We start from the raw sequence: 55,900 nt of genomic DNA on the forward strand, positions 1-55,900 counted from the left end.
CGGACACCGTCAGCCGGCTGCGCGACCGCCCCGACGCGGTGGACGTGACCATCCGCACGACCACGGCCGTCAGCGCGCTGTGGCTGACCCCCAAGATCACCGCCTTCTGGAAGATCCACCCCCGGATACCGTGTCGCAGATCATCAGCGACGTGGCCGGGGCCTTCAGCCGGCACGACATCAGCATCGGCTATGCCACGCCCGAAGGAAACGGCGATGACTGGCGCGAGATCTTTCGCGACCGCATCCTGGCCTATGGCACGCCGCGCTTTGCCCTGGACCACGCCATTCGCGGCGTGCGTGACCTGCTGACCGCGCCGCTGGTCCACATGAGCGATGACCGCAGCGGCTGGATCGGCTGGGGCGACTGGTTCCGGGAACTGGGCCTGCCGCAGCCGTCGGGGCGCAGCTTCTTTGTCAACAACCACATGATCGCCCTGCAGGCGGCCGAGGACGATGTCGGCGCGGTCCTGGGCTGGGAGGGTCTGATGACCCGCGCCGTCCAGGGCGGCCGGCTGGTCGCGCTGGTGCCCGAGGGCATCCCCTCGCCTGTGGCCTTTTCGCTGCGGCTCAATCCGCGCGCCTCGGCCAAGGCCCGGCTGTTCGCCGACTGGCTGGTGCAAAGCGCATAGGCCCGGCGGCGCTAGAGCCGGCCCAGGCTTTCGGGCAGAAGCACGGTAAAGCGGCTGCCCTGCCCCCTGGTGCTTTCGATCCGCAGCCGGCCGCGGTGGCGGTGGACGATGTGCTTGACGATGGCCAGGCCCAGCCCGGTGCCGCCCTTGGCGCGCGACCGATGCGTGTCCACCCGATAGAAGCGCTCGGTCAGGCGCGGCAGGTGGCGCGCCTCGATGCCCTCGCCCCGGTCCTCGACGGTGACGGCCCAGGCCGGGCCGCGCACCACCGGCTCGTGCTCGATCCGCTCCAGGCTGACGATGACCAGCCCGCCGCTGGCGCCGTATTTCACCGCGTTCTCGACCAGGTTGTGAAACACCTGCACCAGCTGGTCGTTGTCGCCCGGCACCACGGTCGGGCCCTCGATGCCGCGGCTTTCCAGCCGGACGCCGACGGCCTCGGCGGCCGGGCTCAGCGCAGCGACCGTGCCGCGCAGCAGGGCCGCCAGATCGACGCTTTCGACCGGCCGGCGGCGCTTGTCCTGTTCGACCCGACTCAGGGACAGCAGATCGCCGATCAGCCGGTTCATGCGCCCCGCCTCGCGCTCCATGATGTCCAGGAAGCGGTCGCGCGCCGCCTCGTCGTTGCGGGCCGGGCCGCGCAGGGTCTCGATGAAGCCCAGAAGCGCGGTTAGCGGCGTGCGCAGCTCGTGGCTGACGTTGGCCACGAAGTCGCGGCGCATCTGCTCGGTCTCCTCGTCGCGGGTGCGGTCCTCGATGGCCACGGCGGCCCCACCCTTGCCGCCCAGCGACAGGGGCGTCACCGTCACTTCGCAAAAGACGCTGCGCCCCTCGGCGGGCAGGGTCGCGTTCAGCCGCGCGCGCTCGGCCCCCGCCAGCACCGATTCCAGCGCGGCGTTGATCTCGGGATGGCGCAGCACGGTGACGAAGGGCCGGGCCGACGGGATCGGGCCCAGCAGCGCCTCGGCCGCGTCATTGGCGCCGACCAGCCGGGCGTTGCGGTCCGTGACCAGCATGGCGATCGGAACGGCGCGCAGGACCTGGCGCAGCGCCTCGGGCGTCATGGCCGGGCCGGGGCGGCCAGTCCCTGGCGGAACCGCGCGGCATTGCGCCGGTAGCCCTCGGCCGATTTCAGCAGCCGCGCGCGCGCCTCGGCGTCCAGTTCCCGCACGATCCGCCCCGGCGCGCCCATGACCAGCGAGCCGGGCGGAATCACCTTGCCCTCGGGGACCAGCGCCCCCGCCCCCACCAGCGAGCCCGCGCCGATCCGCGCCCCGTTCATGACGGTGGCGCCCATGCCGATCAGCACGCCGTCCTCGATGGTGCAGCCGTGCAGGATGGCGCGGTGGCCGATGGTGCAATCCGCGCCGATGGTCAGCGGATGGCCCATGTCGGTGTGGCAGACCGTCAGGTCCTGCACGTTGGACCCGCAGCCGACCCGGATCTCCTCGTTGTCGCCGCGCAGGACGGCGCCGAACCAGACGCTGGCGCCCGCCTCCAGCACGACGCGGCCCATCACCTGCGCGTCGGGCGCGACCCAGGCGTCCCCGGCGATCAGCGGCGCGATGCCGTCAAGTTCCCAGATCATGGCGTTCCTCCTCCATCAGGGCGCGCACAAAGGGGCCAAGCCCCACCTGCCGGGCGCGGCGCATCCGCTCGGCCATCAGGATGGTCTGCAGGGCGCGCGTGCTGTCGTCGACGTCGTGGTTGACGATGACGTAATCGTATTCGGCCCAATGGCTGATCTCGTCCCGGCTTTTCTGCATCCGCGCGGCGATCACCTCGGGCGTGTCCTGCTGGCGCGCGATCAGCCGGCGCTCCAGTTCGGCCAGGCTGGGCGGCAGGACGAAGACCGACACCACATGCGCCCCCAGGCTCGAGGCCCGAATCTGCTGCCCGCCCTGCCAGTCCACGTCGAACAGCGTGTCGCGCCCGGCCAGCATCGCCTGCTCGATGGGCTGGCGCGGGGTGCCGTAAAGATTGCCGAAGACCTCGGCATGCTCCAGCATCTCGCCCGCCGCGACCATGGCGCGAAACTGCTCCTTGCTGCGGAAATAGTAATGGTCGCCCTCGACCTCGCCCGGACGCGGCGGGCGCGTCGTGGCCGAAACGGAAAAGCGCAGGCTCGGGTCCCAGGCCATCAGCCGCCGCGCCAGCGTCGATTTCCCCGCCCCCGAGGGAGAGGAAAGGATCACCAGAAGCCCGCTGCGTTCCATCCTGCCGATCCCCTGCCTGTGCCTTGCGGCGCCTGAATGGCGCAGGCGGGGCACCGGGGTCAAGGGCCGCGCCCCGAGGGCCGTCCAATTTTAACCATCGGTCAAGAATTCGCTCGGAACCGGTGAACAAAGGGTTTAGATTTCGACAGGCATCACGAGTTCTTTCGACGGTTGGATTGGTCACGACATGGCTGAGGACGATGGCCCGGACGGCGCGCAGGATACGGTTCGGCCGACGCCCAACCCGCAGGACGACGGCGGCAAGCTGCTGCAACTGGCCGATTTCGAACCTGTCCAACCTGGCCGCATCGTCGCGGAACTGCGCGCCTATTGGGACGGGCTGCGCCAGGGCCGCGCCATCCCCGCCCGCGCCGATGTCGAACCCAAGGGCATGCGCCGCGCGCTGGACTATGCCTTCATCCTGGAACGCATCGCGCCGGGGGCCGCGCGCTTTCGTCTGGCCGGGCGCCACCTGATCGACCTGATGGGGATGGAGGTGCGCGGGATGCCGGTCTGTTCCTTCCTGAACACCGGATCGCGCGGCCGGCTGTCGGACGTGCTGGAAAGCGTGTTCCGCGGGCCCCAGATCGCGCTGCTGCACCTGGACAGCCCCGCCACATACGGAAGGCCCGCGATGGCCGGGCAGATGATGCTCCTGCCGCTGCGCTCGGACCTGGGCGACATCACCCGGGCACCTGGGCTGCCTGGTGGCCGACGGCCAGATCGGCCGGCGCCGCGCCGTTTCGACCTGGTCTCGGACGAGGTGATGCCGGTCATCCCCGGCGCCAAGGTGATCGAGCCCTCGGCCTCGGCCACGGGCTTTGCCGAACGCCCCGCCGCCTGTCGGGCAAGGCGGAACCCGAGGCACCCGCCCCGGCCAGCCCCTCGACCCCCGAGGAGCGCCGCGCCCGCTTCCGCATCGTCAGCACGACCGAACCGCCCCGGCCCCGCCGGCCCCGGACATAGGCCCGACTTCCGCGACAGGAAAAAGGCGGCCGGATCGCCCCGGCCGCCCTTTCCTTTGCATCCCTGGTGGGATCAGACCGCCTTGGCCTGCCGCGCCTCGTCCATGCGGCGGTTGCGCAGCTCCTCGGCCACCAGGAAGGCCAGTTCCAGCGACTGGCTGGCGTTCAGGCGCGGGTCGCAGGCGGTGCGATAGCGGTCCGACAGGTCTTCGTCCGTCACCGCACGCACGCCGCCGGTGCATTCGGTCACGTCCTTGCCCGTCATCTCGAAATGCACGCCGCCGGGGATGGTGCCTTCGGCACGATGCACGGCAAAGAACTCGCGCACCTCGCGCAGGATCGAATCAAAGGCCCGCGTCTTGTAGCCGGTCGAGGACTTGATGACGTTGCCGTGCATCGGGTCGCAGGACCAGACCACATTCGCGCCCTCGGCCTGCACGGTCTGGATCAGGCGCGGCAGGTGGTCGCCCACCTTGCCCGCGCCGAAGCGCGCGATCAGCGTCAGCCGGCCGGGTTCGTTCTCCGGGTTCAGCTTGCCCATCAGCACCTTCAGATCCTCGGCCGTGGTCGAGGGGCCGCATTTCAGCCCGATCGGGTTCTGCACGCCCCGGCAGAATTCCACATGCGCGCCGTCGGGCTGGCGGGTGCGGTCGCCGATCCAGATCATGTGGCCCGAGCCCGCGACCGGCAGGCCGGTGGTGGAATCGATGCGGGCCAGCGCCTCCTCGTATTCCAGCAGCAGGGCCTCGTGGCTGGTGTAGAAATCCACCTTGGCCAGGTCATGCGCCGTGTCCGAGGTCACGCCGGCCGCCGCCATGAAGGCCATGGCGTCGCTGATCCGGTCGGCGATGTCGCGATAGCGCGCCGCCTCCTCGCCGCCGGTGAAGTCGCTGATCCAGCTTTGCACGCGGTGGATGTCGGCGTAGCCGCCGGTCGAAAAGGCCCGCAGCAGGTTCAGCGAGGCCGCGGCCTGGGTATAGGCCCACAGCATCCGCTGCGGGTCGGGGATGCGCGCCTCGGGGGTGAAGTCGAAGCCGTTGATGATGTCGCCGCGATAGCTGGGCAGCTCCTGCCCGCCGATCACCTCGGTCGGCGCGCTGCGCGGCTTGGCGAATTGCCCGGCCATGCGCCCGACCTTGACCACCGGCAGCTGCGCGCCCCAGGTCAGCACCACGGCCATCTGCAGCATGACCTTGAAGGTGTCGCGGATGTTGTCGGCGGAAAACTCGCTGAAGCTCTCGGCGCAGTCGCCGCCCTGCAGCAGGAAGGCGCGTCCGGCGGCGACCTCGGCCAGCGACTGCTTCAGCCGCCGCGCCTCGCCCGCAAAGACCAGCGGCGGGAACTTCGCCAGTTGCGCCTCGACCGCGTTCAGCGCGGCCTGGTCAGGATAGTCCGGCATCTGGACCCGCGGATAGGCGCGCCAGCCCCGCTTTTCCCATGCCTTGGCCGGGGTCGCGGAAGCCGAGTTCTGCTGTGCCATTATCCTGTCCTCCTGAGAAATGGGTGGTCGGCATATAGAACCTAAAGGCGCAAAGGAAAAGCCTTGCGCGCGCCCGCGAGTCCTGATGAATTGCGCCATCCGAACGCGCGACCGACATGCCAGACCCGTTTCCAGCCGCAAGCCAGGACAGATCCCCGGCCGAATCCCGCCCGCAGCGGTATGTTTTCCTGTTGCTTGAACGCTTTACGATGGTGGCCTTCGCCGCCGCGATCGAGCCTTTGCGGCTGGCCAACCAGATTGCAGGGCGCAGGCTTTACGAATGGCGGCTGCTGGGGGAAAGCGGACAGGCGGTGGCCTGCTCGAACGGCACCGCCGTCGTGGTCGACGCAGGCCTGATCGAGGTGCAGCGCAACGACACCATCCTGGTCTGCGGCGGCATCGACGTGCCCCGCGCGGCGACCCGGCCGATCCTGGGCTGGCTGCGGCGCGAGGCGCGGCGCGGCGCGCGCATCGGCGGCATCTGCACCGGCGCCTGGGTTCTGGCCGAGGCCGGGCTGCTGGACGGCCGCCGCGCCACCATCCACTGGGAAAACCAGGACGGGTTCGCCGAGAAATTCCCCGACGTGACCCTGATCCGCACCGTCTTCGTCGAGGACGGCAGCCGCCTGACCGCCGCCGGCGGCACCACCGCCATCGACCTGATGCTGCGCCAGATCGCGCGCGATCACGGGGCGGAACTGGCCAGCCGCGTCGAGGACCGATCATCCTTCACCGTAATAGGGTCCGAATGACGACCCCCTGCCCTTGCTCAAAAACCAGACCTTGCGCGAAACCATCGATCTTCTGGCCCAGGTCGTCGTCGGCATGTCGGAGTGGATGGAAATGCAAGACGCGAAGCTCGATGCCCTACTCGAGCCGCCATGATCCAACGCCGCGATGCGGCATTCGCGCGCTACCTCGGCCGCTCGCCCAAGCGCTACTACATGGAGCTGCGGCTGGAACGCGCCCGCAACCTGCTGATGCAGACCGAGATGGCCGTGATGGAGATCGCCTTGGCCTGCGGCTTCACCTCGGCGCGCATTTCTCGCAATGCTTCCGCGCGCCTATGGCAGCACGCCCTATCGCCAGCGCGGCGGCGCGGCGGCGGGCGGCTGATCGCCGGGCCCTGCGGCAAATTGCGCCCGAAACGCCGAACTGCCCCTGCGTTCTGCCCATTCTGTGCACTTTCCATTTCGATCGGCGGCTTATAGCCTGCCGGGCAGGACAATGTTCCACTCAGGGAGACGGACAATGAAAAAGCTTCTTCTGGCTAGCGTCGCCGGCACCATGGTCGCCGCCGCTGCGCATGCCGAGGACATCAAGATGGGCATCGGGGTCGGCGCCACCGGCCCGCTGGAATCCATCGCCCCGGCCATCCAGAAAGGCGCCGAGACCGCGATGAAGGAAGTGGGCGACAGCGGCAAGCTGCTGGACGGCACCACCGTCACGCCGGTCGTCTACGACACCACCTGCACCGATGCGGCCGCCGCCGTCGCCGCCGCCGAGCGCGTGGTGACCGCCGAAGGCGTCAAGGGCATCATGGGCGGCATGTGCTCGGGCGAGACGATCGCCACCCTGGAACGCGTCGCCGTGCCGAACGGTGTCGTCATGATCTCGCCCTCGGCCACCTCGCCGGCGCTCTCGACCATCGACGACAAGGGCTTCTTCTTCCGCACCTCGCCCTCGGACGCCCGCCAGGGCGAGGTGATGGCCGACATCGTGCTGGAACGCGGCGTCCAGTCGGTCGCGGTGACCTATACCAACAACGACTACGGCAAGGGCCTCGCGGACAGCTTCGCCAATTCCTACAAGGAAAAGGGCGGTTCCGTCACGATGGTCTCGGCCCATGACGACGGCAAGGCCGACTATTCGGCCGAGGTCGCGGCGCTGGCTGCCGCCGGGGGCGACGCGCTGGTGGTGGCGGGCTATGCCGACCAGGGCGGCTCGGGCATCATCCAGGGTGCGCTCGACACCGGCGCGTTCTCGACCTTCGTGCTGCCCGACGGCATGGTGAACACCACGCTCGCCGACAAGTTCGGCACCCAGCTGGAAACCTCGTTCGGCCAGAACCCCTCGGCCGAGGGCGAGGGCCACGACAAGTTCGCCGAACTGGCCAAGGCCGCCGGCTTCGACGGCACCTCGGCCTATGCCGGCGAGGCTTATGACGCCAGCGCCCTGATGCTGCTGGCGATGCAGGCCGCCAAGACCACCGATCCCAAGGTCTGGAAGGACAAGGTGATGGAGGTCGCGAACGCGCCCGGCGAAAAGATCTATCCCGGCGAACTGGCCAAGGCGCTGGAACTGATTGCCGCGGGCACCGACGTCGATTATGTGGGCGCCACCTCGGTCGAGCTGGTCGAGCCGGGCGAAAGCGCCGGCGTCTACCGCGAGGTCGACTTCAAGGGCGGCAAGCTGAACGTCGTCGGCTTCCGCTAAGCCGCAACACCGGATCGGCCCGGCATCCGTCCGGGCCTTTCCAGAACCAAAACAAGCCCATAGGGGCGTTTCTTCGCGTATTCCGCGAAGTCTGGGGAGAGACATGATCCAGGTCCACGACCTGCACCGGCATTTCGGCGGCTTCCGCGCCGTGGATGGCGCCAGCCTGACGATCGAGACCGGCTCGATCACCGGGCTGATCGGCCCCAACGGCGCCGGAAAATCCACCCTCTTCAACGTCATCGCCGGGGTTCTTAAACCGACCTCCGGCCGCGTCGTGATGGATGGCGAGGATATCACCGGCCTTGCTCCGCACGACCTGTTCCACAAGGGCCTGCTGCGCACCTTCCAGCTGGCGCATGAATTTTCCTCGATGACCGTGCGCGAGAACCTGATGATGGTGCCCGGCGGCCAGACCGGGGAACGGCTGCTGAACACCTGGCTCCGCCGCGCCCGCATCCGGGACGAGGAACGCGCCCTGCGCGCCAAGGCGGACGAGGTCCTGGATTTCCTGACCATCAGCCATGTCGCCGATGAAAAGGCCGGCAACCTGTCCGGCGGGCAGAAAAAGCTGCTGGAACTGGGCCGGACCATGATGGTCGATGCCAAGATCGTCTTTCTGGACGAGGTTGGCGCCGGCGTGAACCGCACGCTTCTGGGCACCATCGGCGACGCCATCACCCGGCTGAACCGCGAACGCGGCTATACCTTCTGCGTGATCGAACACGATATGGATTTCATCGGCCGGCTCTGCGACCCGGTCATCGTCATGGCCCAGGGCAAGGTGCTGGCGCAGGGCTCCGCCTCCAGCATCATGCAGAACGAGGCCGTGATCGAGGCCTATCTGGGCACCGGCCTGAAGAACAAGGTCGCGGCCGAGATCGCGACCGAAACCGCCTCGGGCGAAAGCCACGGCGCCCAGCCGGGCCTGGGCGACGAAGCGAGGGGCCGGCCATGAGCTATCTTTCCGCCACCGACATGCGCGGCGGCTATGGCCGCGCCGACATCCTGAACGGCTGCACGCTGACCGTGGATCAGGGCCAGATCGCCGTGATCGTCGGCCCGAACGGCGCCGGCAAGTCCACCGCGATGAAGGCCGTCTTCGGCATGCTGAACCTGCGCGAAGGCCGCGTGACCCTGGGGGGCGCGGATATCACCGCCCTGACGCCCCAGGAACGCGTGCGCAAGGGCATGGGCTTCGTGCCCCAGACCCACAACATCTTCCCGACCATGACGGTCGAGGAGAACCTGCAGATGGGCGCCTATATCCGCGACGACGATTATCGTGACACCATGGCCCAGGTCTATGACCTGTTCCCCGCCGTGGCCGACAAGCGCCGCCAGAACGCGGGCGAGCTTTCGGGCGGCCAGCGCCAGCTGGTCGCCGTCGGCCGCGCGCTGATGACGAACCGCGCCTGCTGATGCTGGACGAACCGACCGCCGGCGTCAGCCCCATCGTCATGGACGAGCTTTTCGACCGCATCATCGAGGTCGCCCGCACCGGCATCCATCCTGATGGTCGAACAGAACGCCCGCCAGCCCTGGTCGCCGATATCGGCTATGTGCTGGTGCAGGGCGCGAACCGCTATACCGACACGGGGGCCGCCCTGCTGGCCGACCCCGAGGTGCGCCGCACCTTCCTGGGGGGCTGAGGCATGGACATCCTGAACGCGCTGGTGGCGCTTTTGAACTTTGTCGTCATCCCCGCCGCCGCCTATGGCGCGCAGCTTGCGCTGGGGGCGCTGGGGGTCACGCTGATCTATGGCATCCTGCGGTTTTCGAACTTCGCCCATGGCGACACCATGGCCTTCGGCACCGCGCTGGTGATCCTGGTGACCTGGGGCCTGCAGGCGCTGGGGATCAGCCTTGGCCCGCTGCCGACGGCGCTTCTGGCCCTGCCCTTCGGCATCGCGCTCTGCTGCCTGCTGGTCCTTGGCACCGACCGCGCCGTCTATCGCTTCTACCGCAGGCAGCGGTCGGCCCCGATCATCCTGGTCATGGCCTCGGTCGGCGTCATGTTCATCATGAACGGCCTGACCCGCCTGGTCATCGGCGTGGACGAGATCCGCTTCGACGACGGCGCCCGCTTCCTGATCTCGGTCCAGGACTTTCGCGCCTGGACCGGGCTGACCGAGGGGCTGTCCCTGCGTCTCAGCCAGGGCCTGACGCTGGGCATCACGGCGCTGGCCTGCTGGGCGCTGTTCCGCTTCCTCAGCCGCTCGAAATCCGGCAAGGCCATGCGCGCCTATGCCGACAACGAGGATCTGGCGCTGCTGTCGGGCATCGACCCCGAACGCGTGGTGCGCCTGACCTGGATCATCGCGACGGCGCTGGCGGTGACGGCGGGCACGCTTTACGGGCTCGACAAATCCTTCAAGGTCTTCAACTATTTCCAGATCCTGCTGCCGATCTTTGCGGCCTCCATCGTGGGGGGCTTGGGCAATCCGCTGGGCGCCGTCGCGGGCGGCTTCATCGTCGCCTTCTCCGAGGTCGCGGTGACCTATCCCTGGAAGAAGGTCGCGGGCTATCTGGGCGTTCAGTCGGACGGGCTGCTGCAACTGCTGTCCACCGAATACAAGTTCGCGGTCAGCTTCGTGATCCTGATCGTGGTGCTGCTGTTCCGGCCGACCGGCCTGTTCCGCGGCAAAAGCTATTAAGGGGGCCAAGCGATGTCGACGAACCGTCAAGCCGAAGCCACCAGCCGCTGGCGCGCGCCCCTGGTCTTTCTGCTGATCGCCGTCCTTTTCGTGCTCGAAGGGACCACCCGCAACATGCTGTTTTCCGGCAGCTGGAACTCGGCGCTGGCCATCCTGAACATGGGGCTGATCTCGGCCGTCATGGCGCTTGGGGTGAACATGCAATGGGGCTATGCGGGCCTCTTCAACGCGGGCGTGGTGGGCTTCGTCGCGCTTGGCGCGCTGGGGCCGGTGCTGGTCGCGACCGCGCCGGTGCCGGGCGCCTGGGCCGCCGGCGGCCCGCGCGTCTGCTGGCGCTGGCCGTGGGGCTTGGACGCTGGCGCTTGCCGCGCTGACCTGGCGCCGGCTGCGGGGCTGGCCGCGCGTGCCGGCGCTGATCGGCGTGCTGGTGCTGGGCTTCGTCCTTTACCGCGAACTCTTCGACCCCGCCGTCATGGCGATCGAGGCGAACAACGCCGCCTCCGCCGGCAATATCGGCGGCCTCGGCTGGCCGGTGCTGCTGGGCTGGCCGGTCGGCGCGGCCTTCGCCGCCGCCGCCGCCAGGGGCGTGGGCACAGGTCGCACTTGGCCTGCGCTCGGACTATCTCGCCATCGCGACGCTCGGCATCGGCGAAATCATCGTCGCCGTCCTCAGGAACGAGGAATGGCTGGCGCGCGGCGTCAAGAACATCTCGGGTATCCCCCGCCCCGTGCCCTACGAACTCGATCTGCAGAACGACCCCGGCTTTGCGGCCCGCGCGGCGGATTGGGGCATGGACCCGGCCACCGCCTCGGGCATCTGGGTCAAGCTGCTTTACGCGGGCCTTTTCGGCCTCGTCCTCCTGGCGCTGATCCTGCTGGCCGAACTTGCGCTGAAATCCCCCTGGGGCCGCATGATGCAGGCCATCCGCGACAACGAGACGCCGGCCGAGGCGATGGGCATGAACGTCACCGGCCGGCACCTGCAGATCTTCGTCATCGGCTCGGCGGTGGTCGGGCTCGGCGGCGCGATGATGGTGACGCTGGACGGGCTTCTGTCGCCCGGCGGCTTCAACCCGCTGCGCTATACCTTCGTCATCTGGGTCATGGTCATCGTCGGCGGCTCGGGCAACAACTGGGGGGCGGTGCTGGGGGCCGTGCTGATCTGGTATCTCTGGATCAAGGCCGAGGTCTGGGGCCCCGCCTTCATGCACATGGTCACGCTGCCCCTGCCCGAAGGCGGGCTCAAGGCGCAGCTTCTGGGCGGCGCGCCGCACATGCGCTTCATCGCGATGGGGCTGGTGCTGCTTCTGGTGCTGCGCTTCGCCCCGCGCGGCCTGGTCCCGGAAAAATAGCCGGCCGCGCCATCGGGATCTTTTCCGCCCGCCGGGACTTGCATCGGCGGGCGAAAGCGCCAGATTGGACCGGAACAAAGGTGAAACGATGGGTCACAACAACACCAACGCCCCGGTCCTGCGCTTTCCCGAAGTCAGCCGCCCCAAGCTGGAAGGCGGCAAGCGCTTCGTCATGCAATCCGAATTCCAGCCCGCCGGCGACCAGCCGACCGCCATCGCCGAACTGGCCGAAGGCGTGACGGCCGGCGAACGCAACCAGGTCCTCTGGGCGCGATCCGGCGCCGGCAAGACCTACACCATGGCCAAGGTGATCGAGGCGACGCAGCGTCCCGCCATCATCCTGGCGCCGAACAAGACGCTCGCCGCCCAGCTTTACGGCGAATTCAAGGGCTTCTTCCCCGACAACGCCGTCGAATACTTCGTCAGCTACTACGACTACTACCAGCCCGAAGCCTATGTGGCCCGCAGCGATACCTATATCGAGAAGGAAAGCCAGATCAACGAGGCCATCGACCGGATGCGCCACTCGGCCACGCGGGCGCTTCTGGAACGCGACGACGTCATCATCGTGGCCTCGGTCTCCTGCATCTACGGCATCGGCTCGGTCGAGACCTATTCGGCCATGACCCAGGACATGATCGTCGGCCAGCAATACGAACAGCGCGGCTTCATCAACGAACTGGTGGCCCAGCAGTACAAGCGCCTGGACGCCGCCTTCCAGCGCGGCGGCTTTCGCGTGCGCGGCGACGTGGTCGAGGTCTGGCCCGCCCACCTCGAGGATCGCGCCTGGCGCTTCGACTTCTTCGGCAACGAACTTGAGGCGATCACCGAGTTCGACCCGCTGACCGGGGCGAAAACCGACAGCTTCAAGCAGATCCGCATCTACGCCAACAGCCACTACGTCACCCCGCGCCCGACATTGCAGCAGGCGATCAAGGGGATACGTGCCGAACTTCAGGGACGGCTGAAGCAGCTGACCGACGAAGGCAAGCTGCTGGAAGCGCAGCGGCTGGAACAGCGCACGAACTTCGACCTGGAAATGCTTGAAGCGACTGGGGTTTGCAACGGCATCGAAAACTACAGCCGCTACCTGACCGGCCGCGCGCCCGGTGAGCCGCCGCCGACGCTGTTCGAATTCATCCCCGACAACGCCATCGTCTTTGCCGACGAATCCCATGTCTCGGTGCCGCAGATCGGCGGCATGTATCGCGGCGACTTCCGGCGCAAGTTCACCCTGGCCGAACACGGCTTCCGCCTGCCCAGCTGCATGGACAACCGCCCGCTGAAGTTCGAGGAATGGGACGCCATGCGCCCGCAATCGGTCTTCGTCAGCGCCACCCCCGCCGATTGGGAACTGGACCAGACCGGCGGCGTCTTCACCGAACAGATCATCCGCCCCACCGGCCTGATCGACCCGCAGATCGAGATCCGGCCGGTCGAGATGCAGGTCGACGACCTGCTGGACGAGGTGCGCAAGGTCTCGGCCGCGGGCCTGCGCACGCTGGTCACGACGCTGACCAAGCGCATGGCCGAGGACCTGACCGAATACCTGCACGAACAGGGCATCCGCATCCGCTACATGCACAGCGACATCGACACGATCGAACGCATCGAAATCCTGCGCGACCTGCGCCTGGGCGCCTTCGACGTGCTGGTCGGCATCAACCTGCTGCGCGAGGGGCTCGACATCCCCGAATGCGGCCTTGTCGCCATCCTCGACGCCGACAAGGAAGGCTTCCTGCGCTCGGAAACCTCGCTCATCCAGACCATCGGCCGCGCGGCGCGCAACGCCGAAGGCCGCGTCATCATGTATGCCGACCGCATCACCGGCAGCATGGAACGCGCCATGGCCGAAACCGAACGCCGCCGGCAAAAGCAGATGGCCTACAACATCGAACACGGCATCACGCCGCAGACGGTCCGGAAGAACGTCGAGGATGAGCTGGCACGGTGTCGCAGGGCGCGCCGCGCTTGTGGTCGCCGAGGCGCTGACCAGGCTTTGCGTCCTCGCCATAGGCGCGACCCTTGATCTGGACGCGCTGCGGCCCTTGGGCGGTATGCCGGATCGCGTCATAACCCTGTGTCCGGGGCGGAGCGAGGTCGAGGCCCAGGTGGTCGAACTGGCCGCGCCGACGACCCGCTGGCCCGGCAATCGGTGATCGAGGAGGCGGCGGAAGAGGCGATGAAGGCTTCGGGCCGCTCGACCGCCGGCCGCGCCGGCCAGCGCGGCGGCAACAAGCGGTCGAAACGCCACCGCTAGGCGGCGGCACGGGCGGATCGCGCCCCGCGCCGTCAGCTTCAACTGACGCGGTCCGGTGTCGTCAGCGTCAGCTGATGCGCCAGCGGCCCCGCGCCGTCAGCCGCAGCTGACCCGCACCAGGCGTCCCGTGCGGTCGTGTTCAAAGTTCAGCCGGGCGGCGTTGAAATCCATCGTCACCGGGTCGCCCGTCCGATAGAGCCGGTAGGGCGTATTGGCCGGAACGCTGATCGTGGTCCCCTGCTGGCCCACCAGCGCCAGGTAACGGCTCGCGCCGCAGGTGTCGTCCTGGATCGCGACCGGGGGCATCGGCGTCGGCTCGGGCGGTTCGGGCAGGCAGGCGGCAAGGACGGGAACAAGCACCAGAACAGGCAGGATCTGCTTCACGGGACGTTCTCCTTGTGGCGGGGAGTCGCCGCCCGAACGCCGCTGCCGGCAAAAGGTTTCCCGAAATCGCGCCGCGCCGGCGGAACCCCGCCGCCCTCAGGGCAGCCAGCTCAGCACCTCGTCGGTCAGCGCGTCCACCTCGGCCCGGGCGGCGGGGTTGCCGCGCGCGCCGTCCGCGGCCCCCAGCCCTTGGCCCAGGGTCTCGGCGTAAAGCACCCGGTTCGCGACCTGCGCCGCCGCCACCTCGGCGCCAAGCTCGGCGGCCTTCTGGGCGATTTCGGCGGCCAGCCGCGTGTGGGGCCGGGTCCGGTTCAGGACGATCAGCGTGTCGCATTTCTCGCGCCGCGCCAGGTCCAGCACCCCCTCGGTCGCCCACAGGTCGACCTGGCTGGTGGCGACCGGGACCAGCACCAGGTCGGCCACCCGCAGCGCCGGGCGCAGGTCGCTGTCGATCTTGGGCGGCGTGTCGATGATGACGTAATCGAAGCGCTTCTTCAGCTTCTCCGATTCGTAGCTCGCCCCCCAGGCCGACGAGGTGGTGAACTCCAGCGCCTCGTCCTCGCCCAGGCGTTCCAGCCGCTCCAGGAACCAGCGACCCAGGCTGCCCTGCGGGTCGGTGTCGAGCAGCGCGACCGATAGCCCCGCCCCCGCAAGGTCGCGGCCAGGTTGACCGCGGTGGTGGTCTTGCCCGACCCGCCCTTGATGCTGCGCGACGGTGATGATCGCCCTGCCATCTGCCCCCCTTTCCGGTTCTCCGGTTCCCGTCCAGACTAGGGGCAAGCGCGCGCCGATGCATCGGTTTTTTCGCAGCTGCGGCATCGGCCCCCGGCGGCCGGGCGGGATCAGGCGGGCCAGGTGCCGATGACCTCGTACATGACCGGCTCGAAATGGCGGCACATGGCATTGATGGCGCGGTTTCTTTCGCGCATCTCGGGGCTGCGCAGCATGGCCTGGTAGTCGCGCCGGTCGCGCCATTGCGAATAGGTGGCGATGCGGGTCTGCGCGTCGTTCAGGTGCACCGCGCCCGAGACATAGCCCGGCTGATGCCGGATCACCCGGTCATAGGCCTCGCTCAGCGCATCCAGCACGTCATGCGCGCTGCCGGGCGTCACCTCGAAGGTGCAGATCACGGTCTGTCCCTGAAAGTCGTTCGAGATCTGGGTCATGGCTGGCTCCCTCTGGCTCGCTTCAGGATAGCGCAGCCGCCCCGCCCGCAAAGCCGAAAAATCGCAATCCCCCAGGCTTCTTTCTTGCCGAAATATCCCGGGGGGTGAGGAGCGCCAGCTCCGAGGGGGGCAGAGCCCCCCACCGCCGCGGCATACGCCCTGTGTACGCCCGGTGTACGCAGGCTGCACGCCTGTCACGGCCGAAATCCCAGCAATCGCGGGCTTTCCCGCGTCCCGCTCCCGACCCGGTGCACCGCGCAACGCGCGCCCTGTTGCAGCCCCCGGCCAAGGCGCGCATGGTGCCGCCCGTGAACAAGGGGGCAGCGCCAATGATTCCGGTCTTCGACGGACACAACGACTTCCTGCAGCGCATGGTGGCCGCCGGGCCGCAGCGCGACCGGCTGTGGCTTTCGGGCGACGGCACCGGCCATCTCGACCTGCCGCGCATGCAGGCGGGCGGCTTCGTCGGCGGCTTCTTCGCGATCTGGACCCCCTCGCCCGCGTCCGAGGACGACACGCTTGCCGCCGTGCTCAAGGCCAACCCGCCCTTCGCCCTGCCCCTGCCGGACGAGGTGGCGCTGGCCGACGCCCTGCCCCATGCCTTTGCCCAGGCCGGCCACCTTCTGGCGATGGAGCGCACGGGCCGTCTGACCGTTTGCAAGACCGCCGCCCAGATCCGCGACACCATCGCGAAAGGCCGCATCGCCGCCATCCTGCACATCGAGGGCGCCGAGCCGATCCCAGATCTCGACGCGCTCCATGTCTGGCACGCGATGGGCCTGCGCTCGCTGGGTCCCGTGTGGTCGCGGCCGACCCGCTACGGCCACGGCGTGCCCTTCGCCTTTCCCTCCTCGCCCGATACCGGGCCGGGCCTGACGTCCGCGGGCAAGGCCCTGGTGCGGGAATGCAACCAGCTGAAAATCATGCTGGATCTGTCGCACCTGAACGAACGCGGCTTTGACGACGTGGCGGCGCTGTCGGACGCGCCGCTGGTCGCCAGCCACAGCTGCGCCCATGCCGTGGCGCCCAGTTCGCGCAACCTGACCGACCGCCAGCTTGACGCCATCGCCGCGACCGGCGGCCTGGTCGGGCTGAACTATGCGGTGGGATTCCTGCACCCGCAGGGCCGGCGCGAGCCGATGCGCGGCTTCGACATCGTGCTGCGCCACCTCGACCACCTGCTGGAAAAGCTGGGCGAGGACGGGGTGGCGCTGGGGTCCGACTATGACGGCGCCCAGATGCCCGAGGATCTGGCCGACGCCTCGATGCTGCAGAACCTGACCCAGGCGATGCTGGCGCATGGTTACGACCGCGCGCTGGTCGAAAAGATCGCCTGGAAGAACTGGCTGTCCGTGCTGGAACGGACCTGGGGCGCCTGAGGCGCCCTGGTCCTAGTCCACCTTGACGACCGGCTCGACCCCCAGCGCCTCGGCCAGGGACTTGAAGCGGGCGTCCGCGACCTCGCCCATCAGCGCCGTGCCGGTCCGCGTCAGGCGCAGTTCCAGCACCTTGCGCTTGCGGTTGAACTTCAGCGTCCCCGCCTCGGACGGGTCGCGGACCGAGAACATGGCCCCGAACCGCATGGCCTTGCCCAGAACCTCGGCATCGCGGATCTCGTCGTCGCTGAGCAGCTTGAACAGCGGCGCCATCGCCGAATTGCCGCGGCTGTTCTTGTAGCGGTGCAGCAGCGACAGGCCCAGGAAAACCCGCTCGGGATGGGACAGCGCCGCCATGTTCGCCCGCGTGACATTGTCGAAACAGGCATCGGCGCGATAGTCGGGATGCGTGCGCCAGGTGGTGTCGTGCAGCAGGCAGGCGGCCCGGATCAGCCGGTCGCGCTGCGGGGGCGCGTCCTTGAAGATGGGCTCCAGGAACTGGTACAGCCGCTTGCCGAACCCCGGCATCCGCGCCATCTGGCGTTCCGAAAACCGCGCCGCCTCAAGCAGCGGGTCGCGCGAACGCAGGCTTTCGGGCATCTGTTCGTAAAGCAGCCCCTCGCGGATGCCATAGGAGGACACGGCCAGCGATTTCGGCTCGAGGCTGATGACCAGTTGGCGCAGCACCTGGCTTGCCAGCGGCACCAGTTCCATCCGGCTGGCCGAGATGCCAAGCTTGCTGCGCATGTCGGACAGGTTCTGGTTGCCGATCCACTTGACGGTCGCCAGCACGTCGTCGGTGGACATGCGGTATTCGTGCAGCACCGTCATCGGATAGTCCGCGCGTTCCATGTCAAGCCGGGCGATGGCGCGCCAAGACCCGCCGACCAGATAGATCTGCTCGTGCCCTCGGCCCAGCTTTTTCGCCGCATCCTCAAGGATCTTCTGGATATGGTCGCGCAGGCCGTCGCTGCCGCCCTTGACCTGCTGCAGGCGGAACGGGCCGAGCGGCGTGGAGATGCGCCGCCCGACCTTGCCCTTGTCCACCTCGGCCAGTTCCATCGAGTTGCCGCCGATGTCGCAGACCAGTCCCCTGGCCTCGGGCCAGCCCAGCAGCACGCCCTGGGCCGACAGGCGCGCCTCTTCCTCGCCATCGATGACCCACAGCTTCAGGCCGGTTTCCTTTTCGACCGCCCGGCGAAAGGCGGGGCCGTCCTCGGCCTCGCGCACGGCGGCGGTGGCCACGCAGGTCAGGGGCTTGATGCCCATGCCCTCGGCCAGCGCGGCAAAGCGCTTCAGCGCCGACATGCCGCGCACGACGCCCTCGGGGTTCAACCGGCCGGTGGTCGCCAGCCCCTGCCCCAGTCCCGCCATGACCTTTTCGTTGTAGAAATAGGCGGGCGAGCGCGCCGCGCCGTCGAAGACGACCATCCGGATCGAGTTCGAGCCCACGTCGACCACGCCCACCCGGCTGAGCGCGCGTTCCGAGGCGCGCTCGAACAGCGATCGTCCAAAGGGCTCGATGGTTTCCCCGCTTGCGGTCACAACACCGTTCATCGGTTTCCTCTCGGTTCCGTTACCACCTGAACGATGGCAAGCGATGCATGGTTCATTAACTTTTGTTCGTCAATCCGCCGAATGGGTCAGAGCCGGCACGTCGCGCGCCCCCTTGGTCCCCCTTCCGGACAAAGACGGGTTTTCCATGAAGAACTTGTGACAGTTGAACAAATCGTCCTTGCCGGCGGGCAGATAACGCAGATAGCGGCCGTCGGGCTGCAGCAGCCAGCTTTGCGCCTCGTCCCCCAGGTTCGCGGCCATGATCTGGCTGGTGATCTGGGCCTTGACGGTTTCGTTCATGCATTCGACCAGCGCCTCGACCCGGCGGTTCAGGTTGCGGCCCATCCAGTCGGCGGAGCTGATGAAGACGCGCGCCTTCTTGGACGGCAGGCCGTGGCCGTTGCCGAAACAGACGATGCGGGAATGTTCCAGGAAGCGGCCGACGATGGACTTGACGCGGATGTTTTCCGACAGGCCGGCGATGCCCGGGCGCAGGCCGCAGATGCCGCGGATGACCAGGCTGATGCGCACGCCGGCGTTGCTGGCATCGTAAAGCGCCTCGATCACCTCCTTGTCGATCAGGCTGTTCATCTTGGCCCAGATCTCGGCCGGGCGGCCGCGGCGGGCATATTCCGCCTCGCGCCCGATCAGGTCGATCAGCCGCTCTTTCAGGTCGATGGGCGAGATCGCCAGGTTCTCAAGCCCCTCGGGCTGGACATAGCCGGACAGGAAATTGAACACCTTGGCCGCATCGCGCCCCAGCGCGGGATCGCAGGTGAACAGCGACAGGTCGGTGTAGATGCGCGCGGTGATCGGGTGATAGTTGCCGGTGCCGAAATGGGTATAGGTGACAAGCTGCTCGCCCTCGCGCCGCACCACGGCGCTGATCTTGGCGTGGGTCTTGTACTGCATGAAGCCATAGACCACATGCGCCCCCGCCCGCTCCAGCCGGCGGGACTGGCGGATGTTCGCGGCCTCGTCGAAGCGGGCCTTCAGCTCGACCAGGGCCGTCACCGACTTGCCCGATTCCGCCGCCTCGCACAGCGCGTCCACGATGGGGCTGTCGCGCGAGGTGCGGTAAAGCGTCTGCTTGATCGCGACCACGTTCGGATCGGCGGCGGCCTGGGCCAGAAAGCGCGTCACCATCTCGAAGGTCTCGTAGGGGTGGTGCAGCAGCATGTCCTTTTGCCGGATCGCCGCGAACATGTCGCCGTCGTGGTCCTGCACGCGCTCGGGCACGCGCGGGGTAAAGGACGGCCATTGCAGGTCGCGGCGGCTGTCCAGCACCAGTTCGCTCAGGTCGGCCATGCCCAGCAGGCCCTCGACCTCGACCACCTCCTCGGGGGTGACGGCCAGTTCCTGCATGATCAGCTTGCGCAGCCGATCGGGCGCGCCGGAGGTGATCTTCAGCCGGATGACGCTGCCGCGGCGGCGGCGCTTCAGTGCGGTCTCGAACTCGCGCACCAGGTCCTCGGCCTCTTCCTCGACCTCGAGGTCGCTATCGCGCAGCACGCGGAAGGCGCAATGGCCGATGTCGCGATAGCCGGGAAACAGGCTGGGCAGGTGCATCAGCAGCACTTCCTCAAGCCGGACGAAGCGCTTGCCGCCCGGCAGGGTGATGAAGCGCGCGATCTGCTGGGGGATCGGCAGCAGGGCCTGCATCTGGCGCCCGTCGCCTTCGCGCGCCAGTTCCACGGCCAGCGAAAAGCCCAGGTTCGGGATGAAGGGGAACGGGTGCGCCGGGTCTATCGCCAGGGGCGAGACCACGGGGAACACCTGGTCCATGAAGTAGCGGCGCAGGAATTCCTCTTCGCTGCGGGTCATGGCGCTGCGCGACAGGATGGTGATGTCGGCCAGCTCCATCTCGCGCCGCAACCCGTTCCAGACCGCCTGCTGCGCCCCCATCAGGCGGCGGGCGTCGGCGTTGACCAGGGTCAGCTGTTCCGAGGCGGTCAGCCCGTCGTCGGAGAGCGTCGTGTTTCCTTCGCGCACCAGCTCGCGCAGGCCCGCCACCCGGACGGTATAGAATTCATCCAGATTCGTCGCCGAGATCGCCAGGAAGCGCAACCGCTCCAGCAGCGGCACGCGGGGGTTTCGCGCCTCGTCCAGAACGCGCCAGTTGAAGCTGAGCCAGCTGATCTCGCGGTTGAAGAAGCGGGCCGGACCCTGGGGCGTGCCCTCGGGCAGTTGCTTGGGCGGCAGGTAGGGGGTGCGAAGATAGTCGGCCTGGGTCATGGTGCCTCGTGCGATGAGGGGGCAGAGGATGGCTCGGACGGCGCAAGCTTGTCCAGAAGCTCGGCCGCCAGCCGGCGGGTCACGGGACGGCGGTCGGCCAGGGACTTGCGGTCGATGGCGGCCACCAGATGGCGGGCAAGGCCAAGGTCGCGCTCCATCCGCAGGGCCAGCCAGTCGACCACGTCGGGCGCGACCTGGATCTGGCGGTCGGCGAACAGCTTGACCAGCACGGCGGGCAAAAGCGCGTCGTCGGGCGGGCCCAGCACCGCCTGGGCGGCCGATTCCAGCCGCGACAGCAGGTCGGGCAGGACGATCCCCCAGTCGCGCGGCGCGGTGCGGCCGGTGATCAGCAGCAGGACCTGGCGCGCGCCGGCCAGGTTCCACAGGTGGAACAGCGCATCCTCGGCCTCGGTGATCCCGGCGATCTCATGCGCGTTCTCGACCGCAAGCGCGCCGCCCCAGGGCAGCAGCGCATCCACGTCCCCGGGCGAGATGGTCGCGGCGCGCAGGACCTGGGCGCCGTTCTCCTCGGCCCAGAAGCGCGCAAGGTGCGATTTGCCCGAACCCGGCCCCCCGATCAGCAACAGCCGCCCCCCGGGCCAGGCGGCGGGCCGGTCCAGCATGGCCAGCGCGTCGCGGTTGGCGGCGGTGGTCAGGAAATCGTCCCGCGACAGGGCGGGCGGGATCGTCAGGTCCAGGGCAAGCTGGCGGGCCAAGGATCAGCCGTCCTTCTTCTGCTTCTCGCGCTGGCGGTCCTCCTCGTCGGCCCGGCGCGCCTCGATGTGAAGCTGCACCGGCGAGGGCGGGCCCTCGGGGGCGTGCCGCGGCTCTTTCTGCTTGCGGGCGCGGTCCTGGCGGTCCTCGACCAGTTCGGCCAGCTCCTCCTGCCGCTGGATCTCGGCTACGCGCACGTCATGGGACAGCTGCGCCAGGCGGCGCAGGTTCGCGACCGTGCCGCGCGGCACCAGTTCGATCAGCATGGGCGGCGCGGGCGGGGCCGGCACCTCGCGCCCGGTGTAAAGCGCGCTTTCCTTGTAGCGCCCGACGGCATAGCGCACCAGAACGCCCAGGGCCGCCGCGATGGGCACCGCGACCAGAAGGCCGACAAAGCCGAACATGGTGCCGAAAACGGTCAGGGCCAGCATCAGCCAGACCGGATGCACCCCGACCGAGCCGCCGACGATCTTGGGTTGCAGGAAGTTGCCCTCGATGAACTGGCCGGCGGCGAAGATCGCGACCACCGCCCCGATCCAGACCGGCTCGCCCCAGAAGCTGAACAGCGCGACCCCGATGGCCGTCGCGCCCCCGATCAGCACGCCGACATAGGGAATGAACGACAGCGAGGCCGCAAGCGCCCCGATCGCCACGCCAAAGGGCAGCCCGACCAGCCCCAGCCCGACCGAATAGAACGTCCCCAGGATCAGGATCACCAGCCCCTGCCCGCGCACGAAGCCCGACAGCGCCCGGTCGATGTCGCGGGCCAGGCCCCGGATCGTGTCGGCATGTTCGCGCGGCAGAAGCTCGTCCAGCCGGGCGACCATGCTGTCCCAGTCCAGCAGCAGATAGAAGGCAACGACCGGCACGATCACCACCAGCGCCAGCAGGCTGAACACCCCCATGACCGAGCCGAGCACCGTCGAGACGACCTGCATCCCGCTTTCGCTGACCCGCTGGCCGACATTGGTCAGGGCGGTGTTGACGGTGCTGCCTTCGGCAAAGACCTGGGGAAAGCGGTTCATCAGGAACTGCTGCAGCTGCTCGGCCATCTGCGGGGCGGTATTGACCAGCTGCGTGGTCTGGCGGACCAGCACCGGAACCAGCATCAGCACCACCGCGACCATGATCAGCACGCCCACGAGCGTAATGACCACCACCGCCAGCGTGCGCGACAACCCCAGGCGTTCCAGCCGGTCGGCCACCGGGTCCAGCAGGTAGGCCACCGCCGCCCCCAGGATGAAGGGCATCATCTGATTTCCCAGCGCCCATAGCGCCAGCAGCAGGACGGCCAGCGCCCCGCCCCAATACCAGACCTGTTTCTGTGCCGGGAGCCTCATGCGCCTCTCCTGATGTTCGCGCGTCGCGACCTATTTGGACGGTTGCGGCCCCCTATGCAAGGAAGCCCGTTGCCCCCCTGAACGCTCTGCGCTAACTCGCTTAGGCCCATCAGGAAGGATTCCGCCATGCGTCTGTCGCGCTATTTCATGCCCGTCCTCAAGGAAGACCCGAAAGAGGCGCAGATCGTCAGCCACCGGCTGATGCTGCGCGCCGGCATGATCAAGCAGCAGGCAGCGGGCATCTATTCCTGGCTGCCGATGGGGTTCAAGGTGCTGAACCACATCAGCCGCAAGGCCGCGACAACCCTCCTGCATAGCCCGCGCACAGCCGCCGCAACCGGCCGACCTTTCAATGTGGTCGTATGACGATTCGGCGAAGAGATGCTGCGCATCAAGGACCGCCACAAGCGCGACCTGCTTTACGGGCCCACGAATGAGGAGATGATCACCGACATCTTCCGCAGCCATGTGTCCTCCTACAAGGACCTGCCGCTGACCCTGTATCATATCCAGTGGAAGTTCCGCGACGAGATCCGGCCCCGCTTCGGCGTCATGCGCGGGCGCGAGTTCCTGATGAAGGACGGCTACAACTTCGATCTGACCAAGGAAGACGCGCTGCACGCCTACAACCGGCACCTGGTCAGCTATCTGCGGACCTATGAGCGCATGGGCCTGCAGGCGATCCCGATGCGCGCCGACGGCGGGCCCATCGGCGGCGACTATACCCACGAATTCCTGGTGCTGGCCGAGACGGGCGAATCGGAGGTCTTCTACGACAGCCAGATCACCGACCTGAAGTTCGGCGACCGCGCCATCGACTATGACAGCGTCGAACAGTGCCAGGCGGTGCTCGAGGAATTCACCAGCCGCTATGCCCGCACCGACGAGACCCATGACGAGGCGCTGTTCAACCAGATCCCCGAGGAACGCCGCCGCACCGCGCGCGGCATCGAGGTCGGCCAGATCTTCTATTTCGGGACCAAGTATTCCGAGCCGATGGGCGCCACCGTGGTCGGCCCCGACGGGGCCCGCGTGCCGGTCCACATGGGCAGCCACGGCATCGGCGTCAGCCGCCTTCTGGGCGCCATCATCGAGGCCAGCCACGACGACAAGGGCATCATCTGGCCAGAAGGGGTGACGCCCTTCCACGCCGGCATCGTGAACCTGAAGCAGGGCGACGCCTCGACCGACAGCGCCTGCGAGGCGCTTTACGCCGAGCTGAAGGCCCAGGGGCTGGACCCGCTTTACGACGACCGCGACGAGCGCGCCGGGGCCAAGTTCGCCACCATGGACCTGATCGGGCTGCCCTGGCGCATCACCGTGGGCCCGCGGGGCCTGGCCGCGAACAAGGTGGAACTGACCTCGCGCCGCACGGGCGAATCGGTCGAGATGTCGCCTCAGGACGCCGTCGCCCGCCTGACCGAGGTCTATCGCCCGGTGCTTCGGGCCGGCCTTTAGATCGCGGGCTTGCGCAAGGGGCCGACCGGCACGCAGATCAGGTCGATCTCGGCATTGCGGATCATCTCGGCGCTGGTCGATCCCAGGATCAGCCGGCGCAGCGCGCCCTGTCCGCGCGCCCCGGTCACGAGCAGGTCGAACCGATCCTCGCGCTGCATCGCGCCAGGGCCGTGGGCGCCGCGCCGTGGCGCAGGGCATAGTGCAGATGGCCCGCCGCCTTCAGCGCCGGCCGCAAACGGCGACGCAGACGCAGCTCCAGATGGGCCATCGCCTCATTGTCCAGCCGTTGCAGCGAGACCGAGCTTAGCCCCCCGGTCCGCAGCGTCGGCGGGCTGGGCAGGTGCGTGGCGTGCAGGACGGTCACATCCGCGCCCCGGACCAGGCCCAGCCGGTCCAGCGCGCAGGCGACCGGCAAGGCGCTGCGGTCCTCGGCCAAAGCCAGCAGGATGCGGTGCCAGGGGCAGTCGGCCGGGTGGCGGACCACGGCGACCGGGCAGGCCGCGGCGGTCAGCACCCGCTCGGCCGTGGTGCCCGCGAGGCCCTGCAGAAAGCGGCGCGGCCGGGGCACGCCCATCAGGATCAGCGCCGCGCCGGTTTCCCGGGCCAGACGCAGGATCGTCTCGTCCGGATCGCCGGGCAGGGTCAGGCAGCGCAGCGCGACGCCCGCAGGGACCACGCGGGCAGCCTGGGCGCGCAGGCGATCCTCGGCCTCGGCACTGGCGGGCCCGGCCTCGTCGATGACGTGCAGCAGGGTGATCCGGGCGTCGTCGTCCCCCCGCGCCAGCGCCGCTGCCCGGGCCAGGGCGTGATCGGACCGGCCGGAAAGATCGCTTGCCACCAGATAGTTGCGCATTCCACCTCTCGCTTTCGGGCCAGCCTAGCCCGGTTTCCCCGGCACCGAAAGCCACCTGCCTTTTCGGCAGATGGACAGGCCCATGGCCGGCAAGGGATGATCCATCCGATTCGGACATGGGGCATCATGCACAAGATGGTGGTAAGGCTGGCGCTGCTGGCGCTGGTCCTGGGGGTCGCCGGACTCTGGACCTTTCGCCTTTGGCCGGCGCCGCCGCGTCCGGCGCAGGTGGTGCCCACGATCGAGATCGCGCGCGGCAGTGCCGGCGGCGGCGTGGCCATCGAGCTTGTGCCCCCGGCCGAGGGGCTGGCCGTGGGGCCGATACTGGTGACGGGCCGCGCCTCGGCCGGGGCCAAGGGGGCCCTGATGCAGGAATGGCCCGGCTTTCACGTCGAGGCGCGCTTTTCCGGAACCGAGATCCGGGTCCGGTTCCAGGATGCCAGCAACCGCTGGCGGGTTCTGGTGGACGAGGGCCGGACCGCGCGCATCGACCTGTCGCGGCCCGGCGCCCAGGATCTGCGCCTGCGCGGCCTGAGCGACGGCGAACACCGGCTGCGGGTGGAAAAGACCAGCGAAAGCTCGATGCCCGCCAGTTTCGGCGGCGTCCTGGCGGGACCGGGCACCCGTGGCCTGCCCGCGCCCGAGCCGCGCGCGCGACTGATCGAGTTCATCGGCGATTCCGACACCGTGGGCTTTGCCAATGGGGCCGAATGGCGCGACTGCACCGAAGGCGAGGTGTTCTCCTCGACCGACACCACGCGCAGCTTCGGGCCCCAGGTCGCGCAGGTGCTGGGTGCGGATTACCGCATCATCGCGCGTTCGGGGATCGGGCTCTTGCGCAACTATGGCGGCGCCAAGCCCGGGGCGACCATGGCCAGCCGCTATGGCCTGGCCCTGCCCAGCGAGCCGGCCGCGACGCGGCTGCCGCAGAAACCCGCCGACATCGTGGTGACGGGGCTGGGATCGAACGATTTCGGATCGGATTTCGACCCGTCCGAACCCTGGACAGACCAGCAGGCGCTCAGCCGCGATTTCCAGGCCGCGCTGGTCCGCTTCCTGCGCGAACGTGTGCGGGAAAACCCGGGCGCGCTGCAGGTCCTGCTGGCCTTCGGCGAATACGGCGCGCCGCTGGTGTCGCCCTACAGCGCCGCCCTGGACAGCCTCAAGGCCGACGGTGCCCGCGCCGTGCTGGTGCTGCTGCCGAAGCTTGATCGGACGGCCTGTTTCTGGCATCCTTCGGCCGACGATCATGCCATGATCCGTGACCAGATCCTGGCCGCCATTCTGGCCGCTGGCGAATCCTAGACCGCCGGCTGCCCTGTTTTCCGAAGTTTCTCGTTAATCGGTTCTATCTGGTGCCTCGCCGATGATTTCCCTGCGTCCCCTGACCTATCGCATCGGCCTGCTGCTTGGCCTGGGTCAACCCGAGCTTGCCGCCGCAGCCGAAGAGCAATGGCAGATCGCCCCGGCCGAGTTTCGCCGCGTGCCGCCCGTCATCATCCTGCCCGGCCAGGCCGAGCGCGTCACCCGGGCCGAGTTCACCACCCTGCCCCTGCTGATGCAGTCGCTGCACGGCGATCCGGCCGAGCCGATCGGGCCCACGACCGCTTACCGCCTGGCGGATGTCGATATCGTGGACGGCGTCGTCTATTCCCACGGCTACACGCTGCACCTGCGCCAGCGCCGGCACCGCATGTCGCTGGGCCATCTGGAATCCATCCCGGCCGGGGCGGCCTATGAAAGCTGGGTCGGCAACCGCTGGTTCGGCAACTGGCTGCTGGACGATTGCCTGACCTATCGGCTGGCCGAACAGGCGGGCACGCCGGTCACCACCATGCCGCCGCGCGGGGGCCATGTGCCCGACTACGAATTCAGGCTGGGCATGCACCCGCGCCGCATCACTGATGCCCATTTCGACGAACTGGTGGTGTTCGACGACCACGCCAACAACACCAACCGCCTGGCGCGCGCGCAGGACATGCGGTCCCGCCTGACGCGGCATGTGACGCCGGAACCCCGTCAGGGCGTCTTTCTGATGCGGGGCCAGTCGGGCGACCGGCGCCTGCTGGAAAACGAGGCCGAGATCGCCCGGCGCCTGGGGACGACTACGGCTTTCGCATCATCTTCCCGGAGGATCACAGCGTAGACGCGCTGATGGCCGCCTGCGCCAATGCCAGCGTTGTCGCCGGCGTCGATGGAAGCCAACTGAACCACGGCATCGCCGCCATGCCGCCGGGCGGCACGCTGCTGACGCTGCAGCCTCCGGATCGCGCCACGACCGCCATGAAGCTTCTGACGGACCGCTGGCAGCAGAGGTTCGCCATGGTCGTGGGCCGGGGTAGGCCGAATCCTTTCGCATCGACTGGGGCGAGCGTGGTCGCGACGCTGGAGCTTGTCCAAGCGGAAAATGCTGCAAACCCGTCCTAAACGGCAGGTTGAATTTTTCGCGAGCGGACGGAATGATATGATCAGAAACGGATTCATTGACGTTCTGAGTGTTTGGTATGAGCTTGCTTGAGGTTATCCGGGGGGATTACATCCGCCACGGTCGTTCCCTGACAGAAGCCGCCTTTGTTTCGCTGCTGATCTATCGGTGGGGGCATTATGCACTGGGCGTGCGCAATCCCTTGGGCCGCTGGCTGGCCAACAAGGTCTATGGCTTTTTCAAGGTGGTCGTCCTGAACGTCACCAAGGTCTGGATTCCGCCGGGGGTCAAGCTCGGCAAGGATTTCCACATCATCCATGCCGAGGGCTCGCTGTCCATCCATCCCGACGTGGTGATCGGCGACCGTTGCGGGGTCATGCACAATGTCACCGTCGGCACGAACATGCGGGGCGGTCGCCGGTCATCGGCGACGATGTCTTCATCGGCGTGAACTCGACCGTGCTGGGACCGATCAGGATAGGCGACCGGGTGCGCATCGCGGCGAACACCGCCGTCACCACCAATGTTCCGCCGGATTCGGTGGTCGTCGGCTCTCCGGCGCGGATCTATCCCAGCCTGCCGATTTTTGCCCAGAAGAAAAAGGCCCAGGAATGACCAAGGACTTCGACCGCAGCATGTGGCGCCTGCTGGCCGACAACCTTGCGCATCGCGCGAACAAGGTGGCCGCGGTGGATGCCGGCCGCAGCGCAACCTATGCCGAACTGGCGGCGCAGGCGGGCCGGGTCTGCGACTGGCTGCGCGACCGCGGCATCGTCCCGGGCGACCGGGTGATCGTCCACCTGCGCAAGGGCATCGACGAGGTGGCCGCCATGCTGGGCGCCTGGAAGGCCGGCGCCGTGGTGGTCAATGTCAACAGCCACTGGACCGCGCAGCAACTGGCTTATGTGGCGCGCGACTGCCGGGCGCGGGCCGTGATCCTGCCGCCGGGCGCGCTGCGGGGCCTTGCGGGCGACAACGCGCTGCCGTCGGGCACCGCCTTTCTGGTACAGGGCAAGGCCGAGGGCCTGGCCCAGGGCGCAGACCCCTGGACGGCGCTTCCCGCCGACAGCGGCTCTGCGCCCGACGAAGCCGACCCGCAGGGGCTGGCGATGATCATCTATACCTCGGGCACGACGGGCTCGCCCAAGGGCGTGACGCTCAGCCACCGCAACATCCGCGTGGGCGCGATCTCGGTCGCGGACTACCTGCGGCTGGCCGAGGATGACCGGCTGCTGTCGGTGCTGCCCTACAGCTTCGACGCCGGGCTGAACCAGCTGACCACCATGCTGCTGACCGGCGGCACCATCGTCCACCAGCCCCTGACCATGCCGGCCGAGATCGTGCGCATGGCCGCGGCCGAGGCCGTGACCGGCATCGCCGGCGTGCCGCCGCTGTGGAACCAGATCGTGCGCCTGCTGGACGAATGCCCGATGCCCCTGCCCAGCCTGCGCCGCATCACCAACACCGGCGGCAAGATCCCCCCGAACATCCTGGAACTGCTGCCCAAGGTGTTTCCCGGCGTCGACATCTACCTGATGTACGGGTTGACCGAGGCGTTCCGCTCGACCTACCTGCCGCCCGAGCGCTTCGCGCAGAAGATGGGCTCGATCGGGCGACAGATTCCGAACGCCCAGGTCTTTGCGATCAAGCACGGGGTCGGCATCGCCGGGCCCGGCGAACAGGGCGAACTGGTCCATGCCGGACCGCTGGTCAGCATGGGATACTGGGAAAAGCCCGAGGTGACGGCCGAAAAGATCCGCCCCTGCCCCGAGCTTGCGTCCGTGATCGGCGACGCGCCCGTGGTCTGGTCCGGCGATCTGGTCCGCGTGGACGAGGATGGCGACCTGTGGTTCGTCAGCCGCATGGACGAGATGATCAAGACCCTGGGCTTTCGCCTGTCCCCCACCGAGGTCGAGGACGCGCTGTCCCAAAGCGGGCTGGTCACGGACGTGGTGGCCTATGGGGTCGAGGATGCGGACCGGGGCCAGGCCGTTCATGTTTCGGTCAGCTTTCTGCCCGATGCCGACCCGGCCGCGCTGATTGCGCATTGTGCAAGGACCATGCCCCATTATATGCGACCCCAGCATGTCCACGCCTGGCAAGGCGCCATGCCCCGGACGGCCAGCGGCAAGCTGGACCGCCCCGCGATCATCTCGGCCGCCAAGGCCGCAACCGTCTGACAAATCATAGGGGCAAGCAGCATGAGCCTGAGCCGGGATCAAGTGATCGACCATCTGCACCGGGAACTGAACATCGAGGACCCGATCGACGGGGAAACCGAGCTTTTCTCCAGCGGGCTGCTGGACTCGGTGTCGATGGTCGGCCTGATCACATTCATCGAGGAACAGACCGGGTCCACCATCGCCCCCGGCGACGTGACGCTGGAAAATTTCGACACCGTGGACCGGATCGTGGCCTATGTCGCCAGCCTTGGCTGATCCCGACCGCCATCTGGCCGCGGCCGCCGACCGTTTCGGCACGCCCGCCTATGTCTATTTCACCGATGTGATCGAGACGCGGCTGGCCGGGCTGCGCGCCGCCCTGGGCCGCTGGTTCGCGGTCAGCTATGCCGTGAAAAGCAACCCGAACCCCGCCCTGCTGGACTGGATGCGGGACCGGCTGGATTACCTGGACATCTCGTCGGGCGGGGAATTCGGCCTGGCACGGCAGGCGGGCTGGGATCCGGCGCTGGTCAGCTTCACCGGCCCCGCCAAGCGCGAGGCCGAGCTGACGCACCGTCATCCAGGCGGGTCTGGGCGAACTGGTCGTCGAAAGCCTGCGCGAGGCGCGGCTTGCCGATGCCATCGCGGCCAACTGGGGCTGGTCCAGCCCATCCTGATCCGCATCGCCCCCGACCGCGTGCCCAAGGGCTTTGGCGATCAGATGGCGGGCCGGCCCAGCCCCTTCGGCATCGACATCGAGGACGCGGCCGAGATCCTGCCCCGGATCGCCGCCCTTCCCCATCTGCGCATCGCGGGCCTGCACATCTACTCGGGCACGCAAAGCCTGAAGCCGCAGGCGATTTGCGAAAACTGGTCCATTTTCATGGCCGTCTTCGCAGAGCTTTGCGACGCGATGGGGCTTTCACCCGAAAAGCTGGTCTTCGGCTCTGGGCTGGGGATCCCCTATCACCCAGGCGATGCCGCGCTGGACCTTGAGCAGATCGCGGCCGAGATCGGGCCCGAACTGGACGGGTTCCAGGCCCGTTTCCCGTCCACGCGGCTGATCCTGGAACTGGGACGCTATCTGGTCGGACCGGCGGGCTATTTCGTGACCCGCGTGGTCTCGGTCAAGCAATCCCGCGGCAGCCGCATCGCGATCTGCGACGGCGGGCTGAACGGGAACCTGGCGGCCTCGGGCAATTTCGGCATGGTGCTGCGGCGGAACTATGTCATGCACCGCGTCGGCGACCCCGGTGACCGCGCCGAGGAAAAGCAGGACATCTCGGGGCCGCTCTGCACCTCGATCGACAAGCTCGGCGGCGGGGTCCTGCTGCCGCGGCTGGACGAAGGCGACCTGCTGGCGATCCATGCGGGGGGCGCGTATGGACCGACGGCCAGTCCGCTGCATTTCATCAGCCATCCCCTGCCGGCCGAGGTGCTGGTGACCGGCGGGCAGCTGCGCGACGTGACCCGCATCCGGGGCTGACCGGGCCCGACCGGCGGCGGGGTCGCGGGTGGCGACGCCGGTGCCTCCGGCGGGGATATTTGAACACGAAGGACGCCAGGGGGCCGCGCCATCCGGCCGATGGTGTGCGGTACGGCGCGCGCGGCCGATGGCGTGATAAAATAATTGTAGGTCGGTGCAGAAACACGTCTTTTTCGTGCCGCTCGCGGTTGTCATTTCCCGGTCCTCGCCTCTATGGTGGGGCGTAATCCAGAACTGGCGAAGGATCCGATGGTCGAACAGAACCTGTTGCTCTTGCTTGTTCTGACACCATTCGTTTCGGCGGCGCTTGCCGCCACGCTTCCCGTAGGATCACGCAACGCCGAGACCTGGCTGGCCGGGCTGACCATGGTCATCGCGCTGGCGATCCTGGCCGTGCTTTTCCCGGCGGTGGCCGAGGGCGGGCGGATCATCGGCACCTTCGACTGGGCCAGCAGCATCGGGCTGGACCTGACCTTCCGCATCGACGGATTTGCCTGGCTGTTCATGGTGCTGGTCGCGGGAATCGGGCTGCTGGTGATCCTTTACGCGCGTTACTACATGGCGCCCGAGGACCCGGTGCCGCGGCTTTATTCCTGCCTGCTGGCCTTTGCGGGGGCGATGTCGGGGCTGGTCCTGTCGGGCAACATCATCGTGCTGGTGGTCTTCTGGGAGTTGACCAGCATCGTGTCCTTCCTGCTGATCGGCTACTGGTTCCAGCGCCAGGACGCGCGCGACGGCGCCAAGATGGCGCTGGTGGTGACGGCGACCGGCGGGCTGTGCCTGATGGTCGCGATGATCCTGATCGGGCAGATCGTCGGCAGCTACCAGCTGGATGACGTGCTGGCGGCGGGCGGGCGGATCACCAGCCATCCGCTTTATCCGGTGGTGCTGGGCCTGTTCCTGCTGGGGGCCTTTACCAAATCGGCGCAGTTCCCGTTCCACTTCTGGTTGCCGAATGCGATGGCCGCGCCGACGCCGGTGTCGTCCTATCTGCATTCGGCGACCATGGTGAAGGCCGGCGTCTTCATCCTGCTGCGGTTCCAGCCTGCCCTGGGCGGGACCGAGCTGTGGTTCCAGGTCGTGACCGGCGCGGGTCTGATCACCCTGCTGCTGGGCGCGCTGGTGGCGCTGTTCAAGCACGATCTCAAGGGCTTGCTGGCCTATTCCACGATCAGCCACCTGGGTCTGATCACGGCCCTGGCGGGGATCGGCACCCCCCTGGCTCTGATCGCCGCGATCTTTCACATCGTGAACCATGCCGTCTTCAAGGCCTCGCTGTTCATGGCCGCCGGCATCATCGACCACGAGACCGGGACCCGCGACATGCGCCGGCTGTCGGGCCTGGCCCGCGCCATGCCGGTGACCGCGACCCTGGCCATCATCGCCTCGGCCGCGATGGCGGGGGTGCCGCTGCTGAACGGGTTCCTGTCCAAGGAGATGTTCTTCGAGGCCACCTATGTCTGGAACAACGGCAGCCCCCTGGACAATGCCGCGCCCTATGTCGCGGTGGTGGCGGGCGCGCTGAGCGCGGCCTATTCGCTGCGCTTCATCGTCACCGTGTTCTTCGGTCCCGAGGCCCGCGACCTGCCGCATGAGCCGCACGAGCCGCCGGTCCTGATGCGCCTGCCGGTCGCGCTGCTGGTCGCCATCTGCCTGGCCGTGGGCATCGCGCCGCAGGCGATGCTGGGCGGCTGGCTGGAAAGCGCGGCCATCGCCATCCTCGGCCCCGAGCTTCCGCATTTCAGCCTGAAGATCTGGCACGGCGTGAACCCCGCCCTGATCATGAGCCTGATCGCCATGACGCTCGGCGGGCTGATCTATCTGCTGCCGCGCCGCTGGATCGACGGCGGCGAGGAAGGCCCCTGGCTGATGCGCGCCCTGAACTTTGGCGCGGCCTTCGACTGGGCGCTGCATATGGTCGGCAAGCGGCTGCCGCAGGCCGGCATGCGCTATGTCTCGGCGCCGGGATTGCAGGCGCAACTGCGGGTGATGGTCCTGATGGGCATGGCCGCCGCCTGGTTCGCCACCGGGCCGCTGGACTGGAACATCCCGTTGCCCGCGATCACCTCGCGCGAGGTGGTGTTCGCCCTTATGTGGCTGATCGGCGGCGCCTGCGCCCTTGGCGCCGCCTGGCAGGCGAAGTACCACCGCTTTGCCGCATTGATCCTGATGGGTGCGGCGGGGCTTGTAACCTGCGCGACCTTCGTCTGGCTATCGGCGCCGGACCTTGCCGTGACCCAGCTGCTGGTCGAGATCGCGACCACCGCGCTTCTGCTGCTGGGCCTGCGCTGGCTGCCCAAGCGCGACGAGGAAATCGTTGGCGACAACAATTTCCGGCCCCGGCTGCGGCGGTTCCGCGACCTGCTGATTGCGCTGGCCTGCGGGCTGGGGATGACCGCGATCGCGCTGGCCGTGCTGCTGACCAAGCCGGGGACCTCGGTCGGCGACTGGTTCCTGCGCCATTCCTATGCCGAAGGCGGCGGAACCAACGTCGTCAACGTGATCCTGGTCGACTTCCGGGCTTTCGACACCTTCGGGGAAATCACCGTTCTCGCCATCGTCGGGCTGACGGTCTATGCGCTGCTGCGCCGCTTCCGCCCCGCCCCCGAAAGCGTCGAGCGGCCGCGTCCCCAGCTCGAGGCCGAGGAGCAGGCGCTGGAGGCCTATCTGTTCGTCCCCGCAGTTCTGATGCAGTGGATGTTCGCCCCCATCATCGCCCTGGCGGCCTATCTGTTCTTCCGCGGCCACGACCTGCCGGGCGGCGGCTTTGCGGCCGGGGTGACGCTGGCCATCGGGCTGCTGCTGCAATATGTCGCAACCAACGTCCGCTGGGTCGAGGCGCGGCTGACGGTCCTGCCCGTGCGCTGGATGGGGACCGGCCTGTGCATCGCGGCGGCCGTGGGCGCGGGCTCCTGGATCTTCGGGATGCCCTTCCTGACCACGCATTACCAGTATCTGGACCTGCCGCTGGTGGGCAAGGTTCCGGCATCGACCGCGATGCTGTTCGACCTGGGGGTGTTCTCGCTGGTGGTGGGGGCGATCGTGCTGATGCTGATCGCCATCGCCCACCAAAGCCTGCGCGTCGCCCCGCGCCCGCGCCAGGCCGACGCTGACGAGGAGAAAGCCTGATGGAACTGATCCTGGCCCTGGCCATCGGCGTACTGACCGGATCGGGCGTGTGGCTGATCCTGCGGCCCCGGTCCTATCAGGTGATCGTGGGGCTGTGCCTGCTGGCCTATGGGGTGAACCTGTTCATCTTCTCGATGGGGCGGCTTTACGTCGGCGCGGCGCCGATCATGCCCAAGGGCGGCTTTGTCGATCCGACGGCCTATGCCGACCCGCTGCCGCAGGCGCTGGTGCTGACCGCCATCGTCATCAGCTTTGCCACCACGGCCCTGTTCCTGGTGGTCATGATCGCGTCGCGCGGCATCACCGGCACCGACCATGTCGACGGGCGGGAGCGCAGCCCATGAATCCCTCTGTCTTGCCCAACCACCTGATCATCGCCCCGATCCTGATCCCGCTGGTCGCTGGGGCGATCATGCTGTTCTACAACGACCGCAACCGCCAGACCAAGCTGGTCATGGGGCTGGTCGCGGTGGGGCTGATGTTCCTGTCATCGGTCGAGCTGATGAGCGACGCCAAGGAACTGGGCGCCGCCGGCGGCGCCATCGTCCAGCTTTACCGCCTGGGCGACTGGCCGGTGCCCATCGGCATCGTGCTGGTGCTGGACCGCCTGTCGGCGATGATGGTCATGCTGACCGCGCTGCTGGCCGCGCCCTCGCTGATCTATGCGGCGGCCGGCTGGCACGGCAAGGGACAGCACTATCACAGCATGTTCCAGTTCCTGCTGGCGGGCGTCAACGGATCGTTCCTGACGGGCGATCTGTTCAACCTGTTCGTGTTCTTCGAGGTCATGCTGGCGGCCAGCTACGGGCTGATGCTGCACGGGTCGGGGGCCGCGCGGGTCAAGGCGGGGCTGCAATACATCGCGGTGAACTTGGCGGCCTCGCTGTTCTTCCTGATCGGGGTGGCGCTGGTCTATGGCACCACCGGCACGCTGAACATGGCCGACATCGGCCGGGCAGTGCGCGAACTGGACGATGTGCCGCGGCTGCTGTTCCACACCGCGGCCGGGTTCCTGGGCATCGCCTTCCTGGTCAAGGCCGCGATCTGGCCGCTGTGCTTCTGGCTGCCGCCGACCTATGCCTCCGCCTCGCCGCCTGCGGCCGCGATCATGGCGATCATGACCAAGGTGGGGATCTATGTGATCCTGCGCCTGTCGCTTCTGATCCTGGGGCCGGATGCGGGCGCCTCGGCGGGCTTCGGCGCGCCGGTCCTGATGATCGGGGGCGTGCTGACCATGACCTTCGGCATGATCGGCATCCTCGGCACGCCCGAACTGGTGCGCAAGGGCGGCTATCTGGCGATCATCTCGTCAGGGACGGTGCTGGCGGCAGTGGGCTTTGCGCAGGCCGGCGGCGGGGCCGCGCTGCTGGGCGGCGCGCTTTACTATCTGATCGGCTCGACCGCCGCCGTCTCGGCGTTTTTCCTGATCGCCGAGCCCGTGTCGCGCGACGACACCGGCTCGGACGAGGGGGCGCCGGACGAACCCGAGCCCCTGGCCGAGCGCTGGGAGTGGACGCCGATGGGCCTCGACACGGTCGAGGACACGACCGCCCCGGCCAGCCAGCGCACCGTGTCCTGGCTGACCATGGCGATCTGCTTTGCCCTGATCGCCGCCATGCTGGCGGGCCTGCCGCCGATGCCGGGCTTCATCGGCAAGTTCGCGATCCTGCGCGGCGCGGTCGACGGCAACATGGCGCTGTCGGGGCACCTGCCCGTGATGCTGTGGATCTATATGGCGGTCCTGATCCTGTCGGGCCTGGGGGCGTTGATCGCGCTGATCCGCTCCGGGTAACCGTTCTCAAGCGAGCCGAGCGCGTATTGCAACGTCACAATATTTGTTGAGCCGCCAGAGCTGTTCCTCTTGGCATGATCTTGGTCCTGACGCTGCGGGCCGACGCGGTGCTGGGCTATACCCGCGCCACCGCCGACCTGCTGCTGGAGCCGGCGATCTATCGCAAGGCCGTGCTCAAGGACGCCTCGCGCCTGGACGCCGCGCCGGCCCAGAACCATGTGCCCGTCACCGTGCCCGAGGATGCGCAATGACCCGGCTGGTTCCCCATCCGCTGATTTCGGCCGCGCTGGTGCTGATGTGGCTGGTCCTGACCCAGTTCAGCCCCGGGCACCTGGTCCTGGGCACGGTCATCGGTCTGGTCGCGGGATGGGCGGTCCAGCACCTGCACCCCGCCCGTCCCCGCATCCGGCGCTGGAGCGCGATCCCCCGGCTGATGGCGCTGGTCGCTTGGGATATCCTGCAGTCCAACATCTCGGTGGCGCGCGTCCTGCTTTTGGGCCCGAACCACCCCAAGTTCCATTCGGGCTTCGTCGAACTGCGGCTGCAGCTGCGCGACCAGAACGCCCTGGCGCTGCTGGCGATCATCCTGACCGCGACGCCCGGCACCGCCTGGCTGGAATACGAACAGGAAGGCGGCCGCCTGCTGCTGCATATCCTGGACCTGCGCAGCGAGGAGGAATGGCAGGAACTGGTCCGCGACCGCTACGAGGCCCTGTTGATGGAGATTTTCGAATGAGCGCCCTGATCCTGGAATACGCGCTGACCTATGCGCAGATCGCCATGGTCCTGGCCCTGGGGCTCGCGTGCTGGCGGATGCTGCGGGGGCCGCGCGCGCAGGACCGGGTGCTGGGGCTCGACACGATGTATTTCGACGCGATGCTGCTGTTTCTGCTGATCGGCATGGGCAATGGCAACGTGTTCTTCTTTGAAGGGGCGCTGGTGATCGCGGTCCTGGGCTTTGTCACCACGGTCTGCGCGGCCAAGTTCCTGATGCGCGGCGAGGTGATCGAATGAGGCATCTGGACCAGCTGCCGCCCACGGCCGCGCTGATCATCGCGGTCTTCGTCGTCGTCGGCTCGTCCCTGGCGCTGCTGGGCAGCCTGGGCCTGGTGCGGCTGCGCAGCTTTTACCAGCGGCTGCACGCGCCGACCCTGGCCTACAGCTATGGCGCGTTCCTGATCATCCTGGCCTCGATGGCGATGTTCTCGCTGCTGGAAAACCGCCCCGTCCTGCACGAGATCATCATCGGGGTGTTCCTGCTGATCACCACGCCCATCACCCTGCTGATGCTGGGCCGCGCGGCGCTGCGGCGCGACAGGGACGCCAAGCTGGGCCATGACGAACAGGTCCCGCCCCGCGTCGCGCCCGAGGATCGCGCGACGGAACCCGCCCGCGACCTGTCCCACCTGGGCGAGGACGTGCCCGAGGGAGGCGTCCTGGCCCCGCCGGGACAGGCCGAGCCCGAGCCCAGAACCGGGGAACGCAGCCCCTAAAGCCGCGACTGCGCCAGCACCGCGCGCAGGTCGGCCGCGTCCACGGCGTCGGTCACGAAGGACTGCCCGATCCCGCGCGCCAGGATGAAGCGCAGCTTGCCGTCCTGCACCTTCTTGTCCTGACCCATCAGCGCGATCAGCGCCGCGTCGTCCGGCAGGTCGCCCGGGATCTGGGCGATGCGCGACGGCAGCCCCATTGCCACGAAATGGGCCGAGACGCGGGACGGTGCCTCCTGGCTGCAAAGCCCCATCCGGGCCGAAAGCTCGAAGGCCAGGGTGCATCCGACGGCCACCCCCGCGCCACTGCAGCAGGCGGTCGGAATAGCCGGTGCGGATTCCGCGCATGGCCGAAGGGTGGCCCAGGTCTGCAGCGCTCGTTCGGCATGCTCGGTTTCGTCGGCTGGACGATCCCCGCCTTCATCGCGACCGAATGGTGCACGGCGTGCTGCAGGGCCGCCGGGTCGCGGGACAGCGTAGGACCGGCCGCTTCCAGCCAGTCGAAGAACGACTCGTCGCCCAGAAGGCCGTATTTGGCGACTTCGCCATAGCCGGCGCGGAAATCGCGGGGCGACAGCGTGGCCAGCACGTCGATGTCGGCCAGAACCAGCGCGGGCTGGTGAAAGGCGCCGATCAGGTTCTTGCCCTGCGGGCTGTTGATGCCGGTCTTGCCACCGACGGAACTGTCCACCTGCGCCAGCAGCGAGGTCGGAATCTGGACGAAGCGCACCCCGCGCCGCAGGATCGCGGCGGCAAAGCCCGCCAGATCCCCGATGACGCCGCCGCCAAGCGCGATGACCAGATCCTTGCGCTCGATCCGCTGGGCGATCAGCCACTCCACCGCCTCGCCCAAGTGGGACCAGGACTTGGTGGCCTCGCCGGCCGGCAGGATCAGGGCAGGCGCCTCGATCCCTTCGGCGCGCAGCGCCTCTTGCAGGCGCGGCAGGTGCCGTTCGGCCACGGTGCGGTCGGTCAGGATCGCGACGCGGCGGCGGCCGGCCAGCGCCAGGACCTCGGCCCCGGCGCGGTCCAGAAGGCCCTGGCCGATCCGCACGTCATAGGAACGCGCGCCCAGGTCGACTCGCACGGTCTGGATGGTCATTTCGTCTCCAGGATAGGGGGCTGGCGGGCGCCGATGGCGTCGATGACGCGGGTCGCGGTATCCTCGACCGTGTCGCCGCGCACGGCGGGGACGCGGACATCGGCCAGTGCATAGACCGGCGCGCGTTCGCGCAGCAGCCGGTCCAGCGTGCCACGCGGGTCGGGGGTTTGCAGCAGCGGTCGGGTCGGCCGGTTGCGGACGCGGTGCCACAGCGTTTCCAGGTCGCAATCCAGCCAGACCGAGATGCCGTGCTGGGTGATGCGCTGGCGGTTCATCTCGCGCATCCACGACCCGCCGCCGGTCGAGACGATGCTGTCGCCCCCGGCCAGCACGCGCGACAGCACCTCTGATTCGCGGGCGCGAAAGAAATCCTCGCCGTCGCGGGCGAATATCTCGGGGATGGTCATGGCGGCGGCGCGCTCGATCTCGGCGTCGGTGTCCCAGAACGGACGGCCCAGGCGCCGGGAAAGCTCGGCCCCGATGGCGGTCTTGCCCGCCCCCATCATTCCGACCAGCACGATATTGCGGCGCATCACCCCCCCGTTGTCCGAACTGCCTGCCCGGCGGGCCGCACAGGCAAATATTGGTGGCACTGAATGGCGTGATCTTTCGGGAAATGCCATATATATTTCGCGCGAGCCGGCGTCAGACCGGCAGCGGAATGCTGGAACGAGGCTGAAAGGACAGGCAATGAGGCTTTTGCGCGTGGTGGCGGTGCTGGTGATTCTGCTGTTGGGCGGACTGGCCGGCTATGCCTATTTCGGGGACATGCGGGCCGATCCCCGCGAAACGCGCCTGCCGGTCGAACTGGATCTGGGCCAGCCGGTTCCCGCGCCAGCCCCCGAACCCGCACCGGCCGCGACCCCGGCGGTCCCCACGACCCCCGCCCCGAATGCCGGCAGCAATGACCTGGACTGATCGCCTGCGCGGCCTGGCGCTGCTGGGCGGGATCGTGCTGGCGGTGGGGACGGCGACCGCCCAGCCGCCGCTGTCGGCCAGCGACTGGCTGTCGGGCAGCACGCGCGACCCCGGCACCATCTCGGCCTGGCGCCCCAGCGACGGCCGCCCGGCCGACCTGCGGCGCAAATCGGCGGAAAGCACCGCCCGGTCCGGCGCGGTCGAGCCGGTGGGCGTCACCCGCCTGGGCGAGGGCAATCCCGACGGCAAGGGCACCGTGTCGCCCCGGGCCGCGGGTCTGCCCGCCGACCTGTGGGGGGCGAGCGATGGTGCGACGCTCGCGGCGCTGGTGCGTGCCTCGAACCCGCGGCTGCCGGTGCTGCGCCGGCTGGAGCGCCGCATCCTGGCCGCGCAGCTGAACCCGCCCGCGACCGCGCCGGGGGCCGAGGGCGAACTGTTCCTGGCCCGCGTCGACAAGCTTCTGGACATGGGCGCCACGGGCGCCGCGAAAAGCCTGCTGCAGGCCGCGGGCCCCGCCGATCAGGAACGGTTCCGCCGGCTGTTCGACGTGGCCCTGCTGTCGGGGGACGAGGTCGAGGCCTGCGCCATCATGGGCCGCACCCCGGGCGTGGCGCCCAGCTTTCCCGCGCAGATCTTCTGTCTGGCGCTTGGCGGCGACTGGGCGGCCGCGGCGCTGGTCTTTCACGGCGCCGACGCGATGGGGCTGATCCAGCCGCAGATGGCCGCGCTGCTGGCGCAGTATCTGGACGACGGCTATGCCGACCGCCCCGAGGATCTGGCGCCGCCGCTGGTGGTGACGCCGCTCGACCTGCGCCTGCACGAGGCGGTGGGCCAGCCCCTGCCCTCGGCGAACCTGCCGCTGGCCTTCGCGCTGGCCGACCTGGACCAGAACGGCGGCTGGAAGGCGCGGCTGGATTCCGCCGAGCGTCTGGCCCGTGCCGGGGCCATCCCCGCCTCGCAGCTGCGCAGCATCTATGTCGAACAGAAGCCTGCTGCCTCGGGCGGGGTCTGGGACCGGGCGGCCGCGGTTCAGGCGCTGGACGCGGCGCTGCAGGCGCGGGACACGGCGCAGGTCGCGCAGGCATTGCCCCCGGCCTTCGACGCGATGGTGGCGGCGGGCCTGGGCCCGGCGCTGGCCGACATGGCGGGCGCGCAGGTCGGCGCCCTGGCCCTGGACGGGCGTGCGGGACAGATCGCGCTGTGGCTGGCGCTGGCCGCCGGGCAATGGCAGGTCGTGGCAAAGCCGCCGGCCGACAGCGCGGCGCTGGACCTGTGGCTGCTGGATTTCGCCAGCGGCCTTGCCGATGCCACCCCTCCGGCGGGCGATGGATCGGACCGCGCCGGGCTGCTGCTGGGCGGTTTCCGCCAGGGCACGCCCCTGCCCCAGCGCGCGGCCGAGCAGATCGGCGCCAACCGCCGGGGCGAGGCGATGCTGGCGGCCATCGCCGACACCGACGCCGGACTGGACGGCGACCTGCCGCGCGCCGCGCAGGGCTTGCGGGTCCTGCGCGCGCTTGGGCAGGGCGAGATCGCGCGCCAGGCGCTGGTCGAACTGGTGCTGGCACCAGTCCTGATGCCGGAGCGCTAGGCCATGGCGGGCGATGCCGAAGACCGGCGCATGATCTCGGCCTTTCTGGACGCGCAGGCGGCGGAATCCGGGGCCGCGCGCAACACGCTGCTGGCCTATGGCCGCGACCTGGCCGATTTCACCGGCTGGCTGGCCGGGCGCAATCTGGGCCTGCGGGCGATGACGCGCGAGAACGTCGAGGAATACCTGACCCATTGCGACGACCTGGGCCTGTCGCGGGCGACCCGGGCGCGGCGGCTGTCGGCCATCCGGCAATGGACCCGCTTTGCGCTTGAGGAAGGCTGGCGCGAGGACGACCCCGCCGGCCGCATCGCGGGCCCCGGCCGGGCGCAGCGCCTGCCCAAGACGCTGTCGCGCGACGAGGTGCAGGCCATGCTGGATGCCCTGCCCCGCCTTGGCCGCACCGAGGTCGAGCGCCGCCGCAACCTTGCCCTGTTCGAGATGGCCTATGCCACCGGCATGCGCGTCAGCGAGCTTGTGACGCTGCCCGTGACGGCCTGCCGTGGCAATCCGGCGCTGCTTCTGATCCGGGGCAAGGGCGGCAAGGAACGCATGGTGCCGCTGAACGATCCTGCGCGCGACGCGCTGGCGGGCTGGCTTTCGCTGCGCGACAACGCGCCCCCCGACACCACGCTGGGCCGACTGGTCGCGGGGCGCGGCGGGCGCTGGCTGTTTCCCGCCTCATCCCGCGAAGGCCACCTGACCCGGCAGGCGGTGAACCAGTTGCTGAACCAGCTGGCGCTTCTGGCGAACGTCGACCCGGCCCGGGTCTCGCCCCATGTGATCCGCCATGCCTTCGCCACCCATCTGCTGGAAGGCGGCGCCGATCTGCGCGCGATCCAGAGCCTGCTGGGTCATGCGGATCTCGGCACGACCGAGATCTATACCCATGTCATGGACCACCGCATGCGGGACCTGGTGATGAACCACCACCCGCTGGCCCGGCCCGACAGCGGGACCGAGCCCGAGGGCTGACGCCTGCTAGTGGTCGGCCATGCTGGCGGCGCGGCGGGCGTCCTCGACGCTGTTGCCGCCGGTGCCGTTGAAGAAGGCGTTCAGCGCCACCGCCGCGATGGTCGCCAGCAGGATGCCGGATTCGATCAGCGGGTGGATCGCATGAGGCATCCATTGCTTGAAGTCCGGGGCGATCAACGGGATCATGCCGAAGCCCAGCGACACCGCGACCACGAACAGGTTGTTGCGGTTCCCCGCGAAATCGACCGTGGACAGGATGCGGATGCCGGTCGCCGCGACCATGCCGAACATGACCAGCCCTGCGCCCCCCAGGACCGAGGTCGGTAGCGATTCCACCGCCGCGCCCATCTTGGGCACCAGGCCGAACAGGATCAGGATGACGCCGCCGGCGACGCAGATATAGCGGCTCTTGATGCCGGTGACGCCGACGAGGCCCACGTTCTGCGAGAATGACGTATAGGGGAAGGTGTTGAAGATGCCCCCGATCACCGTGCCCAGACCGTCGGTGCGCAGCCCGGCGGTCAGCCGCTCGGGCGTGATGCGGCGGCCCGTCATGTCGCCAAGCGCCAGGAACATGCCGGTCGATTCGATCATCACGACGATCATGACCAGCACCATGGTCACGATCAGCACCGGGTCGAAGATCGGCATGCCGAAGTGGAACGGGGTCACGATCCCGAACCAGGCCGCCTCCGCCACCTTGTCGAAGGTCATCTGTCCCAGCACGATGGTCAGCACCGCGCCCACCAGCATGCCCAGCAGCACGGCGATATTGGCGACAAAGCCCCGGCCGAAGCGGGCGATCAGCAGGATCGCCAGCAGCACCACGCCCGAAATCGCGATATTGACCGGCTGGGCATAAAGCGGGTTCTGCACGCTGGGCGCGGGGGCGAAGCCCTGCGGCAGCGCCGGGACGGCGCCCGTGCCGGCCAGTTCCTTCAGCTGGTTCAGCCAGCCCGAGGCGACCGGATCGACGATCTTGGGCGCGGTCGGCCCGACCGGGTTGCCGAAGATCCAGTTGATGCCCACCCGCATCAGCGTGACGCCGATCACCAGGATGACGGTGCCCGTCACCAGCGGCGGAAAGAACTTCAGCATCCGCCCGATGAAGGGCGCGATCAGCATGGCGACGACGCCCGCGCCGATGATTGCGCCAAAGATCATGCGCGCCCCGTCCGGCCCGGGATAGGCGTTCGCCATCGCCACCATCGGCCCGACCGAGGCGAACGTCACCCCCTCATCACCGGCAGCTGGATGCCGAACCAGCGCGTCATGCCCAGCGACTGGATGATCGTGGCGATGCCGCAGCAGAACAGGTCGGCCGAGATCAGGAAGGCCACGTCCTGCGGCGCCAGCTTCAGCGCGCGGCCGACGATCAGGGGCACGGCGACGGCGCCCGCATACATCACCAGCACATGCTGCAATCCCAGCGTCGCCAACCGTACCGGCGGCAGGATCTCGTCGACCGGATCGACGGCGCGGCCCTCGGCCATAGCCATGATGTCCCCTTTCCCTGTTCAAGGTCGTTTTGATCCAGCTAGGGCCCTGCCAAGGAAAAAGGCAATTCTTTTGTGCCCCGCCCCGCACCATGCCAACCCGCGCCCATTTTCCAGGCATCGCGGAGGACGCGGTTTCAACCGCTTGGCCCGCGGCTACCAGCAGACCAAAGGCGCAGGCGTGCCCGGCGGACGGGCATCGCCTTGCCGCCCGGCACGGCAGATCGTGGTCCGCGCCCTCGTCCCACGGCCCTCTGGCGGGTTGCAACCGCGCGCCGCCCTGAATATCAGGAGTTGCCGCTACCATCAGCACGGACACCCGACATGGACATCGCCGCCCGCCGCAAGGCCGATCCCGCCCATTGGCGCCTCGCCGCCGCCATCCGCGCCCTTTCGATGGACGCGGTCGAGGCCGCGAACTCGGGCCATCCCGGCATGCCCATGGGCATGGCCGACGTGGCCACGGTGCTTTTCCGCAACCACCTGAAATTCGATGCCACCGCGCCGAACTGGTTCGACCGCGACCGCTTCGTGCTGTCGGCGGGCCACGGCTCGATGCTGCTCTACAGCCTGCTGCACCTGACCGGCTATGAACAGATGAGCCTGGCGCAGATCCGCAACTTCCGCCAATGGGGCGCGATCACGGCTGGCCATCCCGAATACGGCCATGTCGAGGGGGTCGAGACGACCACCGGCCCGCTGGGCCAGGGCCTGGCCACCGCCGTCGGCATGGCCATCGCCGAAGAAGCGATGCGCGCCCAGTTCGGCGAAGGGCTGTGCAACCACCGCACCTGGGTCATCGCCGGCGACGGCTGCCTGATGGAAGGCATCAGCCAGGAGGCCATCGCGCTTGCCGGCCACCAGAAGCTGAAGAACCTGATCGTGCTCTGGGACGACAACGACATCACCATCGACGGCCGCGTGTCGCTGTCGGACGCCACCGACCAGATGAAGCGCTTCGAGGCCTCGGGCTGGCGGGTGCTCGCCTGCGACGGCCATGACCCGGTCGATATCGAACGCGCCCTGACCGACGCCGCGACCGGCAAGGACGACCGCCCGGTGCTGGTCGCCTGCAAGACGATCATCGGCTACGGCGCGCCCAAAAAGCAGGACACCTCGGGCGCGCACGGCTCGCCGCTGGGGGCCGAGGAAATCGCCGCCACGCGCCTGGCCTACGGCTGGGAACACGAAAGCTTCATCGTCCCCGACAACATCCTGGCCGACTGGCGCGCCATCGGCATGAAGGGCCGCGCCGCGCGCGAGGCCTGGGCCGCGCGGGTCGACGCCGCGAAGAACCGCGAGGAATTCGCCCGCCGCATCTCGGGCGATGTCAGCGACCGGCTGGCGCCGACCATCGCCGCGCTCAAGGAACAGGCGCTGCAGACCCGGCCCAAGATCGCGACCCGCAAGGCCAGCGAGATGGTGCTCGAGGTCCTGAACCCCGAACTGCCCGAAACCATGGGCGGCTCGGCCGACCTGACCGGCTCGAACAACACGCGGACCAAGGACCTGGGCACCTTCTCGCCCGTCGACCGGACCGGGCGCTACATCAACTACGGCATCCGCGAACACGGCATGGCGGCGGCGATGAACGGGATCTGGCTGCATGGCGGCTTCCGCCCCTATGGCGGCACCTTCATGTGCTTCACCGACTATGCGCGCGGCGCCATGCGGCTTTCGGCGCTGATGGGCCTGCCGGTGGTTTATGTGATGACCCACGACAGCATCGGCCTGGGCGAGGACGGCCCGACCCACCAGCCGGTCGAGCATCTGGCGATGCTGCGCGCCACGCCGAACACGCTGACCCTGCGTCCCTGCGACCTGGTCGAGACGGCCGAGGCCTGGGAAATCGCGCTGAGCCAGAAGGCCACGCCTTCGGTCCTTGCGCTCTCGCGCCAGAACCTGCCCACCCTGCGCGAGGACGGGGCCGAGAACCTGACCGCGCGCGGCGCCTATGTGCTGCGCGACGCCTCGGCCGAGCCGCAGGTGATCCTGATGGCCTCGGGCTCCGAGGTGGAAATCGCCGTCGCCGCGCGCGAGACGCTGGAATCCCAGGGCGTGCCCACGCGCGTCGTCTCGGTCCCCTCGATGGAGCTTTTCCGCGACCAGCCCGAGGACTATCGCCGCAAGGTCCTGCCCAAGGGCCCGGTCCGCATCGCCATCGAGGCGGCGGTGCGCCAGCCCTGGGACTGGCTCCTGCTGGGGGAACGCGGCCGCTCGAAGAAGGCGGGCTTCATCGGCATGACCGGCTTTGGCGCCTCGGCCCCGGCCCCGGTGCTCTATCGCGAGTTCGGCATCACCGCCGAGGCGACCGTGGCCGAGGCCCGCCGCCTGCTCGACTGTTCCGGCGACGGCCGCGCCCATCGCGGCGCGGCCGCCCCTTGGGCGCGGCGACCGGCCTTTCACCGTGTTCAGCTATGACCGCGCCGGCCGGATGCGGAGCAAGGGCCAAACCGCGGCCGGAGCGACGAGCTACGTGTACAACAATCAGCAACCGGCATCACGCGTCCCCGGCGCGATCCGGCGCGCGCCACGCAGTTGCGCGGCATCCTGCTGCTGCTGGCCGCGATCATGACCTTCACGCTGATGGACGCGACGGCCAAGCACCTGACCCAGACCTATCACCCGGTCCAGGTGGTCTGGGTGCGCTTCGTGGCAAACCTGGTCATCGTCGCGCTGCTGGTCGGGCCACGGCTGCGCCGCACGCTGCGCTCGACCCGCCCGGGCATCCAGTTCTGCCGGGCGCTGACGCAGCTCGGCTCGGTCGGGCTGTTCTTCACCGCGCTCCAGCACATCGGCCTGGCCGAGGCGACGGCGATCATGGACATCAACCCGGTGCTGATCACCCTGGCCGCCGCGCTCTTCCTGGGCGAGAGGATCGGGCTGCGACGCGCCTTGGGAATCGCCGCGGCGCTTGTGGGCGCCCTGATCATCATCCGCCCAGGGGCGGGCGTCTTCCAGCCAGCCGCGCTGTTGCCGCTGCTGGGCGCCTTCACCTATGCGGCCGGCGCGATCCTGACCCGGCTGGCGCGGGGCGATTCCACCGCGACCTCGATCCTGTGGTCGGCCATCGTCGGAACGCTCGCCACCTCGGCCCTGGTGCCGTTCTTCTGGCAGCCCTCGCCGCCGGCGACGCCTGGGCGTTCCTGCTGCTGGGGCTGTTCGGCACCGTGGCGCAGGCACTGCTGATCCGCGCCTTCGCCCTGGCCGAGGCGGCGGCCATCGCCCCCTTCGGCTATACCGGGCTGATCTGGGCGGGGCTGTGGGGCTGGCTGTTCTGGGGCACCGTGCCCGACCGCTGGACGATCCTCGGCGCCTTGATCATCGTCGTCGCCGGCCTTTATGTCTGGATGCGCGAAGCCCGCGCCATGCAGCGGATGGACCCATGACCGAGACCGAAGACCCCGTGCCCCTGCGCGACCGGCTGGCGAACGGCGCGTTCCTTGCGTTGATGGGACTGGTAAGGGTGCTGCCCTATCGCCTGCGCATCCCGGCCATGGGCTGGTTCTTTGCCCATGTGCTGGGCCCGCTGGCGGGCTGGCGCGGCCGCATCCGCGACAACCTGGCCAAGGCCCGGCCCGACCTCTCGCCGGCCGAGGTCCGCCGCCTGTGCCGCGCCGTCCCCGACAATGCCGGCCGCGCCTTGGCCGAGATCTATTCCGGCGAGGAATTCACCACCCGCATCCACCAGGCCGACCCCCTGGCCGGCCCGGGCCTGCCCGCGCTGGAACAGGCCGCCGATGCCGGCCGGCCCGTCATCCTGGCGGTCGCCCATTTCGGCAATTACGACGCCATGCGCGCCGCCCTGACCGGGCGCGGCTGGCCGGTTGGCGCGCTTTACCGCCCCATGAACAACGAGGCGTTCAACCGCCACTATATCCCCGCCATGCAGGCCATCGCCCAGCCCATGTTCCCGCGCGGGCGGGCTGGGCTAGCAGCCATGCTGCGGTTCCTTCGGGGCGGGGGCTGGATGGCGCTCGGCTATGACCAGTACGACGGCCACGGGGCCGAGCTGCGCTTCTTCGGCCTGCCGACGAAAACCGTCCTGACCCCGGCCGAGCTTGCCATCCGCTATGACGCGCTGCTGGTGCCCATCGCCGGCATCCGCCAGCCCGACGGACTGGGCTTTGTGGTCGAGGCGGCCGCCCCTATCCCCCATTCCGACCCCGAAACCATGATGCAGGCCCTGAACGACCAGCTGGAAACCCTGGTCCGCGCGCATATGGAGCAATGGTTCTGGGTCCACCGGCGCTGGAAACAGCGATCCTGAACGCTCTATCGGCGGGCGAAACCCTTTTCCTCGGCTTCGCGCACAGGCTATAAGCGGCGCAAACCGCCGCAAGGCCCCCCACGCGGCCCCAACGAACAAGATCCAGAGGACGGCATGAGCGACGAGAACACCCCCAGCGGCGCGCGCAGCGGCACCGACGACGTGGCCTTCATCCAGGCCTTGGCGGAACTGCTGAACCGCAACGAGCTGACCGAGCTTTCCGTCAAGCGCGAATACAGCGAAAACGACCGCCTCACGGTCAGCCTGTCGAAACAGGGCAAGGCCGTGATCCAGACCGTCGCGGCCCCGGCCCCGGCGGCGGCCCCCGCGATCGCCGCCCCGGCCGGTTCGGTCCCCGCGGCGGCCAACGACGATCCGGCCAGCCTGCCCGGGATCGTCACCTCGCCCATGGTCGGCACGGCCTACCTGTCCCCCGAGCCGGGCGCGCCGGCCTTCGTCACCATCGGCAAGCAGATCAAGGAGGGCGAGACCCTGATGATCGTCGAGGCAATGAAGACCATGAATCACATCCCCTCGCCCCGGTCCGGCACGGTCAAGCGCATCCTGGTCGACGACGGCAGCCCGGTCGAATTCGGCGCCCCCCTGATGGTCGTCGAGTGAGCGGGCATATGTTCGACAAGATCCTGATCGCCAATCGCGGCGAAATCGCGCTGCGTGTCATCCGCGCCTGCCGCGAGATGGGCATCGCCTCGGTCGCGGTCCATTCGACTGCCGATGCCGACGCGATGCATGTCCGCATGGCCGACGAATCGGTCTGCATCGGGCCGCCGCCCTCGACCGACAGCTACCTGTCGATGCCGGCGATCATCTCGGCCTGCGAAACACCGGCGCGCAGGCCATCCATCCGGGCTATGGCTTCCTGTCGGAAAACGCGGGTTTCGTGCAGATGGTCGAGGATCACGGCATAGCCTTCATCGGCCCCTCGGCGGAACTCATCCGCATCATGGGCGCAGATCACGGCCAAGGACACTGCCAAGGCGCTTGGCATCCCGGTCGTCCCCGGCTCGGACGGCGGCGTTCCCGACGTGGCCTCGGCCAAGCGAGTCGCGGCCCAGATCGGCTATCCGGTCATCATCAAGGCGACCGCCGGCGGCGGCGGGCGCGGCATGAAGGTGGCGCTGGACGAGGCGAGCCTGGAAAATGCCTTCCGCACCGCGCGGGCCGAGTCGAAGGCCGCCTTCGGCAATGACGAGGTCTATATCGAGAAATACCTGCAGCGCCCGCGCCATATCGAGATCCAGGTCTTCGGCGACGGCCGCGGCCGCGCCGTCCACCTGGGCGAGCGCGACTGTTCCCTGCAGCGCCGCCACCAGAAGGTGCTGGAGGAGGCCCCCGGCCCGGCCATCACGCCTGCCGAGCGCGCCGAGATCGGCGGCATCTGCGCCAATGCCATGGCCAAGCTGGGCTATCGCGGCGCCGGCACCATCGAATTCCTGTTCGAGGACGGCGAGTTCTAGTTCATCGAGATGAACACCCGGCTTCAGGTCGAACATCCCGTGACCGAGGCGATCTTCGGCGTCGACCTGGTGCGCAGCAGATCCTGGTCGCCGCCGGTGCCGAGATGGAGTTCCGGCAAGAGGACCTGCAGATCCGCGGCCACGCCATCGAGGTGCGCATCAACGCCGAAAAGCTGCCGAACTTCACCCCCTCACCAGGCCGGATCACTCAGTATCACGCGCCGGGGGGCCTGGGTGTGCGGATGGACAGCGCGATCTATGACGGCTACCGCATTCCGCCCTACTACGACAGCCTGATCGGCAAGCTGATCGTCCACGGCCGCGACCGGCCCGAGGCGCTGGCCCGTCTGGACCGCGCCTTGGGCGAGCTGATCGTGGACGGAATCGACACCACGGTTCCGCTGTTCCGCGCGCTGCTGGAAAACCCCGATATCCAACGGGGCGACTATTCCATCCACTGGCTGGAAAAATGGCTGGCCCAGATGGCGGGCCCATCGTCCTGAGATGACGGTTTCGGCGGAAAGACTGCTGTTTGCCTATGCGCAAGGCGTCTTTCCGATGGCCGAGTCGGCGTCGGACCCGCAGCTTTACTGGTTCGACCCGCCCGAACGCGGCATCCTGCCGGTGGGCGGGGTGCATGTCTCGCGCTCGATGCGGCGCCTGCTGCGCCGGGCGGGCTGGTATGCGACGGTGAATCGCGACTTCATGGGCGTGATCGCGGGCTGCGCCGACCGGCCGGAGACCTGGATCAACGCTCCGCTGATCGGGCTTTATGCCGAATTGCATCGCATGGGTCACGCCCATTCGCTGGAGGTGTGGGAGGGCGACGCACTGATCGGCGGAACCTATGGCGTGTCGCTGGGCGCGGCCTTCTTTGCCGAGAGCATGTTCTCGCGCCGCCCCAGCGCCTCAAAGGCTGCGCTGATCTGGATGTCGCATCACCTGCGCGCCTGCGGCTTCACGCTGTGGGATACGCAATATCCGACACCGCACCTGGCCTCGATGGGGGGAACGGCGATCAGCCGGCTGGATTATCGCCGCCGGCTGGCGCGGGCGGTGCGCCAGCCCGTCCGCTTCGAAACGACCGCCCTGCCCGAGGCTCAGGCCCTGTTGCAGGAAATCACCCAGACGTCATAGCGGGGATCGTCCAGCGCCGAAAGCGCGGGGGACGAGGCGATCATCCAACCGGAAAAGACGGTGCGTTGGCCGCTTGTCCACCACGCAGTTCCGCGAAAGCATCTGACGACGGCTCCGCCAAACGGTCCAGCATGAGATCCAAGGCCAGCCGCACCTCATTTCCGACGAAGCTGCCGCCTGCCCGGCCGACAGCAGGACGTCCTGGGTCTGACCCGTCACATTTCCAGGCCGCGCAGCAGGGCGCCCGGCCGCGCTCGGTGGCCGGTCCGCGCGCCACCGCCACGGCCGCCTCGCGCTCGGCCGCCGAGGGCTCGGCCGGGGCCACGGCGGTCGGATCGTCGCTCAGCGCGGGGTCGACCATCAGCGAATCGTCGGGCGCGGGCTCGGGATCGTCCTGGGCCAGGGCGGGCAGCGCCAGCAGCATCAGGCACAGCGCGGCGCGCGACAGGCTCGCGATCATTCCGCCCCCTCGGACGCCTGCGCGTCCACGAATTTCATCATCAGCGACAGCAGGCTGACAGCGCCCTGCACATCCTCGATCTCGTCCCCGGGGGCCAGGTCCTCGGCCGCGCCGCCGGGCTGAAGCTCGATATAGGCGCCGCCCAGCAGCCCGTCCGACTGGATCAGCGCCGCACTGTCGGTCGGCAGCCGGATGGACGATGGAACCGTCAGCCGCGCCTCGGCCAGATAGGTCTGGGGGTTCAGGTCGACCGCGCTGACCCGGCCCACCTTGACGCCCGCGACGCGCACCTCGGTCCCGACCTCGATGCCGTCCACATTGGGAAACGCCGCGCGCAATTCATAGCCGTCGCGCAGCGGCCGGCCCAGGTCGGTGGACCAGAACAGGAACCCGGCGGCCACGGCCAGGACCGCCGCCCCGGCCCAAAGCTCGGCTTTCTCCGCCGCCGACTGCATCTTATTCCGGCTGCCAGGCGTCGTAGTCGCGCCGCTCGGCCGGTTCGGCCCGATAAAGCGACCCCGCCGGGTGATAGGCCGCCGGCGTCCCCGTCTGGTTCGGGGCATGCGGCTTTTCCCAGGGCTTGTGCGGCAAGGGCTGCCGGGTCGGCGGCTCCTTGTAGGTGTGGTGCAGCCAGCCGTGCCATTCGGGGGACACGCGGCTGGCCTCGGCCTCGCCATTATAGATCACCCAGCGCCGCTTGCCGCCCTTGGACTGGTAATAGACATTGCCCTGGTCGTCCTCTCCCACCCGTTCGCCGTAAAGGCGAGTCCATAGCTGGGTGTTGAGCGTCTGGCTGTTCCACCAGGTCAGGGCGCGCAAAAGTAACGACATGGGCGGAAACCTCTTGGATCGGTGCTGGCCGAGATATGGCGCAAACCGCGCCCAAGGTCCAGAGAGGCGCTGCCCCCCGCGCTGCCCCGGGCTTCTTTCTTGTTCAAATATCCTGGGGGGAGCCTCTGCACGCCCCGTTGAGGGGCGTGCAGAGGCGGGGGGCAAAGCCCCCCAAGGCCAGCCCCGCCGTCACTCCATGAAGAACGCGAACCGGATGACGAACAGCGCCGCCACGATCCAGGTCGCCAGATGCACCTCGCGCGCGCGGCCCGTCAGCAGCTTGATCGCGGCGTAACTGACGAAGCCGAAGGCCAGGCCGTTCGCGATGGAATAGGTGAACGGCATCATCAGCGCGGTCAGTACGGCCGGCGCACTTTCGGTCACATCGCCCCAGGTGATCTCCTCGAACTCGCGCACCATCAGGCAGGCGACATACAGCAGCGCCGGGGCGGTGGCATAGGCTGGCACCGACCCGGCCAGCGGGGCAAAGAACATCGCCAGCAGGAACAGACCCGCCACGACCAGCGCGGTCAGCCCGGTGCGCCCGCCCGCCTGCACGCCCGAGGCGCTTTCGACGTAGGCGGTGGTCGAACTGGTGCCCAGCATCGAGCCCGCCAGGATCGCCGTCGAGTCTGCCATCAGCGCGCGGCTCAGCCCCTTGTTCGTATGCGCCGGCCCCTCGGTCAGAAGCCCGGCGCGCTTGGCAACGCCGATCAGGGTGCCGGTGGCGTCGAACACCTCGACCAGAACCATGACCAGGATGACGTGAAAGATGCCCACGGTCAGCGCACCGGCGATGTCGAGCTGCAGGAAGGTCGGTCCGATCGACGGCGGCATCGACACGATCCCGCCGAACGGGCTCGCCCCGATCAGGATGGACACCACCGTCACCACCAGGATGCCGATCAGGATCGAGCCGCGCACCTTCAGCGCGTCCAGCGCGGCGATGATGAAAAAGCCCGCGATGGCCAACAGCGTGCCCGCCGCCGTCAGGTCGCCCAGACCTACCAGGGTCGCGGGGTTGCCGACGACGATGCCCGCGTTCTTCAGCGCGATCAGCCCCAGGAACATGCCGATGCCCGCGGCGATGGCGCTGCGCATGGAATGCGGGATGCCCGCGATCAGCCAGCGCCGGATCCCGGTCGCCGACAGGAACAGGAACACCAGGCCCGAGATGAAGACCGCCCGCCAGCGCCTGCTGCCAGGTGAACCCCAGCGCGCCGACGACCGTGAAGGCGAAAAAGGCGTTCAGCCCCATGCCCGGCGCCATGCCGATGGGCCAGTTCGCCCAAAGCGCCATGATGGCCGAACCCAGCGCCGCCGCAAGGCAAGTCGCCACGAAGACCGCGTTCCGGTCCATGCCCGTCGTCGACAGGATGTCCGGGTTGACGAAAATGATGTAAGCCATGGTAAGGAAGGTGGTGATCCCCGCGATCACCTCGGTCCTGACGCTGGTTCCGTTGGCCGCAAGGCCGAACTGTTTTTCTAGCATGTAACCTCCCACCGGCGGTTGGCCCGCCGTGACAGCGACACTAGAACCCTGCATCTTCAACGCCTATGCCGGCTCCAGCGACAGAGTTTCAATGGTTTATTAAGAAAGCCAGGATTTTCAACGAAATTGGTGCTCTGTTTATAGAAATTCGCGCCTTGCCTCGAAGGGCGGCAGGATGATGAGTGCATTTAAAGCCTTACGACAAGAAGGAAGCAAGCGATGCGATACAGCCGCGACATGATCGGCTATGGTCAGAACACCCCGGACCCGCGCTGGCCCGGAGGCGCCCGGATCGCGGTCCAGATCGTCATGAACTACGAGGAGGGCGGCGAGAACAGCATCGAACACGGCGATGCCGCCTCGGAAGCCTTTCTGTCGGAGATCATCGGCTGCCAGCCCTGGCCCGGCCAGCGTCACTGGAACATGGAATCGATCTATGACTACGGCGCCCGTGCCGGCTTCTGGCGGCTGCACCGCATGTTGCAGGACGTGCCGATCACCGTCTACGGTGTCGCGACCGCCCTTGAGCGCGCGCCCGAACAGGTTGCCGCCATGCAGGCCGCCGGATGGGAGATCGCGACCCACGGGCTGAAGTGGATCGACTATCGCGACGTCCCGCGCGAGGTCGAGGCCGAGCACATCGCCCGCGCCGTCGAGCTGCACACCCGCGTCACCGGCGAACGGCCGCGCGGCTTCTACCAGGGCCGCACCTCGATGAACACGGTGGCGCTGGGATGCGAGGAAGGCGGCTTTGAATACCTGGCCGACACCATCGCCGACGACCTGCCCTATTGGCATGTTCATGACGGCAAGCCGCAGCTGATGGTGCCCTATACGATGGACGCCAACGACATGCGCTTTTCCAGCGGCCAGGGCTTCGGCACCGGGGTCGAGTTCTTCGACTATCTGCGCGACAGCTTCGACGTGCTTTATGCCGAAGGCGAGGCCGGCGCGCCCAAGATGATGTCCATCGGCCTGCATTGCCGCCTGGCCGGGCGCCCCGGCCGCGCCATGGCGATCCAGCGTTTCCTGGACCACGCGCGCAGCCACGACGGCGTCTGGTTCGCGACCCGGCTGGACATCGCGCGGCACTGGGCCCGCGAACATCCGTATCAGCCCCGTCAGCGCCCCTCGCAGATGGGACGCGAGGAGTTCGTGGAAAAGTTCGGCGGCATCTACGAACATTCGCCCTTCATCGCCGAACGGGTCTGGGACGGTGAGATGGGTGCGATCCACGACACGCCGGCCGGCCTGGCTGCGCGCATGGCGCAGGTGTTCCGCGGCGCCTCGGACCAGGAACGGCTGGGCGTGCTGGTCGCCCACCCGGACCTTGCCGGCAAGCTTGCACAGGCCAAGCGGCTGACGGCGGAAAGCACGTCCGAACAGGCCTCGGCCGGTCTGGACGCGCTGACCGACGCCGAACGCGAGACCTTCCAGCGCATCAACGCCGACTATGTGGAAAAGCACGGCTTCCCCTTCATCATCGCAGTGCGCGACCATAACAAGGCGGGCATCCTGGCCGCCATGCAGCGCCGGCTGGCCAACGACACTCCGACCGAGCGCGCCGAGGCCGAGCGTCAGGTCATGCGCATCGCGGAGCTGCGGCTGCGCGAAGCCTTGAAATAAGGGAGGACCCGATGAACCACATTCCGAAAGGCAGCCCCATGCCCGCCCCGACCTATGCCGGCCCCTTCGCGGGCCTGCCTCCGCAGACCGACCTGTCGACCGACACCGCCGTCTTCACCGAGGCTTATGCCGTCATTCCCGCCAGCACGATGCGCGACATCGTGACCAGCTTCCTGCCCGGCTGGCGCGGCATGCGGATGTGGATGATCGCCCGCCCTCTGTCGGGCTTCGCCGAGACCTTCAGCCAGTATATCGTCGAGCTTGAACCCAAGGGCGGCTCGGCCCGTCCCGAGGTGGACGACGGCGCGCAATCCGCGATCTTCGTCACCGACGGCGGCATCCGGCTGACCGTGGCGGGCGCGGTGCACGACCTGACGCCGGGCGGCTTTGCCTATATTCCCGCCGGAACCGAATGGTCGGTGGAAAACGGCGATCAGACCGCGCGCTTTCACTGGTGGCGAAAGCGCTGGCAGGCGGTCGAGGGACTCGACAAGCCCGATGTCATCATCGCCAACGAACGCGACATCGCCCCGATCCCGATGCCCGACACCGGCGGCAGCTGGGCCACGACGCGGTTCATGGACCCCACGGACATGCGCCATGACATGCATATCACCATCGTGACGCTGACGCCCGGCGGCTCGATCCCCTTCGCCGAAACCCATGTCATGGAACACGGGCTGTTCGTGATCGAGGGCAAGGCCGTCTATCGCCTGAACCGCGACTGGGTCGAGGTCGGGCCCGGCGATTTCATGTGGCTGCGCGCCTTTTGTCCGCAGTGCTGCTATGCCGGCGGGCCGGGGAACTTCCGCTATCTGCTGTACAAGGACGTGAACCGCCACGCGCCCCTTTGGAAATAAGGGAACGCAATGAAAAACCGCCGGCGCAGCACGCCGGCGGTTTTGTCAGGTCGGAACGGTCGGCTCAGGCCGCGCGGGCGGTCAGCACGGTTTCGACCTTCTT

The 55,900-nt window shown here is 68.4% G+C and carries 51 protein-coding genes and 10 pseudogenes (2 of these 61 only partly in view); 39 read left to right on the forward strand and 22 right to left on the reverse strand.

The genetic code is table 11. From position 1 onward, the window contains the following. Both DPM13_RS26280 and DPM13_RS26285 read left to right on the forward strand, forming a co-directional pair. Positions 1-311, forward strand: the 3' portion of a protein-coding gene (locus DPM13_RS26280) for a LysR family transcriptional regulator (RefSeq protein ID WP_317616341.1). Its footprint begins 247 nt before the window's first position; the window shows 311 of its 558 coding nt (coding positions 248-558); its start codon lies beyond the left edge, outside the window; it ends in the stop codon at positions 309-311. Next, positions 230-631, forward strand: coding sequence for a LysR substrate-binding domain-containing protein (locus DPM13_RS26285; RefSeq protein ID WP_317616454.1), 402 nt, complete (start codon positions 230-232; stop codon positions 629-631). The genes DPM13_RS26280 and DPM13_RS26285 overlap by 82 nt, the downstream gene beginning before the upstream one ends. An 11-nt stretch (positions 632-642) precedes the next feature. Here the strand turns inward: DPM13_RS26285 and DPM13_RS18050 are convergent, their stop codons facing one another. The 3 genes from DPM13_RS18050 to gmk are packed head-to-tail and all read right to left on the reverse strand — an operon-like array spanning position 643 to position 2,847. After that, the gene (locus tag DPM13_RS18050; RefSeq protein ID WP_028719082.1) at positions 643-1,695 is read right to left on the reverse strand and encodes an ATP-binding protein; all 1,053 of its coding nucleotides are present in this window, start codon (positions 1,693-1,695) and stop codon (positions 643-645) included. Next, positions 1,692-2,219: a gamma carbonic anhydrase family protein gene (locus DPM13_RS18055; RefSeq protein ID WP_080622559.1), complete on the reverse strand. Its 528-nt coding sequence runs from the start codon at positions 2,217-2,219 to the stop codon at positions 1,692-1,694. Before DPM13_RS18055 ends, DPM13_RS18050 begins: the two co-directional genes overlap by 4 nt. Continuing rightward, positions 2,203-2,847: a guanylate kinase gene (gmk, locus tag DPM13_RS18060; RefSeq protein ID WP_112888551.1), complete on the reverse strand. Its 645-nt coding sequence runs from the start codon at positions 2,845-2,847 to the stop codon at positions 2,203-2,205. Before gmk ends, DPM13_RS18055 begins: the two co-directional genes overlap by 17 nt. Positions 2,848-3,034: 187 nt before the next feature. Here gmk and DPM13_RS18065 point away from each other — a divergent pair. Next, positions 3,035-3,487 (forward strand): annotated as a pseudogene (locus DPM13_RS18065) (PAS domain-containing protein); the annotation flags it as partial. Between the two features lie 398 nt (positions 3,488-3,885). Here DPM13_RS18065 and DPM13_RS18070 read toward each other — a convergent pair. Beyond that, the gene (locus tag DPM13_RS18070; RefSeq protein WP_112888552.1) at positions 3,886-5,292 is read right to left on the reverse strand and encodes a class II 3-deoxy-7-phosphoheptulonate synthase; all 1,407 of its coding nucleotides are present in this window, start codon (positions 5,290-5,292) and stop codon (positions 3,886-3,888) included. Between the two features lie 116 nt (positions 5,293-5,408). Between DPM13_RS18070 and DPM13_RS27510 the strand changes: the two are divergent. From DPM13_RS27510 to uvrB, 7 genes and pseudogenes are all read left to right on the forward strand, one after another. Beyond that, positions 5,409-6,408: pseudogene (locus tag DPM13_RS27510) on the forward strand (GlxA family transcriptional regulator). A gap of 135 nt (positions 6,409-6,543) precedes the next feature. Next, complete coding sequence (locus DPM13_RS18080; RefSeq protein ID WP_112888553.1) at positions 6,544-7,728, forward strand: ABC transporter substrate-binding protein; 1,185 nt, start codon at positions 6,544-6,546, stop codon at positions 7,726-7,728. A 103-nt stretch (positions 7,729-7,831) separates the two neighbouring features. Further along, entirely contained in the window at positions 7,832-8,686 is an 855-nt protein-coding gene (locus DPM13_RS18085) for an ABC transporter ATP-binding protein (protein WP_028719089.1), read from the forward strand. Beyond that, positions 8,683-9,380, forward strand: a pseudogene (locus DPM13_RS18090) (ABC transporter ATP-binding protein). The gene DPM13_RS18085 and the pseudogene DPM13_RS18090 overlap by 4 nt, the downstream one beginning before the upstream one ends. A gap of 3 nt (positions 9,381-9,383) precedes the next feature. Continuing rightward, positions 9,384-10,385, forward strand: coding sequence for a branched-chain amino acid ABC transporter permease (locus DPM13_RS18095; RefSeq protein ID WP_112888554.1), 1,002 nt, complete (start codon positions 9,384-9,386; stop codon positions 10,383-10,385). Between the two features lie 12 nt (positions 10,386-10,397). Continuing rightward, positions 10,398-11,737 (forward strand): annotated as a pseudogene (locus tag DPM13_RS18100) (branched-chain amino acid ABC transporter permease). A gap of 88 nt (positions 11,738-11,825) precedes the next feature. Further along, positions 11,826-13,997, forward strand: a pseudogene (gene uvrB, locus DPM13_RS18105) (excinuclease ABC subunit UvrB). A gap of 96 nt (positions 13,998-14,093) precedes the next feature. Here uvrB and DPM13_RS18110 read toward each other — a convergent pair. The 3 genes from DPM13_RS18110 to DPM13_RS18120 all read right to left on the reverse strand — a co-directional run bounded on the left by DPM13_RS18110 (position 14,094) and on the right by DPM13_RS18120 (position 15,547). Further along, entirely contained in the window at positions 14,094-14,381 is a 288-nt protein-coding gene (locus DPM13_RS18110; RefSeq protein ID WP_112888555.1) for an I78 family peptidase inhibitor, read from the reverse strand. Between the two features lie 96 nt (positions 14,382-14,477). Beyond that, positions 14,478-15,161, reverse strand: a complete 684-nt coding sequence (locus DPM13_RS18115; RefSeq protein ID WP_449579232.1) for an AAA family ATPase — start codon at positions 15,159-15,161, stop codon at positions 14,478-14,480. Positions 15,162-15,223: 62 nt separating this feature from the next. Next, the gene (locus DPM13_RS18120) at positions 15,224-15,547 is read right to left on the reverse strand and encodes an antibiotic biosynthesis monooxygenase family protein (protein WP_028719096.1); all 324 of its coding nucleotides are present in this window, start codon (positions 15,545-15,547) and stop codon (positions 15,224-15,226) included. Between the two features lie 329 nt (positions 15,548-15,876). Between DPM13_RS18120 and DPM13_RS18125 the strand changes: the two genes are divergently transcribed. Beyond that, positions 15,877-16,926 carry a dipeptidase gene (locus DPM13_RS18125; RefSeq protein WP_112888813.1) on the forward strand — a complete coding sequence of 350 codons (1,050 nt, stop codon included), beginning with the start codon at positions 15,877-15,879 and terminating at the stop codon, positions 16,924-16,926. A gap of 12 nt (positions 16,927-16,938) precedes the next feature. Here DPM13_RS18125 and DPM13_RS18130 read toward each other — a convergent pair whose 3' ends face one another. The 4 genes from DPM13_RS18130 to DPM13_RS18145 all read right to left on the reverse strand — a co-directional run bounded on the left by DPM13_RS18130 (position 16,939) and on the right by DPM13_RS18145 (position 22,769). Next, positions 16,939-18,480, reverse strand: a complete 1,542-nt coding sequence (locus DPM13_RS18130) for a Ppx/GppA family phosphatase (protein WP_080622570.1) — start codon at positions 18,478-18,480, stop codon at positions 16,939-16,941. 69 nt (positions 18,481-18,549) lie between these two features. Then, positions 18,550-20,715, reverse strand: a complete 2,166-nt coding sequence (locus DPM13_RS18135; protein WP_112888556.1) for an RNA degradosome polyphosphate kinase — start codon at positions 20,713-20,715, stop codon at positions 18,550-18,552. Then, positions 20,712-21,431: a P-loop NTPase family protein gene (locus DPM13_RS18140; protein ID WP_099649631.1), complete on the reverse strand. Its 720-nt coding sequence runs from the start codon at positions 21,429-21,431 to the stop codon at positions 20,712-20,714. Before DPM13_RS18140 ends, DPM13_RS18135 begins: the two co-directional genes overlap by 4 nt. A gap of 3 nt (positions 21,432-21,434) precedes the next feature. Further along, on the reverse strand, positions 21,435-22,769 hold the full coding sequence (locus tag DPM13_RS18145) for an AI-2E family transporter (RefSeq protein ID WP_112888557.1): 1,335 nt from the start codon (positions 22,767-22,769) through the stop codon (positions 21,435-21,437). 126 nt (positions 22,770-22,895) lie between these two features. On the opposite strand from DPM13_RS18145, the pseudogene proS reads away from it, so the two are divergent. Beyond that, positions 22,896-24,227: pseudogene (gene proS / locus DPM13_RS18150) on the forward strand (proline--tRNA ligase). Here the strand turns inward: proS and DPM13_RS18155 are convergent. Beyond that, positions 24,224-24,385 (reverse strand): universal stress protein, encoded by a 162-nt coding sequence (locus DPM13_RS18155; protein ID WP_112888558.1) that lies wholly within the window; start codon positions 24,383-24,385, stop codon positions 24,224-24,226. The pseudogene proS and the gene DPM13_RS18155 overlap by 4 nt on opposite strands. After that, positions 24,352-25,080: a universal stress protein gene (locus DPM13_RS18160; protein ID WP_112888559.1), complete on the reverse strand. Its 729-nt coding sequence runs from the start codon at positions 25,078-25,080 to the stop codon at positions 24,352-24,354. Before DPM13_RS18160 ends, DPM13_RS18155 begins: the two co-directional genes overlap by 34 nt. A 96-nt stretch (positions 25,081-25,176) precedes the next feature. On the opposite strand from DPM13_RS18160, the gene DPM13_RS18165 reads away from it, so the two are divergent. The 15 genes from DPM13_RS18165 (at position 25,177) to mnhG (ending at position 37,567) form a co-directional block, all read left to right on the forward strand. Then, positions 25,177-26,385: an SGNH/GDSL hydrolase family protein gene (locus DPM13_RS18165; RefSeq protein WP_223252158.1), complete on the forward strand. Its 1,209-nt coding sequence runs from the start codon at positions 25,177-25,179 to the stop codon at positions 26,383-26,385. A 61-nt stretch (positions 26,386-26,446) separates the two neighbouring features. Then, positions 26,447-27,226 carry a glycosyltransferase family 61 protein gene (locus tag DPM13_RS18170; RefSeq protein ID WP_112888560.1) on the forward strand — a complete coding sequence of 260 codons (780 nt, stop codon included), beginning with the start codon at positions 26,447-26,449 and terminating at the stop codon, positions 27,224-27,226. Between the two features lie 8 nt (positions 27,227-27,234). Beyond that, positions 27,235-27,507, forward strand: coding sequence for a hypothetical protein (locus DPM13_RS18175; protein ID WP_223252159.1), 273 nt, complete (start codon positions 27,235-27,237; stop codon positions 27,505-27,507). Between the two features lie 83 nt (positions 27,508-27,590). Further along, a complete protein-coding gene (locus tag DPM13_RS18180; protein WP_262983183.1) occupies positions 27,591-27,956 on the forward strand; it encodes an LbetaH domain-containing protein in 366 nt (121 codons plus the stop codon). Between the two features lie 8 nt (positions 27,957-27,964). Then, positions 27,965-28,120 (forward strand): hypothetical protein, encoded by a 156-nt coding sequence (locus tag DPM13_RS25465; RefSeq protein ID WP_262983184.1) that lies wholly within the window; start codon positions 27,965-27,967, stop codon positions 28,118-28,120. Further along, positions 28,117-29,685 (forward strand): AMP-binding protein, encoded by a 1,569-nt coding sequence (locus DPM13_RS18185; RefSeq protein WP_112888562.1) that lies wholly within the window; start codon positions 28,117-28,119, stop codon positions 29,683-29,685. The genes DPM13_RS25465 and DPM13_RS18185 overlap by 4 nt, the downstream gene beginning before the upstream one ends. A gap of 21 nt (positions 29,686-29,706) precedes the next feature. Next, positions 29,707-29,943, forward strand: coding sequence for an acyl carrier protein (locus tag DPM13_RS18190; RefSeq protein WP_028719108.1), 237 nt, complete (start codon positions 29,707-29,709; stop codon positions 29,941-29,943). Continuing rightward, positions 29,924-31,153: a type III PLP-dependent enzyme gene (locus DPM13_RS18195; RefSeq protein ID WP_223252160.1), complete on the forward strand. Its 1,230-nt coding sequence runs from the start codon at positions 29,924-29,926 to the stop codon at positions 31,151-31,153. The genes DPM13_RS18190 and DPM13_RS18195 overlap by 20 nt, the downstream gene beginning before the upstream one ends. A 249-nt stretch (positions 31,154-31,402) precedes the next feature. Beyond that, on the forward strand, positions 31,403-34,282 hold the full coding sequence (locus DPM13_RS18200; protein WP_112888815.1) for a monovalent cation/H+ antiporter subunit A: 2,880 nt from the start codon (positions 31,403-31,405) through the stop codon (positions 34,280-34,282). Then, positions 34,282-34,626: a Na+/H+ antiporter subunit C gene (locus DPM13_RS18205; protein WP_028719111.1), complete on the forward strand. Its 345-nt coding sequence runs from the start codon at positions 34,282-34,284 to the stop codon at positions 34,624-34,626. The genes DPM13_RS18200 and DPM13_RS18205 overlap by 1 nt, the downstream gene beginning before the upstream one ends. Continuing rightward, entirely contained in the window at positions 34,623-36,074 is a 1,452-nt protein-coding gene (locus tag DPM13_RS18210; RefSeq protein ID WP_223252161.1) for a monovalent cation/H+ antiporter subunit D, read from the forward strand. Before DPM13_RS18205 ends, DPM13_RS18210 begins: the two co-directional genes overlap by 4 nt. A 74-nt stretch (positions 36,075-36,148) precedes the next feature. Further along, on the forward strand, positions 36,149-36,325 hold the full coding sequence (locus DPM13_RS24255; protein WP_223252162.1) for a hypothetical protein: 177 nt from the start codon (positions 36,149-36,151) through the stop codon (positions 36,323-36,325). Next, positions 36,322-36,810, forward strand: coding sequence for a Na+/H+ antiporter subunit E (locus DPM13_RS18215; RefSeq protein WP_028719112.1), 489 nt, complete (start codon positions 36,322-36,324; stop codon positions 36,808-36,810). The genes DPM13_RS24255 and DPM13_RS18215 overlap by 4 nt, the downstream gene beginning before the upstream one ends. Further along, a complete protein-coding gene (locus DPM13_RS18220) occupies positions 36,807-37,088 on the forward strand; it encodes a K+/H+ antiporter subunit F (protein ID WP_028719113.1) in 282 nt (93 codons plus the stop codon). The genes DPM13_RS18215 and DPM13_RS18220 overlap by 4 nt, the downstream gene beginning before the upstream one ends. Further along, positions 37,085-37,567, forward strand: coding sequence for a monovalent cation/H(+) antiporter subunit G (gene mnhG, locus DPM13_RS18225; RefSeq protein ID WP_112888563.1), 483 nt, complete (start codon positions 37,085-37,087; stop codon positions 37,565-37,567). The genes DPM13_RS18220 and mnhG overlap by 4 nt, the downstream gene beginning before the upstream one ends. On the opposite strand, the pseudogene aroB reads toward mnhG, so the two are convergent. Together aroB and DPM13_RS18235 are read right to left on the reverse strand one after the other, a co-directional pair. Further along, positions 37,564-38,666, reverse strand: a pseudogene (gene aroB / locus DPM13_RS18230) (3-dehydroquinate synthase). The gene mnhG and the pseudogene aroB overlap by 4 nt on opposite strands. Further along, on the reverse strand, positions 38,663-39,199 hold the full coding sequence (locus DPM13_RS18235) for a shikimate kinase (protein ID WP_112888564.1): 537 nt from the start codon (positions 39,197-39,199) through the stop codon (positions 38,663-38,665). The pseudogene aroB and the gene DPM13_RS18235 overlap by 4 nt, the downstream one beginning before the upstream one ends. A 157-nt stretch (positions 39,200-39,356) precedes the next feature. Between DPM13_RS18235 and DPM13_RS18240 the strand changes: the two genes are divergently transcribed. The 3 genes from DPM13_RS18240 to DPM13_RS18250 are packed head-to-tail and all read left to right on the forward strand — an operon-like array spanning position 39,357 to position 42,147. Then, the gene (locus tag DPM13_RS18240; RefSeq protein WP_112888565.1) at positions 39,357-39,584 is read left to right on the forward strand and encodes a hypothetical protein; all 228 of its coding nucleotides are present in this window, start codon (positions 39,357-39,359) and stop codon (positions 39,582-39,584) included. Then, complete coding sequence (locus DPM13_RS18245) at positions 39,571-41,172, forward strand: hypothetical protein (RefSeq protein WP_112888566.1); 1,602 nt, start codon at positions 39,571-39,573, stop codon at positions 41,170-41,172. The genes DPM13_RS18240 and DPM13_RS18245 overlap by 14 nt, the downstream gene beginning before the upstream one ends. Before the next feature lie 3 nt (positions 41,173-41,175). Further along, positions 41,176-42,147 carry a tyrosine recombinase gene (locus DPM13_RS18250; RefSeq protein WP_112888567.1) on the forward strand — a complete coding sequence of 324 codons (972 nt, stop codon included), beginning with the start codon at positions 41,176-41,178 and terminating at the stop codon, positions 42,145-42,147. Positions 42,148-42,153: 6 nt separating this feature from the next. Here DPM13_RS18250 and DPM13_RS18255 read toward each other — a convergent pair. Continuing rightward, positions 42,154-43,646 (reverse strand): annotated as a pseudogene (locus DPM13_RS18255) (nucleobase:cation symporter-2 family protein). A gap of 321 nt (positions 43,647-43,967) precedes the next feature. Between DPM13_RS18255 and tkt the strand changes: the two are divergent. The 7 genes and pseudogenes from tkt to aat all read left to right on the forward strand — a co-directional run bounded on the left by tkt (position 43,968) and on the right by aat (position 50,528). Next, complete coding sequence (gene tkt, locus DPM13_RS18260; RefSeq protein ID WP_112888568.1) at positions 43,968-46,064, forward strand: transketolase; 2,097 nt, start codon at positions 43,968-43,970, stop codon at positions 46,062-46,064. 117 nt (positions 46,065-46,181) lie between these two features. Continuing rightward, positions 46,182-46,832, forward strand: coding sequence for a DMT family transporter (locus tag DPM13_RS18265; RefSeq protein WP_223252163.1), 651 nt, complete (start codon positions 46,182-46,184; stop codon positions 46,830-46,832). Continuing rightward, complete coding sequence (locus tag DPM13_RS24260) at positions 46,814-47,032, forward strand: hypothetical protein (protein ID WP_223252164.1); 219 nt, start codon at positions 46,814-46,816, stop codon at positions 47,030-47,032. Before DPM13_RS18265 ends, DPM13_RS24260 begins: the two co-directional genes overlap by 19 nt. Next, entirely contained in the window at positions 47,029-47,913 is an 885-nt protein-coding gene (locus DPM13_RS18270) for a lysophospholipid acyltransferase family protein (RefSeq protein WP_028719123.1), read from the forward strand. Before DPM13_RS24260 ends, DPM13_RS18270 begins: the two co-directional genes overlap by 4 nt. Positions 47,914-48,027: 114 nt before the next feature. Beyond that, positions 48,028-48,534: an acetyl-CoA carboxylase biotin carboxyl carrier protein gene (accB, locus tag DPM13_RS18275; RefSeq protein ID WP_080622587.1), complete on the forward strand. Its 507-nt coding sequence runs from the start codon at positions 48,028-48,030 to the stop codon at positions 48,532-48,534. 8 nt (positions 48,535-48,542) lie between these two features. After that, positions 48,543-49,894: pseudogene (gene accC / locus DPM13_RS18280) on the forward strand (acetyl-CoA carboxylase biotin carboxylase subunit). Position 49,895: 1 nt separating this feature from the next. Next, positions 49,896-50,528: a leucyl/phenylalanyl-tRNA--protein transferase gene (aat, locus tag DPM13_RS18285; RefSeq protein WP_099649617.1), complete on the forward strand. Its 633-nt coding sequence runs from the start codon at positions 49,896-49,898 to the stop codon at positions 50,526-50,528. Here aat and DPM13_RS27520 read toward each other — a convergent pair. From DPM13_RS27520 to DPM13_RS18310, 5 genes and pseudogenes are all read right to left on the reverse strand, one after another. Next, positions 50,492-50,572 carry a DUF2155 domain-containing protein gene (locus tag DPM13_RS27520; protein WP_112888569.1) on the reverse strand — a complete coding sequence of 27 codons (81 nt, stop codon included), beginning with the start codon at positions 50,570-50,572 and terminating at the stop codon, positions 50,492-50,494. The two genes, aat and DPM13_RS27520, sit on opposite strands and share 37 nt — an antisense overlap. After that, positions 50,569-50,988 (reverse strand): DUF2155 domain-containing protein, encoded by a 420-nt coding sequence (locus DPM13_RS18295; protein ID WP_112888570.1) that lies wholly within the window; start codon positions 50,986-50,988, stop codon positions 50,569-50,571. Before DPM13_RS18295 ends, DPM13_RS27520 begins: the two co-directional genes overlap by 4 nt. Beyond that, positions 50,985-51,443 (reverse strand): outer membrane lipid asymmetry maintenance protein MlaD, encoded by a 459-nt coding sequence (gene mlaD, locus DPM13_RS18300; protein ID WP_028719128.1) that lies wholly within the window; start codon positions 51,441-51,443, stop codon positions 50,985-50,987. The genes DPM13_RS18295 and mlaD overlap by 4 nt, the downstream gene beginning before the upstream one ends. Position 51,444: 1 nt before the next feature. Then, entirely contained in the window at positions 51,445-51,819 is a 375-nt protein-coding gene (locus DPM13_RS18305; RefSeq protein WP_028719129.1) for an NADH:ubiquinone oxidoreductase subunit NDUFA12, read from the reverse strand. A 189-nt stretch (positions 51,820-52,008) separates the two neighbouring features. Next, positions 52,009-53,365: pseudogene (locus DPM13_RS18310) on the reverse strand (NCS2 family permease). A 165-nt stretch (positions 53,366-53,530) separates the two neighbouring features. On the opposite strand from DPM13_RS18310, the gene puuE reads away from it, so the two are divergent. Both puuE and DPM13_RS18320 read left to right on the forward strand, forming a co-directional pair. Continuing rightward, complete coding sequence (gene puuE, locus DPM13_RS18315; protein ID WP_112888571.1) at positions 53,531-54,937, forward strand: allantoinase PuuE; 1,407 nt, start codon at positions 53,531-53,533, stop codon at positions 54,935-54,937. A gap of 11 nt (positions 54,938-54,948) precedes the next feature. Continuing rightward, entirely contained in the window at positions 54,949-55,797 is an 849-nt protein-coding gene (locus tag DPM13_RS18320) for a bifunctional allantoicase/(S)-ureidoglycine aminohydrolase (protein ID WP_174714410.1), read from the forward strand. A gap of 64 nt (positions 55,798-55,861) precedes the next feature. Here DPM13_RS18320 and DPM13_RS18325 read toward each other — a convergent pair whose 3' ends face one another. Continuing rightward, positions 55,862-55,900, reverse strand: partial view of a CarD family transcriptional regulator gene (locus DPM13_RS18325; RefSeq protein WP_028719133.1) — the 3' end only. The gene runs 471 nt beyond the window's last position; only the last 39 of its 510 coding nucleotides appear in the window; the start codon falls outside the window, past its right edge — the gene reads right to left on this strand; it ends in the stop codon at positions 55,862-55,864.

This window comes from Paracoccus mutanolyticus, assembly GCF_003285265.1.
GTDB lineage: Bacteria > Pseudomonadota > Alphaproteobacteria > Rhodobacterales > Rhodobacteraceae > Paracoccus > Paracoccus yeei.

Bases quoted from the DNA above. Each gene is read 5' to 3' on its own strand.
- DPM13_RS24255 (WP_223252162.1), top strand. From the start codon at position 36,149: ATGATCTTGGTCCTGACGCTGCGGGCCGACGCGGTGCTGGGCTATACC.
- mlaD (WP_028719128.1), bottom strand. From the start codon at position 51,443: ATGCAGTCGGCGGCGGAGAAAGCCGAGCTTTGGGCCGGGGCGGCGGTC.
- DPM13_RS18305 (WP_028719129.1), bottom strand. From the start codon at position 51,819: ATGTCGTTACTTTTGCGCGCCCTGACCTGGTGGAACAGCCAGACGCTC.
- DPM13_RS18185 (WP_112888562.1), top strand. From the start codon at position 28,117: ATGACCAAGGACTTCGACCGCAGCATGTGGCGCCTGCTGGCCGACAAC.
- DPM13_RS18235 (WP_112888564.1), bottom strand. From the start codon at position 39,199: ATGCGCCGCAATATCGTGCTGGTCGGAATGATGGGGGCGGGCAAGACC.
- DPM13_RS18135 (WP_112888556.1), bottom strand. From the start codon at position 20,715: ATGACCCAGGCCGACTATCTTCGCACCCCCTACCTGCCGCCCAAGCAA.
- DPM13_RS18155 (WP_112888558.1), bottom strand. From the start codon at position 24,385: ATGCAGCGCGAGGATCGGTTCGACCTGCTCGTGACCGGGGCGCGCGGA.
- DPM13_RS18070 (WP_112888552.1), bottom strand. From the start codon at position 5,292: ATGGCACAGCAGAACTCGGCTTCCGCGACCCCGGCCAAGGCATGGGAA.
- DPM13_RS18085 (WP_028719089.1), top strand. From the start codon at position 7,832: ATGATCCAGGTCCACGACCTGCACCGGCATTTCGGCGGCTTCCGCGCC.
- accB (WP_080622587.1), top strand. From the start codon at position 48,028: ATGAGCGACGAGAACACCCCCAGCGGCGCGCGCAGCGGCACCGACGAC.
- DPM13_RS18245 (WP_112888566.1), top strand. From the start codon at position 39,571: ATGACCTGGACTGATCGCCTGCGCGGCCTGGCGCTGCTGGGCGGGATC.
- DPM13_RS18130 (WP_080622570.1), bottom strand. From the start codon at position 18,480: ATGAACGGTGTTGTGACCGCAAGCGGGGAAACCATCGAGCCCTTTGGA.
- DPM13_RS18320 (WP_174714410.1), top strand. From the start codon at position 54,949: ATGAACCACATTCCGAAAGGCAGCCCCATGCCCGCCCCGACCTATGCC.
- DPM13_RS18295 (WP_112888570.1), bottom strand. From the start codon at position 50,988: ATGATCGCGAGCCTGTCGCGCGCCGCGCTGTGCCTGATGCTGCTGGCG.
- DPM13_RS18200 (WP_112888815.1), top strand. From the start codon at position 31,403: ATGGTCGAACAGAACCTGTTGCTCTTGCTTGTTCTGACACCATTCGTT.
- DPM13_RS18125 (WP_112888813.1), top strand. From the start codon at position 15,877: ATGATTCCGGTCTTCGACGGACACAACGACTTCCTGCAGCGCATGGTG.
- DPM13_RS18215 (WP_028719112.1), top strand. From the start codon at position 36,322: ATGACCCGGCTGGTTCCCCATCCGCTGATTTCGGCCGCGCTGGTGCTG.
- DPM13_RS18240 (WP_112888565.1), top strand. From the start codon at position 39,357: ATGAGGCTTTTGCGCGTGGTGGCGGTGCTGGTGATTCTGCTGTTGGGC.
- DPM13_RS18050 (WP_028719082.1), bottom strand. From the start codon at position 1,695: ATGACGCCCGAGGCGCTGCGCCAGGTCCTGCGCGCCGTTCCGATCGCC.
- DPM13_RS18220 (WP_028719113.1), top strand. From the start codon at position 36,807: ATGAGCGCCCTGATCCTGGAATACGCGCTGACCTATGCGCAGATCGCC.
- tkt (WP_112888568.1), top strand. From the start codon at position 43,968: ATGGACATCGCCGCCCGCCGCAAGGCCGATCCCGCCCATTGGCGCCTC.
- DPM13_RS18160 (WP_112888559.1), bottom strand. From the start codon at position 25,080: ATGCGCAACTATCTGGTGGCAAGCGATCTTTCCGGCCGGTCCGATCAC.
- DPM13_RS18170 (WP_112888560.1), top strand. From the start codon at position 26,447: ATGATTTCCCTGCGTCCCCTGACCTATCGCATCGGCCTGCTGCTTGGC.
- DPM13_RS18210 (WP_223252161.1), top strand. From the start codon at position 34,623: ATGAATCCCTCTGTCTTGCCCAACCACCTGATCATCGCCCCGATCCTG.
- DPM13_RS18080 (WP_112888553.1), top strand. From the start codon at position 6,544: ATGAAAAAGCTTCTTCTGGCTAGCGTCGCCGGCACCATGGTCGCCGCC.
- DPM13_RS18120 (WP_028719096.1), bottom strand. From the start codon at position 15,547: ATGACCCAGATCTCGAACGACTTTCAGGGACAGACCGTGATCTGCACC.
- DPM13_RS18190 (WP_028719108.1), top strand. From the start codon at position 29,707: ATGAGCCTGAGCCGGGATCAAGTGATCGACCATCTGCACCGGGAACTG.
- aat (WP_099649617.1), top strand. From the start codon at position 49,896: ATGACGGTTTCGGCGGAAAGACTGCTGTTTGCCTATGCGCAAGGCGTC.
- gmk (WP_112888551.1), bottom strand. From the start codon at position 2,847: ATGGAACGCAGCGGGCTTCTGGTGATCCTTTCCTCTCCCTCGGGGGCG.
- puuE (WP_112888571.1), top strand. From the start codon at position 53,531: ATGCGATACAGCCGCGACATGATCGGCTATGGTCAGAACACCCCGGAC.
- DPM13_RS27520 (WP_112888569.1), bottom strand. From the start codon at position 50,572: ATGATCGCCTCGTCCCCCGCGCTTTCGGCGCTGGACGATCCCCGCTAT.
- DPM13_RS18250 (WP_112888567.1), top strand. From the start codon at position 41,176: ATGGCGGGCGATGCCGAAGACCGGCGCATGATCTCGGCCTTTCTGGAC.
- DPM13_RS18195 (WP_223252160.1), top strand. From the start codon at position 29,924: ATGTCGCCAGCCTTGGCTGATCCCGACCGCCATCTGGCCGCGGCCGCC.
- DPM13_RS18165 (WP_223252158.1), top strand. From the start codon at position 25,177: ATGATCCATCCGATTCGGACATGGGGCATCATGCACAAGATGGTGGTA.
- DPM13_RS18175 (WP_223252159.1), top strand. From the start codon at position 27,235: ATGGCCGCCTGCGCCAATGCCAGCGTTGTCGCCGGCGTCGATGGAAGC.
- DPM13_RS18270 (WP_028719123.1), top strand. From the start codon at position 47,029: ATGACCGAGACCGAAGACCCCGTGCCCCTGCGCGACCGGCTGGCGAAC.
- DPM13_RS18145 (WP_112888557.1), bottom strand. From the start codon at position 22,769: ATGAGGCTCCCGGCACAGAAACAGGTCTGGTATTGGGGCGGGGCGCTG.
- DPM13_RS18095 (WP_112888554.1), top strand. From the start codon at position 9,384: ATGGACATCCTGAACGCGCTGGTGGCGCTTTTGAACTTTGTCGTCATC.
- mnhG (WP_112888563.1), top strand. From the start codon at position 37,085: ATGAGGCATCTGGACCAGCTGCCGCCCACGGCCGCGCTGATCATCGCG.
- DPM13_RS18205 (WP_028719111.1), top strand. From the start codon at position 34,282: ATGGAACTGATCCTGGCCCTGGCCATCGGCGTACTGACCGGATCGGGC.
- DPM13_RS18055 (WP_080622559.1), bottom strand. From the start codon at position 2,219: ATGATCTGGGAACTTGACGGCATCGCGCCGCTGATCGCCGGGGACGCC.